The organism is Blastococcus sp. SYSU D00669 (assembly GCF_054050715.1).
Window position 1 is genome coordinate 1 of record NZ_JBJGZV010000007.1, and the last position, 57671, is coordinate 57671.

At 75.5% G+C, this 57671-nt stretch carries 46 protein-coding genes (1 of these 46 running past the window's edge); 14 read left to right on the plus strand and 32 right to left on the minus strand.

Features of this window, described 5'->3' with window-relative positions; translation table 11 throughout:
* Together ACI8AF_RS06880 and ACI8AF_RS06885 are read right to left on the minus strand one after the other, a co-directional pair.
* A partial coding sequence (locus ACI8AF_RS06880) for an AAA family ATPase (RefSeq protein WP_456538944.1) occupies window positions 1-1475 on the minus strand: 1475 nt, incomplete at its 3' end.
* On the minus strand, window positions 1472-2620 hold the full coding sequence (locus tag ACI8AF_RS06885; RefSeq protein WP_456538945.1) for an exonuclease SbcCD subunit D: 1149 nt from the start codon (window positions 2618-2620) through the stop codon (window positions 1472-1474). The genes ACI8AF_RS06885 and ACI8AF_RS06880, both read right to left, overlap by 4 nt.
* A 132-nt stretch (window positions 2621-2752) precedes the next feature.
* On the opposite strand from ACI8AF_RS06885, the gene ACI8AF_RS06890 reads away from it, so the two are divergent.
* Window positions 2753-5209: a protein kinase domain-containing protein gene (locus ACI8AF_RS06890; protein WP_456538946.1), complete on the plus strand. Its 2457-nt coding sequence runs from the start codon at window positions 2753-2755 to the stop codon at window positions 5207-5209.
* A gap of 3 nt (window positions 5210-5212) precedes the next feature.
* On the opposite strand, the gene ACI8AF_RS06895 is transcribed toward ACI8AF_RS06890, so the two are convergent.
* Both ACI8AF_RS06895 and ACI8AF_RS06900 read right to left on the minus strand, forming a co-directional pair.
* Window positions 5213-5773 carry a PH domain-containing protein gene (locus ACI8AF_RS06895; RefSeq protein WP_456538947.1) on the minus strand — a complete coding sequence of 187 codons (561 nt, stop codon included), beginning with the start codon at window positions 5771-5773 and terminating at the stop codon, window positions 5213-5215.
* A 49-nt stretch (window positions 5774-5822) separates the two neighbouring features.
* The gene (locus tag ACI8AF_RS06900) at window positions 5823-6665 is read right to left on the minus strand and encodes a biotin--[acetyl-CoA-carboxylase] ligase (RefSeq protein WP_456538948.1); all 843 of its coding nucleotides are present in this window, start codon (window positions 6663-6665) and stop codon (window positions 5823-5825) included.
* A 43-nt stretch (window positions 6666-6708) separates the two neighbouring features.
* Here ACI8AF_RS06900 and ACI8AF_RS06905 point away from each other — a divergent pair, with 43 nt between their 5' ends.
* The 4 genes from ACI8AF_RS06905 (at window position 6709) to ACI8AF_RS06920 (ending at window position 11070) form a co-directional block, all read left to right on the plus strand.
* Complete coding sequence (locus ACI8AF_RS06905) at window positions 6709-8334, plus strand: acyl-CoA carboxylase subunit beta (RefSeq protein WP_456538949.1); 1626 nt, start codon at window positions 6709-6711, stop codon at window positions 8332-8334.
* Window positions 8331-8555 carry an acyl-CoA carboxylase subunit epsilon gene (locus ACI8AF_RS06910; protein ID WP_456538950.1) on the plus strand — a complete coding sequence of 75 codons (225 nt, stop codon included), beginning with the start codon at window positions 8331-8333 and terminating at the stop codon, window positions 8553-8555. Before ACI8AF_RS06905 ends, ACI8AF_RS06910 begins: the two co-directional genes overlap by 4 nt.
* A 73-nt stretch (window positions 8556-8628) precedes the next feature.
* Window positions 8629-9237 carry a Maf family protein gene (locus tag ACI8AF_RS06915; RefSeq protein WP_456538951.1) on the plus strand — a complete coding sequence of 203 codons (609 nt, stop codon included), beginning with the start codon at window positions 8629-8631 and terminating at the stop codon, window positions 9235-9237.
* A 69-nt stretch (window positions 9238-9306) separates the two neighbouring features.
* Window positions 9307-11070: an acetyl/propionyl/methylcrotonyl-CoA carboxylase subunit alpha gene (locus ACI8AF_RS06920; RefSeq protein WP_456538952.1), complete on the plus strand. Its 1764-nt coding sequence runs from the start codon at window positions 9307-9309 to the stop codon at window positions 11068-11070.
* 39 nt (window positions 11071-11109) lie between these two features.
* On the opposite strand, the gene ACI8AF_RS06925 is transcribed toward ACI8AF_RS06920, so the two are convergent.
* From ACI8AF_RS06925 to ACI8AF_RS06940, 4 genes are all read right to left on the minus strand, one after another.
* A complete protein-coding gene (locus tag ACI8AF_RS06925) occupies window positions 11110-13836 on the minus strand; it encodes an LGFP repeat-containing protein (RefSeq protein WP_456538953.1) in 2727 nt (908 codons plus the stop codon).
* Between the two features lie 96 nt (window positions 13837-13932).
* Complete coding sequence (locus ACI8AF_RS06930) at window positions 13933-16632, minus strand: zinc-dependent metalloprotease family protein (protein WP_456538954.1); 2700 nt, start codon at window positions 16630-16632, stop codon at window positions 13933-13935.
* An 84-nt stretch (window positions 16633-16716) separates the two neighbouring features.
* A complete protein-coding gene (locus tag ACI8AF_RS06935) occupies window positions 16717-18411 on the minus strand; it encodes a reprolysin-like metallopeptidase (RefSeq protein WP_456538955.1) in 1695 nt (564 codons plus the stop codon).
* Window positions 18412-18510: 99 nt separating this feature from the next.
* Window positions 18511-19959 (minus strand): NAD(P)H-quinone dehydrogenase, encoded by a 1449-nt coding sequence (locus ACI8AF_RS06940; RefSeq protein WP_456538956.1) that lies wholly within the window; start codon window positions 19957-19959, stop codon window positions 18511-18513.
* Between the two features lie 54 nt (window positions 19960-20013).
* Between ACI8AF_RS06940 and ACI8AF_RS06945 the strand changes: the two genes are divergently transcribed.
* On the plus strand, window positions 20014-20466 hold the full coding sequence (locus tag ACI8AF_RS06945; RefSeq protein ID WP_456538957.1) for a gamma-glutamylcyclotransferase family protein: 453 nt from the start codon (window positions 20014-20016) through the stop codon (window positions 20464-20466).
* Here the strand turns inward: ACI8AF_RS06945 and ACI8AF_RS06950 are convergent.
* The 7 genes from ACI8AF_RS06950 to ACI8AF_RS06980 form a co-directional block, all read right to left on the minus strand.
* Window positions 20421-21380 carry an endonuclease domain-containing protein gene (locus ACI8AF_RS06950; RefSeq protein ID WP_456538958.1) on the minus strand — a complete coding sequence of 320 codons (960 nt, stop codon included), beginning with the start codon at window positions 21378-21380 and terminating at the stop codon, window positions 20421-20423. The genes ACI8AF_RS06945 and ACI8AF_RS06950 overlap by 46 nt on opposite strands.
* A 159-nt stretch (window positions 21381-21539) precedes the next feature.
* Complete coding sequence (gene meaB, locus ACI8AF_RS06955; protein WP_456538959.1) at window positions 21540-22520, minus strand: methylmalonyl Co-A mutase-associated GTPase MeaB; 981 nt, start codon at window positions 22518-22520, stop codon at window positions 21540-21542.
* Window positions 22510-24717: a methylmalonyl-CoA mutase gene (gene scpA / locus ACI8AF_RS06960; protein ID WP_456538960.1), complete on the minus strand. Its 2208-nt coding sequence runs from the start codon at window positions 24715-24717 to the stop codon at window positions 22510-22512. The genes meaB and scpA overlap by 11 nt, the downstream gene beginning before the upstream one ends.
* Window positions 24714-26582, minus strand: a complete 1869-nt coding sequence (locus ACI8AF_RS06965) for a methylmalonyl-CoA mutase subunit beta (RefSeq protein WP_456538961.1) — start codon at window positions 26580-26582, stop codon at window positions 24714-24716. The genes scpA and ACI8AF_RS06965 overlap by 4 nt, the downstream gene beginning before the upstream one ends.
* Window positions 26583-26678: 96 nt before the next feature.
* Complete coding sequence (locus ACI8AF_RS06970; protein ID WP_456538962.1) at window positions 26679-27953, minus strand: amidohydrolase; 1275 nt, start codon at window positions 27951-27953, stop codon at window positions 26679-26681.
* A complete protein-coding gene (locus tag ACI8AF_RS06975) occupies window positions 27953-29110 on the minus strand; it encodes a glutamate--cysteine ligase (protein ID WP_456538963.1) in 1158 nt (385 codons plus the stop codon). Before ACI8AF_RS06975 ends, ACI8AF_RS06970 begins: the two co-directional genes overlap by 1 nt.
* A 37-nt stretch (window positions 29111-29147) precedes the next feature.
* Window positions 29148-30647, minus strand: a complete 1500-nt coding sequence (locus ACI8AF_RS06980; protein WP_456538964.1) for a M16 family metallopeptidase — start codon at window positions 30645-30647, stop codon at window positions 29148-29150.
* A 198-nt stretch (window positions 30648-30845) separates the two neighbouring features.
* On the opposite strand from ACI8AF_RS06980, the gene ACI8AF_RS06985 reads away from it, so the two are divergent.
* On the plus strand, window positions 30846-31148 hold the full coding sequence (locus tag ACI8AF_RS06985; RefSeq protein WP_456538965.1) for a hypothetical protein: 303 nt from the start codon (window positions 30846-30848) through the stop codon (window positions 31146-31148).
* Here ACI8AF_RS06985 and ACI8AF_RS06990 read toward each other — a convergent pair.
* Window positions 31145-35536 carry an nSTAND1 domain-containing NTPase gene (locus tag ACI8AF_RS06990; RefSeq protein WP_456538966.1) on the minus strand — a complete coding sequence of 1464 codons (4392 nt, stop codon included), beginning with the start codon at window positions 35534-35536 and terminating at the stop codon, window positions 31145-31147. The two genes, ACI8AF_RS06985 and ACI8AF_RS06990, sit on opposite strands and share 4 nt — an antisense overlap.
* 54 nt (window positions 35537-35590) lie before the next feature.
* Between ACI8AF_RS06990 and ACI8AF_RS06995 the strand changes: the two genes are divergently transcribed.
* The 3 genes from ACI8AF_RS06995 to ACI8AF_RS07005 are packed head-to-tail and all read left to right on the plus strand — an operon-like array spanning window position 35591 to window position 38861.
* The gene (locus tag ACI8AF_RS06995; protein WP_456538967.1) at window positions 35591-36403 is read left to right on the plus strand and encodes a purine-nucleoside phosphorylase; all 813 of its coding nucleotides are present in this window, start codon (window positions 35591-35593) and stop codon (window positions 36401-36403) included.
* Entirely contained in the window at window positions 36400-37242 is an 843-nt protein-coding gene (locus ACI8AF_RS07000; protein WP_456538968.1) for an NAD-dependent epimerase/dehydratase family protein, read from the plus strand. Before ACI8AF_RS06995 ends, ACI8AF_RS07000 begins: the two co-directional genes overlap by 4 nt.
* Window positions 37239-38861, plus strand: a complete 1623-nt coding sequence (locus ACI8AF_RS07005; RefSeq protein WP_456538969.1) for a phospho-sugar mutase — start codon at window positions 37239-37241, stop codon at window positions 38859-38861. The genes ACI8AF_RS07000 and ACI8AF_RS07005 overlap by 4 nt, the downstream gene beginning before the upstream one ends.
* On the opposite strand, the gene ACI8AF_RS07010 is transcribed toward ACI8AF_RS07005, so the two are convergent.
* The 7 genes from ACI8AF_RS07010 to ACI8AF_RS07040 form a co-directional block, all read right to left on the minus strand.
* Entirely contained in the window at window positions 38858-39199 is a 342-nt protein-coding gene (locus ACI8AF_RS07010) for a DUF202 domain-containing protein (protein WP_456538970.1), read from the minus strand. The two genes, ACI8AF_RS07005 and ACI8AF_RS07010, sit on opposite strands and share 4 nt — an antisense overlap.
* Window positions 39196-39594, minus strand: a complete 399-nt coding sequence (locus ACI8AF_RS07015) for a YidH family protein (protein ID WP_456538971.1) — start codon at window positions 39592-39594, stop codon at window positions 39196-39198. Before ACI8AF_RS07015 ends, ACI8AF_RS07010 begins: the two co-directional genes overlap by 4 nt.
* A 94-nt stretch (window positions 39595-39688) precedes the next feature.
* A complete protein-coding gene (locus ACI8AF_RS07020) occupies window positions 39689-40141 on the minus strand; it encodes a DUF805 domain-containing protein (RefSeq protein WP_456538972.1) in 453 nt (150 codons plus the stop codon).
* A gap of 99 nt (window positions 40142-40240) precedes the next feature.
* On the minus strand, window positions 40241-41137 hold the full coding sequence (locus ACI8AF_RS07025; RefSeq protein ID WP_456538973.1) for a Gfo/Idh/MocA family protein: 897 nt from the start codon (window positions 41135-41137) through the stop codon (window positions 40241-40243).
* Between the two features lie 2 nt (window positions 41138-41139).
* Window positions 41140-41763 (minus strand): uracil phosphoribosyltransferase, encoded by a 624-nt coding sequence (gene upp, locus ACI8AF_RS07030; protein WP_456538974.1) that lies wholly within the window; start codon window positions 41761-41763, stop codon window positions 41140-41142.
* 26 nt (window positions 41764-41789) lie between these two features.
* Window positions 41790-42764: a calcium:proton antiporter gene (locus tag ACI8AF_RS07035; RefSeq protein WP_456538975.1), complete on the minus strand. Its 975-nt coding sequence runs from the start codon at window positions 42762-42764 to the stop codon at window positions 41790-41792.
* A 154-nt stretch (window positions 42765-42918) separates the two neighbouring features.
* The gene (locus ACI8AF_RS07040; RefSeq protein WP_456538976.1) at window positions 42919-44148 is read right to left on the minus strand and encodes a DUF222 domain-containing protein; all 1230 of its coding nucleotides are present in this window, start codon (window positions 44146-44148) and stop codon (window positions 42919-42921) included.
* A gap of 170 nt (window positions 44149-44318) precedes the next feature.
* Between ACI8AF_RS07040 and deoC the strand changes: the two genes are divergently transcribed.
* The 4 genes from deoC to ACI8AF_RS07060 are packed head-to-tail and all read left to right on the plus strand — an operon-like array spanning window position 44319 to window position 49022.
* A complete protein-coding gene (gene deoC / locus ACI8AF_RS07045) occupies window positions 44319-45314 on the plus strand; it encodes a deoxyribose-phosphate aldolase (RefSeq protein WP_456538977.1) in 996 nt (331 codons plus the stop codon).
* A gap of 7 nt (window positions 45315-45321) precedes the next feature.
* Window positions 45322-46767, plus strand: a complete 1446-nt coding sequence (locus tag ACI8AF_RS07050) for an aldehyde dehydrogenase family protein (RefSeq protein WP_456538978.1) — start codon at window positions 45322-45324, stop codon at window positions 46765-46767.
* Window positions 46764-47630 carry an aldehyde dehydrogenase family protein gene (locus ACI8AF_RS07055; RefSeq protein WP_456538979.1) on the plus strand — a complete coding sequence of 289 codons (867 nt, stop codon included), beginning with the start codon at window positions 46764-46766 and terminating at the stop codon, window positions 47628-47630. The genes ACI8AF_RS07050 and ACI8AF_RS07055 overlap by 4 nt, the downstream gene beginning before the upstream one ends.
* Before the next feature lie 45 nt (window positions 47631-47675).
* Window positions 47676-49022, plus strand: coding sequence for a hypothetical protein (locus ACI8AF_RS07060; RefSeq protein WP_456538980.1), 1347 nt, complete (start codon window positions 47676-47678; stop codon window positions 49020-49022).
* Window positions 49023-49081: 59 nt separating this feature from the next.
* On the opposite strand, the gene ACI8AF_RS07065 is transcribed toward ACI8AF_RS07060, so the two are convergent.
* From ACI8AF_RS07065 to ACI8AF_RS07105, 9 genes are all read right to left on the minus strand, one after another.
* A complete protein-coding gene (locus tag ACI8AF_RS07065) occupies window positions 49082-50491 on the minus strand; it encodes a DEAD/DEAH box helicase (RefSeq protein WP_456538981.1) in 1410 nt (469 codons plus the stop codon).
* Between the two features lie 208 nt (window positions 50492-50699).
* Window positions 50700-51773, minus strand: coding sequence for an adenosine deaminase (locus ACI8AF_RS07070; protein WP_456538982.1), 1074 nt, complete (start codon window positions 51771-51773; stop codon window positions 50700-50702).
* A 9-nt stretch (window positions 51774-51782) separates the two neighbouring features.
* Window positions 51783-52670, minus strand: coding sequence for an NmrA/HSCARG family protein (locus ACI8AF_RS07075; RefSeq protein ID WP_456538983.1), 888 nt, complete (start codon window positions 52668-52670; stop codon window positions 51783-51785).
* Window positions 52671-52763: 93 nt separating this feature from the next.
* The gene (locus tag ACI8AF_RS07080) at window positions 52764-53576 is read right to left on the minus strand and encodes an ABC transporter permease (protein WP_456538984.1); all 813 of its coding nucleotides are present in this window, start codon (window positions 53574-53576) and stop codon (window positions 52764-52766) included.
* Complete coding sequence (locus ACI8AF_RS07085; protein WP_456538985.1) at window positions 53573-54514, minus strand: ABC transporter ATP-binding protein; 942 nt, start codon at window positions 54512-54514, stop codon at window positions 53573-53575. Before ACI8AF_RS07085 ends, ACI8AF_RS07080 begins: the two co-directional genes overlap by 4 nt.
* Before the next feature lie 24 nt (window positions 54515-54538).
* Entirely contained in the window at window positions 54539-55828 is a 1290-nt protein-coding gene (locus ACI8AF_RS07090) for a thymidine phosphorylase (protein ID WP_456538986.1), read from the minus strand.
* Entirely contained in the window at window positions 55825-56244 is a 420-nt protein-coding gene (locus tag ACI8AF_RS07095) for a cytidine deaminase (RefSeq protein WP_456538987.1), read from the minus strand. The genes ACI8AF_RS07090 and ACI8AF_RS07095 overlap by 4 nt, the downstream gene beginning before the upstream one ends.
* On the minus strand, window positions 56245-57531 hold the full coding sequence (locus ACI8AF_RS07100; protein WP_456538988.1) for an ABC transporter permease: 1287 nt from the start codon (window positions 57529-57531) through the stop codon (window positions 56245-56247).
* A protein-coding gene (locus ACI8AF_RS07105; protein ID WP_456538989.1) for an ABC transporter permease crosses the window boundary here: on the minus strand, window positions 57528-57671 show its end. It continues 1032 nt past the right edge of the window; the window shows 144 of its 1176 coding nt (coding positions 1033-1176); its start codon lies off the right edge, out of view; its stop codon occupies window positions 57528-57530. The genes ACI8AF_RS07100 and ACI8AF_RS07105 overlap by 4 nt, the downstream gene beginning before the upstream one ends.

The following is a 57671-nucleotide window of genomic DNA, read 5'->3' on the forward strand; positions in this document are numbered from 1 at the left end:
CCGCCCCCCACCACGACCCGCCGGGCCCGCGCGCCCCCCCCCCCCGCGCCCCCCCCCCCCCCCCCCCCCCGCCCCGCGGGCAGCCGGCCGGCCAGCCGCTCGGCGCTGCGGGCGGCGGCCAGCGCGGCCGCCGCGGCGTCGGCGGCCGCCTGCTCGGCCGGCAGCCGCACGGCGGCCTCGGTGGCCCGCGCCAGCTCCTGCTGGGCGGCGGCGAGCCGGTCGGGCCGGTCGGCGGCCGCCTGCGCGCCGGCCGCGCACCGGCGCTCCAGGTCGGCGATCTCGCGGTCGAGGCGGCCGAGCTCGCGGCGCAGCCCGTCGGCGCGGTCGGCCTCGGGCAGCAGCGACCGGACGGCGGCGGCGTCGTCGCGCAGCCCGCGGGCGACCAGGGCGTCGGCCGGTCGGCCCCCGCTCCCGGCGAGCCAGGCCGCGCGGGCGGCCGCGAGCCGCTCGGCGGCGGCGGTCGCGCGGGCGGCCGTCGCCGCGGCCGCCTCGAGGACGTCGCGCAGCGCCTCGGCCCGCCGGCCCGCGTCGCGCCGGGCCCGCAGCGGCGCCAGCTCGGCCTCCCGGGCGGTGAGCCGGGCCAGCTCGGCACGGGCCCGCTCCCGACGGGCGTGCCGGTCGGCGAGCGCGCGGGCCGCTGCCAGCTCGACCTCCAGCGCGGCCGAGTCGGCGGCGGCGGCGTCGGCGGCCGCACCGGCCGCCGCGAGCTCGGCGTCGGCCCGGCTCCGCAGGCCGGCCACCCAGGTGCCCACCCGGGCCGCGGGCGCGGCGCCGACCAGCTCGGGCGCCAGCTCCTCCGGCACGTCGGCGTCGGCGATCTGGGCCACCCGCGCCAGCAGCGTGCTGGTGTGCAGCCGCTCGGCACGCAGCGCCTCGTCCGCCGCCCGGCGCTCGGCGGCCAGCCAGTCCTCGGCGCGCGCGAACCGGTCGACGTCGAACAAGGTGGACAGCAGCCGCGCGCGGTCCTCGGGCTCGGCGCGCAGGAACCGCGCGAAGTCGCCCTGCGGCAGCAGCACCACCTGGCAGAACTGCTCGGCGGAGAGCCCCAGGCGGGTGCCCAGGTACTCCGAGCCCTCGTCGATGCGGGTGCTCACCGGCTGCCAGGTGTCCCCCGCCCAGCGCTGCACGGTGAGCCGGGCCGGCTCGACGGTCAGCCCGGTGCCGCGCTTCTTGGGGCGCGCCTGCTCGGGGCGGCGGATCACCCGGAGCCGCTCGCCGGCCAGGGTCAGCTCGCAGGTGACCTCGGTGCGCGTGGCGTCGTCCGCGTGGTCGCTGCGCAGCCGCTTGTCGTGGCCGCGCACGCCGGGGACGGTGCCGTAGAGGGCGAAGACGACCGCGTCGAGCAGCGTGGTCTTGCCCGCCCCCGTCGGCCCCCACAGCAGGAAGAGCCCGTCGCGGGCGACGTCGTCGAGGTCGAGGGTCGCGGTGCCCGGGAACGGGCCGAAGGCGGTCAGCGAGAGCGAGTGCAGCCTCACCGGGCGGCCGCCTCCCGGTCGGCGGCGCCCAGCGCGGTGGCCAGTAGCCGGCGCTCGGCGGGCACGGCGTCGACACCGCGCACGTGCCGCACGAACTCCTCGGTGATCTCCAGGTCGCTGCGGTTGCGCAGCCGCTCCCGGTAGCTGCGGCCGTCGGCGGCGCCGGCGGCGCCGGCCCACTCCAGGTGCACGCAGTGCGGGAAGCGGGCCTGCAGCCGGCGCATGGGGTCGGCCGGCCGGGCCGGGTCGGTGAGCTTGGCGGAGACGAAGTGCCCCTCGACGGCGGCGTGCTCGGGGCTCTCGAGCAGCTCGGCCAGCGTGCCGGTGAGCACGGTCAGCGGCCGCGGCGTGGGCAACGGCACCGGGCGCACCCCGGCCAGCCCGGAGGCGTCGAGGTCGACCAGCCACGCCTGCTTGGCCTGGCCGGCCTCGCCGAAGGAGTAGGCCAGCGGGGAGCCGCTGTAGCGCAGCCGGGGGCTGAGCGTCTGCGGCCGGTGCAGGTGCCCGAGGGCGACGTAGTCGACGCCGTCGAACGCCCCCGCCGGTACGAGGTCGACCCCGCCGACGCAGATGTCGCGCTCGCTGTCGCTGGGCTCCCCGCCGCCCACGAACGCGTGCGCCAGCACCACCGAGCGCGCCCCCGGGCGCAGGAACAGGTCGGCGCGCACCCGCTCCATGGCCTCGGCCACGACGCCGGCGTGGCTGCGCACGCCCGGGACGCCGAGCTCGAACCGGGCCACCTCGGGCTCCAGGAACGGCAGACCGTAGATCGCCACGTCGCCGTGCTCGTCGGCGAGCAGCACCGGCTCGTCGAGCCGGGGGACGGCGGCCCGCACGTGCAGCCCGGCGACGGCGAGCAGCCCGGAGAAGGTGCCCAGCCGGCGGGCGGAGTCGTGGTTGCCCGGCGTGAGGACGACGGTGGCGCCGGCGGCCAGCAACCGGCCGACGACGCGGTCGAGCACGGCCTGCGCGTCGGCCGAGGGCACCGCCCGGTCGTAGACGTCGCCGGCGACCAGCACGACGTCCACCGACTCGGCCACCACGACGTCGACGAGCGCGCCGAGGACCGCCTCCTGGTCGGCGAGCAGGTCGGCGCCGTGCAGGGACCTCCCGATGTGCCAGTCGGAGGTGTGCAGCAGGCGCATGTGCCGGACGGTAGGCGTCCGCACCGACGAATTCACCCCGGCGACCGCACCGGCGGCACGCCCGTCACCGGTGACACAGGAGTCCCCCGGCTCCTAGCATCGGCCGCACCCCCGCCGACAGGAGGGCGACCCGTGCACCTCGCCCCGGGCGACACGGTGGCCGGCTACACGGTCGTGCGCGAGCTCGGCAGCGGCGGGATGGGCGCGGTCTACCTCGTCCGCCACCCCCGGCTGCCCCGCCTGGACGCGCTCAAGCTGCTCCGCCGCGAGCTCTGCGACGACCCCGACTTCGCGCGGCGGTTCATGCGCGAGGCCGACGTCGTCGCCGGGCTGTCGCACCGCAACATCGTCGGCGTCCTCGACCGGGGCGACGACGGCGGGCAGCTCTGGCTGACCATGCAGTACGTCGACGGGATCGACGCCGAGACCGCCCTCGAGCAGGCCGGCGGGATCCTGCCCGCCCCGCGGGCGGTGCACGTCGTCACGGAGGTCGCCGCCGCGCTCGACGCCGCGCACCGCCGCCAGCTGGTGCACCGCGACGTCAAGCCGGCCAACATCCTGCTCGGCCGGATGGCCGAGGACGGCGGCGACGAGCCCGAGCAGGTGTTCCTCACCGACTTCGGCATCGCCAAGCCGCTGGACCGCGCCACGCGGCTCACCCGCACGGGCATGGTCATCGCGACGTTCGACTACGCCTCGCCGGAGCAGATCGCCTCCGAGCCGCTCGACGCCCGCTCCGACGTCTACTCGCTGGGCTGCGTGCTGGTGAAGCTGCTCACCGGCACCGTGCCGTTCCCCGGGGACACGGCGTTCGCCGCGCTGCACGGCCACCTGGGCCTGCCGCCGCCGCGCGTGACGGACCGCGTGCCCTGGCTGCCGCCCGACCTCGACGACGTCGTCCTGCGCGCCCTGGCCAAGGACCGCACCCAGCGGTTCGGCACGTGCCGGGAGCTGGCGTCCGCGGCGGCCGCCGCGCTGGACCGGCTGCCCGCGGCGCCGACCCCGCCGCTCACGCTGTCGCTGGTGCCCGGCCTCGGGACGACCACCGCGGTGCGACCGGTCAGCACCGAGCGGATTCCGACGGCGGTGACCGAGCAGCTGACCGGTCTGCTGCGGCGCACCCGCTTCCTGGACCTGCCCGAGGTGGTCCCGCCACCGGGACCGGAGGGCGGGAGCGGGCGGCGCACGGCGCTCGAGGTGACCTCCGGTGCCGGCCGGCACCGGGTCGAGCTCGACCTGGCCGACCCCCGCCTGCCGGCGGAGTTCGGCGAGCTGGTCGCGGCGGTCGAGAAGCTGGGCTCCGCCCCGGTGCGGGAGCCCGAGACCGTGGTGGAGCGGACGGGGCCGCTGCCGCTGCCCCCGCCGCCCCGCCGCTCGGCGGTCCAGCAGCCGGTGGTGGCGCAGCAGTGGGCCGACCCCCGGCCCTCGTCCCCCGGGCCGGCCGCACCACCGGTGGCCGCACCACCGGTGGCCGCGCCCCCGGACCGGCCGGTCGGCCCCCCGCCGCGGCAGCCCGCGCCGGCGGGGCGGGGCGGCCGCGGTCCCTGGCTGCTCGTCGCCGTGGTCGTGGCGGTCCTGCTGGCCGCGGGCGGCACCTGGTGGTTCCTGCAGGGCGGGCTCGACGGCCGGGGCGGCGGCACCGGCGGCACCGGCTCGAGCACGTCGTCCTCGGCCTCGGCGACGACCACGACGCCGGTACCGCCGGGGCAGGCCGCCCTCGAGGCCCTCCCCCGCGCCGACCCGCTGGACGACGCCGTCGTGGTGGTGCCCCGGGTCGTCGACGACGACACCGACCTCTACCTCGTCGACACCACGTCCGGGACGACGGTGCTGCGCCTGACGAGCGGTCCGGCCCAGGACATCGGCCCGCTGGTGTCGGGCGACCGGCGGACCGTCCTCTACCAGCGGGTGACCGGCACCGAGGTCGACCTGCGGGTGGTGGCCACCGACGGCACGGGCGACCGCTCGCTCGTCGAGGGCGGCCTCGACTGCCCGAACACGGGGCGGCCGGCGTGGAACCCGGTGGACCAGACCCAGATCGCGGTCACCTGCGGGGCCCCGGGGTCGATGAGCTTGTACCTGGTCGGCCTCGACGGCAGCACGGTGCGGCAGCTCGACCCCGGCGTGCCCCACCTCGGGGACCTCAGCTTCTCCGCCGACGGGTCGCGGCTCGTCTACTGGGGCAACGACGACCCCGCCGCCGACGGCGGCGACCTGTACCTGCTCCGGACCGACGGGACGGCGCCGGCCGAGCAGCTCACCGACGTCGGGCCCACCGGGGACGCCGACGCCGTCTGGTCGCCGGACGGCGGGCAGCTCGCCTTCCGCCGGATCATCGCGCCCGGCCAGAGCCGGATCTTCACGATGGGCGCCGACGGCACGGGGCTGCGGCAGCTGACCTCCGGCAGCGGGGTGGACCAGGACCCGATCTGGTCGCCCGACGGGTCGATGCTCGCCTTCAAGAGCAACCGGCCGGGCGACTCACCCGGCGACCAGGTGTGGGTGATGGGCAGCGACGGCAGCGGCCTGCGCCAGCTCGACGGCGGCGGCGGGACCGCCACCAACGCCCCGGCGTGGGGCGGCCGCTGAGCGTCAGAACCGGCGGGTGTCCTGCCAGCCGTCGTCCTCGCCGCGGATGTACCCGGCGTTCTCCCGGGCCCGGCGGTCGGCGTCCTCCTCGATCATGTGGTTGAGCAGCTGCTGGACGCCGTCGCTGTCCGGGATGCTCTTGAGCACCGTGGCGCCGCTGTCGCCGGCCGACTCGATGGTGAGGGTGCCGGAGTTGATGATCCGGTCCCACAGCGTCTGCCGGTAGGAGACGTCGGTGATCCGGGACAGCCCGATGTCGCGGCCGTGCCGGGCGAGGATCCCCTGGCGGAACAGCAGCCGGTGGGTGGTGACGACGTAGTGCGTCGTGCGCCACCGCAGCAGCGGGACGACGACGAGGACGAGCAGCAGCAGGAGCGCGACGCCGACGATCACCAGGCGCCAGACCCCCTGCTGCCGCCCCTCGGGGATCGCCGCGGCGCCGAACGAGGCGGCACCGACGACGAGCAGGAACAGGACGACGGGCCAGAAGATCGTCAGCCAGTGCGGGTGCAGGTGGCGGACGACCTCTTCGTCCTCGGCGAGGAGCTTGTCGGGGTACGGCACGCCGACAGGATGACGCAGCCGCGCGCATTCGGCCGGTAGGCCGACGACGTCATCGTCGGCGCACGTGCCGCACGTCCCCCGACGCCAGCTCGACGCTGCCGTCCGCGGTGGCGACGACCAGCCGCCCGTCCCAGTCGACCGCCTGCGCCACGCCCTCGAGGACCGTGCCGTCGGGCAGGGCCACGGCCACCTCGGTGCCGACGGTCGACGACCAGGCGAGGTAGTCGCGCGCCAGCTCGGAGGCGACCGGGTCGCCGAGGGCCTCGACCCAGCGGGTGTAGCGCCGCTCGAAGGCCCGCAGGTAGGCCAGCAGCACCGGGCCCCGGTCGACCGCCGCGCCGGTGACGACCGACAGGGAGGTGCCGGTGTCGGGCAGCTCGGTGGTGTGGGTGTTCACGTTGAGCCCCGCGCCGACGACGACGGCGCCCGGGCGGGTGGGGGATGTCACGGCCTCGGCGAGGATGCCGGCCAGCTTGCGCCCGTCGAGGGCGAGCAGGTCGTTGGGCCACTTCAGCGAGGCGCGGACGCCGGTCACCTCCCCCACCGCCTCGGCCAGGGCCACGCCGGTCAGCAGCGGCAGCCAGGCCCGCCGGGCGGCCGGCACGTCCGGGCGGACGAGCAGCGAGACGGTCAGGCCGGCGCGCGGGGGTGACACCCACGTGCGGTCGAGCCGGCCCCGGCCGGCCTCCTGGTGCTCGGCCACGAGCACCAGGCCCTCGGGGGCGTCCTCGGCGGCGCGGGCCAGCAGGACGGCGTTCGTCGAGCCGATGCTCTCGACCACCTCCAGCGCCGTCCACAGCCGGCTGTCGCGGGTCAGCGCGGCGGACAGCGCGGGCCCGTCGAGCGCGGGCCGGTCGAGGTCCGACCAGCGGGAGGAAGGCGCATCGGGCACGTCACTTACGCTACGGCGCGTCCGAGCCTGTCGAGGAGGCCCCGTGAGCGCCGAACTGCAGAACGCCGGAGACGCCGTCCCCGACGACGTCGACATCCACACCACCGCAGGCAAGCTCGCCGACTTCGAGCGGCGCGTGCAGGAGGCGACCCACGCCGGCTCCGCGCGGGCGGTGGAGAAGCAGCACGCCGCCGGCAAGATGACCGCCCGCGAGCGGATAGAGGCGCTGCTGGACCCGGGCTCGTTCACCGAGTTCGACGAGTTCGCCCGGCACCGCTCCACCAACTTCGGGCTGGAGTCCCGCCGCCCCTTCGGCGACGGCGTCGTCACCGGCTACGGCACGGTCGACGGCCGGCCGGTGGCGATCTTCTCCCAGGACGTGACGGTCTTCGGCGGCAGCCTCGGCGAGGTCTACGGCGAGAAGATCGTCAAGGTCCTCGACTTCGCCATGACCAACGGCTGCCCGGTGGTGGGCATCAACGAGGGCGGCGGCGCGCGGATCCAGGAGGGCGTGGTCTCCCTGGGCCTGTACGGGGAGATCTTCCGCCGCAACGTGCACGCCTCGGGCGTAATCCCGCAGATCTCGCTGATCATGGGCGCCGCCGCGGGCGGGCACGTCTACTCCCCCGCGCTCACCGACTTCACGGTGATGGTCGACAAGACGAGCCAGATGTTCATCACCGGGCCCGACGTGGTGAAGACCGTCACCGGCGAGGACGTCACCCTCGAGGAGCTCGGCGGCGCGCGCACGCACAACACCAAGTCCGGCGTCGCCCACTACCTCGGCGAGGACGAGGCCGACGCCCTGGACTACGTCAAGGCGCTGCTGTCCTACCTGCCGAGCAACAACCTCGACCCGCTGCCCGCCGTCGAGGTCGGCCCGGTCGACACCGTGCTGCCCGACGCGCTCACCGACACCGACCTCGAGCTCGACACCTTCGTCCCCGACTCGGCCAACACCCCGTACGACATGCACACCGTCATCGAGCACGTGCTCGACGACGGCGAGTTCCTCGAGGTGCAGGCGCTGTGGGCGCCGAACATCCTGATCGGCTTCGGCCGGGTCGAGGGCCGCCCGGTGGGCGTGGTGGCCAACCAGCCCACCCAGTTCGCCGGCACCCTCGACATCGACGCCAGCGAGAAGGCCGCGCGGTTCGTGCGCACCTGCGACGCGTTCAACGTCCCGGTGCTCACCTTCGTCGACGTCCCCGGCTTCCTGCCCGGCACGTCGCAGGAGTGGGAGGGCATCATCCGCCGCGGCGCGAAGCTCATCTACGCCTACGCCGAGGCGACGGTCCCGAAGATCACCGTCATCACCCGCAAGGCCTACGGCGGCGCCTACGACGTCATGGGCTCCAAGCACCTCGGCGCCGACCTCAACCTGGCCTGGCCCACCGCGCAGATCGCCGTCATGGGCGCCCAGGGCGCCGTCGGCATCCTGTACCGCAAGGAGATCGCCGCGGCCGACGACCCCGACGCCCGCCGCGCCGAGCTGATCACCGAGTACGAGGACGCGCTGCTCTCCCCGTACATCGCGGCCGACCGCGGGTACGTCGACGCGGTGATCCCGCCCTCGCACACCCGCGTCCAGGTCACCAAGGCGCTGCGGGTGCTGGCCAACAAGCGCCAGTCGCTGCCGGCCAAGAAGCACGGGAACATCCCGCTGTGAGCACCTCCGAGACCCAGCCGCAGCCCCTGCTGCGCGTGGTCCGCGGCGAGCCCACCGCCGAAGAGCTCGCCGCGCTGACCGTCGTCGTCGCCGCGCTGTCCCGGCGCCGGGCCCGCACGCGGCCGACACCGGTGGGGGCCTGGGGCTCGTACGGCGACGCCCACCGCGCGCCGGTGCGCCCGGGCCCGGGTGGCTGGCGCGCGTCGGGGAGATTCGCATGAGCGGGCGTGCGAGCTCGTGCGGACAGATCACGCAGCCGCGTACGCGGCCGACGAGCGCCGGCGAGGAGGACGCGTGAGCGACGTGCGCAGGCTCGTCCTGGGCAGCGCCTCGCCCGCCCGGCTGACCCTCCTGCGGCAGGCCGGGCTCGCCCCCGAGGTCGTCGTCAGCAACGTCGACGAGTCCGCCGTGCAGGCGCCGCGGGTCGCCGAGCGGGTCTCGCTGCTGGCCGCGGCGAAGGCCAAGGCGGTGGCCGAGCAGGAGACCGACGCCCTCGTCATCGGGGCCGACTCGCTGCTGGAGTTCCGCGGCGAGGCGTACGGCAAGCCCGCCGACGTCCACGAGGCGCGCGACCGCTGGCAGCGGATGGGCGGGCACAGCGGCGTGCTGCACACCGGCCAGGCGCTCTTCGACGTGCAGGACGGCGCCGTGGTCAGCCGCGACGTCGCCGTCGTCTCGACCGTCGTCCACTTCGCCTCCCTCACGCCGCAGGAGCTCGAGGCGTACCTGGCCACCGGTGAGCCCCTCGCCGTGGCCGGCGCCTTCACCCTCGACGGGCTCGGCGCCCCGTTCGTGCGGCGGGTGGAGGGCGACCCGGCGGCCGTCGTCGGGCTGTCGCTGGCCACCCTGCGCACGCAGCTGGCGAAGCGCGGCCTCGCGCTCACCGACCTGTGGCGTCGATGACACCCCGTACCGGCCGCTGAGAGGCCCTGGCTACAGTCCGCAGACGGCCGACTTCCGAGGAGGACACCGGTGCAGAAGGTCCTGATCGCCAACCGCGGTGAGATCGCCGTGCGGGTGGCCCGGGCGTGCAAGGACGCCGGCCTGACCAGCGTCGCGGTGTACGCCGAGCCCGACCGGGACGCCCTGCACGTCCGGGTGGCCGACGAGGCGTTCGCCCTCGGCGGCACGACGCCCGGCGACTCCTACCTCGTCATCGACAAGATCATCGACGCGGCGAAGCGGTCCGGCGCCGACGCGGTCCACCCCGGCTACGGCTTCCTCTCCGAGAACGCCGACTTCGCCCGGGCGGTCCTCGACGCCGGGCTCACCTGGATCGGCCCCTCCCCCGAGGCGATCATCGCCCTCGGCGACAAGGTGCAGGCCCGGCACATCGCGATGAAGGCCGGCGCACCGCTGGTGCCCGGCACCAAGGACCCGGTCAAGGACGCCGACGAGGTGATCGCCTTCGCCGAGGAGCACGGCCTGCCGGTGGCGATCAAGGCCGCGTTCGGCGGCGGTGGCCGCGGCCTCAAGGTGGCCCGCACCCTCGAGGAGATCCCCGAGCTGTTCGACTCGGCGGTGCGCGAGGCGGTGTCGGCCTTCGGCCGCGGCGAGTGCTTCGTCGAGCGGTTCCTCGACAAGCCGCGGCACGTCGAGGCGCAGGTGCTCGCCGACACCCACGGCACCGTGGTCGTCGTCGGCACCCGTGACTGCTCGCTGCAGCGGCGCAACCAGAAGCTGGTCGAGGAGGCGCCCGCGCCGTTCCTCACCGACGAGCAGCGCGAGCGCATCCACTCCTCGGCCAAGGCCATCTGCGCGGAGGCCGGCTACCACGGCGCCGGCACCGTGGAGTACCTCGTCGGCGTCGACGGCTCGATCTCCTTCCTCGAGGTCAACACCCGCCTGCAGGTGGAGCACCCCGTCTCCGAGGAGACCGCGGGCGTCGACCTGGTCCGCCAGCAGTTCCGGATCGCCGACGGGCTGCCGCTGGAGATCACCGAGGACCCGACCCCGCGCGGGCACAGCATCGAGTTCCGGATCAACGCCGAGGACGCCGGCCGCAACTTCCTGCCCGCCCCGGGCCCGGTCACCCGCCTGGAGATCCCCCAGGGCCCGGGCGTGCGCTGGGACTCCGGCGTCGAGGCCGGCGGCGAGGTCGCCGGCGCGTTCGACTCGATGCTGGCCAAGCTGATCATCAGCGGCGCCACCCGCACCGAGGCGCTGCAGCGCGCCCGGCGGGCCCTGGACGAGCTGGTGGTCGAGGGCATGCCGACGGTGATCCCGTTCCACCGCGCCGTCGTCCGCGACGAGGCGTTCACCAGCGAGCCGTTCACCGTGCACACCCGCTGGATCGAGACCGAGTGGGACAACCAGGTCGAGCCCTACGGCGCCGGCCCGGCCGAGCACGAGGAGCCCGCACCGCGGCAGACCGTCGTGGTCGAGGTCGGCGGCCGCCGGCTGGAGGTCTCGCTGCCCGCCGGTCTCGCGGCCGGCGGCGGGGGCGGTGCTGCCGGTGCGCCGGCCAAGCCGCGCAGGCGCGGCTCCGGCCACGGCGGCTCGGGGGCGTCGGGCGATTCCCTCACCTCGCCGATGCAGGGCACGATCGTCAAGGTGGCGGTCGAGGACGGCGCCACGGTGAGCGCCGGCGACCTGGTCGTCGTCCTCGAGGCGATGAAGATGGAACAGCCGATCACCGCGCACAAGGCCGGCGTGGTGTCGGGCCTGTCCGCCGAGGTCGGCGCCACCGTCACCAGCGGCGCCGTCCTCTGCACCATCGCCGACGCCGAGGGGTGACGTCACGGGCCCGGCCCGGTCTGACCGAGCCCGTGCGCCTCAGTTCATGATCACCTGGTAGCTGGACGGGCCGTTGCCGTCGGCCGGTCGCGCCACGATCCGACCGTGCTGGAAGGTGCCCGTCATCTCGCCGGTCTGGTAGTTCATGACGGTCCTGGTCACGGGGTAGCCCAGCGGGCCGGATTCCCCGCCCTCGGCGAGCCAGGCCGTCGCCACGGGGCCCTGCACGTCCCACGCACCGGTGGCCGGCGACCAGGCGAACAGCCCGTTCTCGAACTGCTGCACGCAGCCGCCGTCGACCAGGCCGCACCGAGGGTCCTGCGTCGGGTAGCCGATCCAGACGTCCCCCCCACGGATGTACCACTGCACCCGGATGGCCCCGGGCAGGAGAGCGCTCGGCGGGTGCGCCCCGCTCACGTACATGTCTCCGCCGTGGAACAGCTGGCTGCACCCGTCGCGCGGAACCCGGGGGGCGGCCTGGTTGCACAGCTGGGCTGCCCTCGGATAGCCGAGCGGACCGGCTTCGGCGCCCCGGAGCACCCAGCCGTCGCGGATCGGTCCCGAGGGGACGACCTGCGCGCCGTAGTTCTGCGACCAGTAGATCGCCCCGTGCTCGAACTCCTGGCGGTAGCCGCCGCCCACGAGCCCGCCCTGGGCGGCCCCGAGCGGGTCACCCAGCGGCCCGCTCCCCGAGCCCGACGCCACCCACGCGCGCCGGATCTGCTCCTCGGGGGGATGGGGAGGTACGACGACGTCCCGGCACCCCAGGCTCGTACCCGGACCCCAGGTCTGGGTGTCCTTCGCGAACACGCAGACCCGGTAGTTCTGGGGCTCGAGCCGCGTCGCCGAGCCCGAGAAGCCGTGGGCATTCCCGGCTCCCGGGTGGGCGGCGCCCACGTCGGGCCGGTCGAGCCCGGCCGTGAGGACGGTGGCGACGCGGTCTCCGGCCCAGACCTCGACCTGCAGCTGGGCCGTCGGTCGATCGGGGTCCAGGGCCCACCCCGAGACGGTGAGCGTCTCCGGCTCGACCGACACCGCCTCCCACGCGCCCACCGGCGGGGTCAGCTCCATCTCCACGTACTCGCAGCCCAGCGGGGTGTCCCTCGCCGGGTCCTCGAGGTCGATCGCGAACACGCACACCTCGTGCACGCCCGACTCCTCGATGGCCACCTCGTGCCAGAAGACGTGCGCGGGCCCGGCACCGGGGAACCTCGTGGCGATGTCCGTCCGGCTCTGGTCCGCCAGCGTCTCCTCGCCGACCCCGTCGACGTACACCTCCACGGTGACCGGCGCGGTCCGGTCGTCGAGGTCCAGCGCCCAGCCGGTCACCCACAACGAGCGCCGTTCGACCGACGTCCCCGTGTACTCCCACTCCCCCATCGGCAACGACGTCCCGACGGCGACCGAACGGCAGCCCAGCGCCGTGTTCCGCCAGGGAACGCCCACGTCGATGGCGTACACGCAGACCGAGTGGATCCCGGGTGACAACTGGCGGCTGAAGGAGAACCCGTGGGCGTCACCGGAGCCCGGGAACGCGGCGCCCACGTCGGGACGGCTCCCGTCCGCCTGCAGCACGGTGCCGCTGCCGTCGACGTAGACGTGCACGGACACCGGCGTCGTCGGGTCGTCGGGGTCGAGCGCCCACCCCTGCACCGACAGCGTCCCCCGGGTCGCCGACACCACGTCCAGGCTCGCCCGGGGCAGCGTGGCGCGGACGGCGATCGTCCGGCAGCCCAGCGCGGTGTTCCGCGACGGGTCGTGCACGTCGATGGCGTAGACGCAGACCGTGTGCGCCCCCGGCGCCAGCTGCGCGGAGTACGAGAACCCGTGCGCGTCGCCGATGCCGCCGAACGCCGCTCCGACGTCGGGGCGGGTGGCGTCCGCCCGCAGGGCCGCCCCGGCACCGTCGACGTAGACGTGCACCGGCACGGACGCCGTCGTGTCGTCGGGGTCGAACGCCCACCCGGCCACCGTGATCGTCGCCCCGGAGGCCGAGAGGACCTCCCAGTTCGCCACGGGCACGGCCAGCGCCACCGCCACGGACCGGCAGCCCAGCGGGGTGTTCCGCCACGAGGCGTCGACGTCGATGGCGTACAGGCACACCGAGTGCACGCCCGGCGCCAGCGACACCGAGTGGGAGAACCCGTGCGCCGGACCGGCCCCGGCGAAGGCCGCGCCGACGTCCGGCCGGCTGCCGTCGGCGGTCAGCACCGCGCCGAAACGCCCGTCGACGTAGGCGTGCACCGCGACGGCGGCCGACGGCTGGTCGGGATCGACCGCCCACCCGGCCAGCGACACCGTCGTGCCCGAGGCCGACAGCACCTCCCAGTTCGCCACCGGCGGCGTCACCGACACCCCCACCGAGCGGCACCCCAGCGGGGTGTTCGCCCACGACAGGTCCGCGTCGATGGCGTACGCGCACACGGAGTGCGTGCCGGCGCTCAGTGCGGTCGAGTACCGGAACCCGTGCGCGTCGCCGATCCCGCCGAACGCCGCCCCGACGTCCGGCCGGCTCCCATCGGCCGCCAGGGTCGCCTCGAACGCCCCGTCCACGTAGACGTGGATCGTCACCGTCGCCGACGGCCGGTCGGGGTCGAAGGCCCAGCCCGCCACCGTCACCGTGGACCCCGATGTCGACAGCGTCTCCCAGTTGGCGGCGGGCGTCCGGTTCCCCGCCGCCGACGACGAGGTCGCGACGAGGAGGAGCGGCGCGACCAGCAGCAGGCAGACGAGCAGCCGCAGGGCGGACACGCGGGCCAGCGGCATGGAGCGACCCCTCGAGAGCTGGAAGCGGGAAGCACACCGTGGCGACCGCCTCGCGGAACGTACCGGTCGGATCCGTTCCCGTTCGTCGCGCGCGGGTCAGACGTGAACGGTGCGGCAGCCGAGCGAGGTGTTCCACCAGCCGACCTCGCGGTCGATGGCGTAGACGCAGACCGAGTGCGCCCCCGGCGCCAGCGTGGTCGTCCACGCGAAGCCGTGGTCGGGTCCCGCCTGCGGCAGGGCCGCGCCCACGTCGGGCCGGGCCCGGTCGGCGGTCAGGGCGGTGCCGGCGCCGTCGACGTAGACGTGCACCTCCGCCGGCGCGGTCGCCGAGTCGGGGTCCACCGCCCAGCCGGCCACCGTCAGCGACGTGCCCGACACGGACGCGACCTCCCAGTTGCCGGACGGGCGCGTCATCGCCACCGTGACCTGCCGGCAGCCCAGCCACGTGTTCATCCAGAAGAAGTGGCTGTCGATCGCGTAGGCGCACACGGTGTGCCCGCCCGGGGCCACGCCGGTCGACCAGCTGAAGCCGTGGTCGGGTCCCCACTGCGGGAAGGCCGCGCCCACGTCCGGACGCGAACCGGACGCGGTCAGCGCCGTCCCGGCGCCGTCGACGTAGACGTGCACCTGCGTCGGCGTGGTCGGGGTGTCCGGGTCGACCGCCCAACCCACCACCGACAGCGTCGTCCCCGCCGTCGTCATGGCCTCCCAGTTCGCCGTCGGCCGCGTCGTCGCCACGCTGACCTGGCGGCAGCCCAGCGAGGTGTTCAGCCAGGAGAACTGGCTGTCGATCGCGTAGGCGCACACGGTGTGCCCGCCCGCGGCGAGCGTGGTCGACCAGGTGAACCCGTGGGCCGGCCCGGCGTGCGGGAAGGCCGCGCCCACGTCGGGCCGCGAGCCGTTCGCCGTCAGCGCGGTGCCGGCACCGTCGACGTAGACGTGCACCTGCGTCGGCGTGGTCGGGGCGTCCGGGTCGAACGCCCAGCCGCCGACCGACAGCGTCGTGCCCGAGACGGAGAGGACCTCCCAGTTCGCTTGAGGAGGCGTCATGCCCACCGCGAGCTGCCGGCACCCGAGCGGGGTGTTCGCCCACCCGGCCTGCACGTCGATCGCGTAGAGGCAGGCGGTGTGCATCCCCGGCGCGACCTGCGCCGACCACTGGAACCCATGCGCGTTGCCGGCCTGGGGGAACGCGGCGCCGACGTCGGGCCGGTTCCCGTCGGCGGTCAGCACCGTCGCCCCGCCGTCCAGGTAGAGGTGCACCTGACCCGACCAGGACGGCGAGTCGGGGTCGAGCGCCCAGCCACCGAGCGTCAGCGTCGTCCCCGAGACCGACGCGACCTCCCAGTTCGCCAGGGGCAGCCGGTTCGTGGCCGCCGTCCAGGTCCGCAGGCTCGGCCCGGTGGTGACCTGCACGGTGGCCGTCGCCCCGGGGGTGCCGGCCACGGTGATCCGGAACGTCCCGTAGCCGAGGGTGACCGTCTGCCCGACGGGCAGGGCCACCTGCATGTCCGAGGAGGAGGTGGTGGGCGTCGCGTCGAAGAGCAGGGAGGTGTCGTTCCACCCGCCCTGCTGCTGGCGGAGGAGCACGCCGGACTGCAGCCGCGGCCAGTTGGCCGACGTCCCCAGCCAGCCGTCCCGGCCGCCGGGCGGCCGGTACTCCAGCCAGTAGACGGAGCCGTCGGGACCCGCCAGGCGCACGCCGCGGGTGCCCGTCCGCCCCGACACCGGGCTCAGGGTCACCGTCGTGGGCGCGGCGCCCCAGGTCACCGTCTGCTGCTCCCCCGGGGTCAGCAGGCCGATCCGGGCGGCCTGCCCCACCGTGAGGGACCCGACCTGGTCCCAGGAGATCCCCATGACGTCGTAGTAGTCGCGGTAGGACACCGTGCGGCAGGTGCCGGTGTCGACCGCCCCGCTGCACAGCCGGCCCGACGAGTGCCCCAGGCCGAAGTTGTGGCCGAGCTCGTGGGCGATCACCGAGGTGGCCGTGTCGGTGACGTAGATCCGCCCGGCGGAGTGCAGGCCGCTGCCGATCTCGCCGAGCCCGTAGGAGCACCCGGGCGCGTTCTGCGGCAGGTAGACGAGCAGGTGCTGGCCCGTCGTCCGCTGCCACTCGGCGCCCGCCGCCCGGGTCCGGGCGACGGCCTGGTCCCACAGCGCGGTCGGGTCGGAGCAGTCGACGGTCGCCGGCGCCCAGTCGTAGGTGGCGCTCACCCCGAGCTGCACGGCCCCGTTGCTCTCCGCCGCCCAGAACTCCTTGACCGGGCCCTCGACCGCCCTCCTGACGTCCTCGGGCGTGCGCGCGTCGGGCGCGGCGTCGGGCAGGGACATCATCACCACGGTCACCCAGTCGGTGACCGCGGCGGCCGGGGCGGTCGGCGCGGGGGCCTCGGGTGCTGCCGGTGCCACGACCTCGGCGGCGAGCACCTCGCGCGCCTCGTCGAGGCCCTGCTGGTCGGCGGCGACGTCCTCGACCTCGTCGCCGAGGGTCACCGAGACGGTGGCGCCGACGGCGACGTCGTCCAGCTCGCGCTGCAGGTCGTCGGTGGGCACCCGGACCGCCTCGCCCACCTCGGGCTCGACCCAGGTGAGCAGGGCGTCGTCGCCGTGCGCGGACTCGTCGTGCGGGTCCTCCGGGTCGGCCCAGGCCTGGACCAGGGTGCCGACGACGGTGCCGCCGGCGGCCGGGTCGTCCTCGGCCTGCGCCAGGGCGGGCAGCCCCACGACCGGCAGCGCGAGGGCAGCCGCCAGCAGCACCGCGCGGCGGGACCACGGACGGCGGGGACTGGGCAGCACACGAGCTCCTTGGCGGCGGGGGAACCGTTCTCCGTCATCGGCAGACCGGACCGGCCTCCTGAACGGGTTCGCCCGATCGGTGGATCAGCGGCGCGAGCGCTTCTGCAGCACCGTCGCCCCGGCGAGGAGCAGCGCGAAGACGCCCATGACGACGATGGCCAGGACGCGGGTCATGGTGGCGGTGCCGGAGGACTCGGCGGCCTCGGTGAGCGCGGGGCTGTCGGCGGGCGCGCTGCCGGCGGTCGCCGCTTGCACCGGCGCGGGCTCCGGCGCCGCCTGCACCTCGGCGGGCGTCCCGGCCTCGGCGGCCGCGCCGGCCGGTGCCGCGGCCGCCGCCTGGCCCGGGACGGCGGCTGCGGCCGGCGCACCCGGCAGCACCCCGCCGGGCTGCGCGGCGGGCGGGGCGGCGGGGGCGGCGACGCCCGGTGCCGCCGCGACGGTCACGGTGGCGCCCGCCGGCCCCACGGCCTCGACGGTGACGGTGAACGCCCCGCCGCCCACCGGGACGGCGACGCCGACCGGCAGCGCGGCCTGCAGGTCGCGGTCCCAGCCGCCGGACGCCGACGGCGTCGCGTCGAGCAGCAGCGACGTGTCGGGGAAGGTCCCGACCCGGTGCAGCAGGACGCCGGCCTCGAGGCCGAAGCGGTTGTCGCGCGAGCCGAGCCAGGCGTCCTGCCCGGTGGCCGCGCGGTACTCGAGCCAGTACGAGGTGCCGTCGGTGGCGGTCAGCCGCAGCGCGCGGGTGCCGTCGGCGCCCGCCAGCGGGGCGAGCGCGTGGGAGGTCGTGGCGCTGCCGGGGACGACGTCGGCGACCGCGGCGGCGGGCAGCACCTGCAGCTGGGCGGCCTGGACGGCGGTGAGCGCGCCGACCTGGGCCCAGGAGGCGCCCATGACGTCGTAGTAGTCGCGGTAGCCCTGGGTGCGGCAGGTGCCGGTGTCCACGGCGCCGTCGCACTGCAGGCCCGAGGAGTGGCCCAGCCCGAAGTTGTGGCCCAGCTCGTGGGCGATCACGGTCGGCAGGAGGTCGCGGACGTACACGGCGCCGCCGGCGCCGGTCCCCGCGCCCACCTGGCCGAGCGCGTAGGAGCAACCGGGGAGGGCGGCGGGGCGGCTGCTGACGTAGAGCACCAGGTGACGGCCCGGCCCGGGCTGGAAACCGACGCGGCGCGCCGCCTCGGTCCAGAGGGCGGTGGGGTCCTGGCAGCCGGCGTCGGTGGTGATCCAGTCGTGCGCCGCGGTGACGCCGAGCCGCACCGCGCCGCCGGTCTGCTGCGACCAGAACCGCGCGACCGGGCCGTCGACCGCGCCGACGAGCTGGGCGAGGGCGGCGCCGTCCCGCTCGCCGCCGGCCGGCACGACCATCGCCACGGTCACCTGGTTGGTCAGGGCCCCGGTGGCGGGCGCGACCGCCGCCGGGCGGCGGAGCACGTCGCTGTCGAGCACCTCGAACGCCGGCTCGTAGCCCTCGTCGGCGGCCTCGTCGGCCACCTCGTCGCCGACGGAGACGGAGACCGTGGCGCCCGCGGGCACGTCGGCCAGGTCCTCGGTGGCCACCCGCACGGACCCGCCCTCGGCGGTGCGGACGAACGACAGCGGCTCCTCCGAGGCGTGCTCGGCGGCCGGGTCGGCCTCCTCGGGCCAGGCCCGGACGAGCTCACCGACGACGGCCGGCGCGGCCGGGTCGTCGGCGGCGGCGGGCGCCGCTGGCAGCAGCACGCCGGCGCCGACCGCGAGGGCGGCGAGCAGGCGGACGGCGGAGCGGCGCGGGGAAGAAGACATCCCCTCCGTCATCGGCGGGTTCGACAGCGGTCGGCACGGACTTGAGCCGAATCCGCGCCTCGTTCGCCCCAGCCGCCCCGCGGGTCGCGGGCGCCCCGCTCAGATCAGGTCGTCGTCCAGACCCATGAGCCGCCGGCCGGCCTCGGTGATCGACCCGGACAGCGACGGGTAGATGGCGAAGGTGTTCGCCAGGTCGGCGACGGTGAGGCCCTTCGTGACCGCCAGGGCGATCGGCAGGATCAGCTCGGAGGCCCCCGGCGCCACGACGACGCCGCCGACGACCACGCCGGTCGAGCGGCGGGCGTGCAGCTTGACGAACCCGTCGCGCAGGTCGCTCATCTTGGCCCGCGCGTTGGTGGCCAGCGGCAGCCGGACCGCTTCGACGTCGGGGTGTTCGGGCAGCGCCTTCTCCTGGAGCCCGACGGTGGCGATCTCGGGGTGGGTGAACACGTTGGCGGCGACGGTGCGCAGCCGGATCGGGGCCACCGCCTCGCCCAGCGCGTGCCACATGGCGATCCGGCCCTGCATCGCGGCGACGGAGGCCAGCTGGAAGACACCGGTCACGTCACCGGCGGCGTAGATGCCCGGCACCGTCGTCCGCGAGACCCGGTCGACGACGACGTGCCCGGACCCGGTCACCTGCACGCCGTGCGAGTCGAGGTTGAGGCCGGCGGTGTTCGGCACGGTGCCGACCGTCATGAGCACGTGCGAGCCCTCGACCGTGCGGCCGTCGGTGAGCGAGACCGAGACGCCCTTCTCGGTGCGCTGCGCCCCGGCGGCCCGGCCGCGCTCCAGCCGCCCGCCGCGGGACTGGAAGACCTGCTCGAGCACCTCGGCGGCGTCGGAGTCCTCGCCGGGCAGCACCCGGTCGCGGGAGGAGACCAGCGTGACCGGGACGCCGGCCTCCAGGTAGCCGGAGGCGAACTCCGCGCCGGTGACGCCGGAGCCGACCACGATCAGGTGCTCCGGCAGCTCCTCGAGCTCGTAGACCTGGCGCCAGTCGAGGATCCGCTCGCCGTCGGGCTCGGCGCCGGGCAGCACCCGGGGGTCGGCGCCGGTGGCGATCAGGACGACGTCGCCCTCGATCTCGTCGAGCACCGACCCGTCGTCGCCGAGGATCTCCACCTCGTGCGCCGCCAGGCCCGGCACGTCGTCGGCCAGCCGGCCGCGGCCCGGGACGATCCGCACGCCCTCACCGGTCAGCCGGGCGTGGATGTCGGCCGACTGCGCCATGGCCAGGTTCTTCACGCGGTGGTTGGCGGTGGCCAGGTCGAGGCCGATCGCGTCGGGGTCGGCACCGCGCAGCCCCAGGACGGCGGAGTCGCGCACCGACGTCATCGACCCGGCGGCGGCGATGAGCGTCTTCGACGGGACGCAGTCGGTGAGCACGCTCGCCCCGCCCATGCCGTCCTTCTCGATGACGGTGACCTGCGCACCGAGCTGGGCGGCGACCAGCGCGGCCTCGTAGCCGGCCGGGCCGCCGCCGATGATCACGATGCGGGTCATGGGTGGTACTCCCCCGGAAGGCGGTGCGGACGTCGTCGCCATTGTCCCCGTTGCGGTGATCGGCCGTCGGCACCGACCCCGATACCCTCGGCGGCGATGGGCCTCTACGCCGCCTACGGGTCGAACATGGACCCCGAGCAGATGCGCCGGCGCTGCCCGGCGTCCCCGCACGCGGGGACCGGGTGGATCCGTGGCTGGCGGCTGACGTTCGGGGCCGAGGAGTTCGGCTGGGAGGGTGCTCTGGCCACCCTGGTCCCGGACGACACCGCGCCCGGCGTCTACGTCGCGCTCTACGACCTGACCGAGGCGGACGAGCGCACGCTCGATGCCTGGGAGGGCGCCGACCACGGCCTCTACCGCAAGCTGCACCTGCGGGTGCACACCCTCGACGGCGACGTCGTCGCCTACGTCTACGCCCTCGACGCGTTCGAGGGCGGCCTGCCCTCGGCCCGCCACCTGGGCGCGATCGCCGATGCGGCCGAGGCCGCCGGCGCCCCCGACGACTACGTCAGCGAGCTGCGCTCCCGGGACTGCCGCACCGCCTTCTGATCGTCCGTGATTCGCCACGAGCGGGGCGGGAGCCGCAGGGCGCGGGCGGTGACGGCGAGCATCTGCCGGTGGGAGCGGTAGACGTCGTGCCCGGTGAAGTGCAGCAGGGTCCAGCCGTTCTCGGTGAGCCAGTTGTGCCGCCGCCGGTCGTCGCGGAGCTGCTCGGACGTCATGTGCGCCTCCTGGCCGTCGAACTCCGCGCCCACCCGCTCCTCGCGCCAACCGAGGTCGATCCACCGGGCCCGGCCCTCGGCCGGCACTCTCACCTGCAGGTCCGGGGACGGAAAGCCCGCGTCGAGGAAGCGCCAGCGCATGCGCGACTCCATCGCCGAGTCCACCCGTCGATCGGCCCATGGCACCAGCCGGCGCAGGCGCACGACATGCCGCAGGCCCGCCTGGGCCTCGGCAGCGACTACGAGGTCCTCCCTGCGGCAGAAGCCGGAGGCCAGGGCGGCGTCCAGGGTCGCGAGGCCGTCGATCGGTGGGGTCGTGCGGACGACGTCGCAGGCGGTCCGGGCGGCGGGCGTGCACCAGATCCCGTCGACCAGGACGGCGTCATCGGTGCCGAGGCTGGAGGGGTGCACCCGGATCCCGGGGCGGGACCTGTTCACCAGCTCCGGCGGTCCGAGGAAGTGCAGGGTGTCGTCGCCCAGGACGTCGAAGTCCCAGAGGCGCGCCGCCGTCGAATGGCAGGCGACCAGGTCGGGGCCGACCAGCAACGACGCCGCGTGCAGCTGGACGGCGAACGAATCGGGGACGTCGCCGTCGACGAGCACGCCCCGCCACCGGGATCTTCGCCAGCGGCCGGAGCGCACCAGCCGCCGGACCTCGGCGTCCGAACAGCTGTCGAGGGCCTGGGAGACGGTGAACACGCCGCCCTGGCGGGCGATGGTCCGGTACAGCGCGAAGTCCACGCCCCGAGGCTGCGGAGCACGGCCACGTCCCAGCCCGGGCTGGCGAGTTGTGTGGACGAGGCCGCGCCCTGTGGATCCGCGACGATCATGAAGTTCCGGAAGCGACATGCGGGGAGACCGCGGTGTGTCGCTTCCCGAACTCCATGATCGTGGGGGAAGTCACTCGCCGAGGAAGGTCTCCAGGAGCTGCTTCGCGGCGAGGGCGGGGGTGAGCTCGCCGGCGAGGACGGACTTCTCCAGGTCCGGGGCCAGCGCCTTGACGCCGGGGTGGGCGCGCAGCCGGTGCTCGAGGCCGTCGCGGACCAGCTGCCAGGTCCAGCGCACCTGCTGCGTGCGGCGCTTCTCGTCGAACGCACCGGAGGCGCGGCCGTGGTCCTGGTGCTCGACCAGCTTCGCCCAGACCTCGTCCAGGCCGGCGCCGGTCAGCCCGGAGCAGGTGAGCACCGGCACGTCCCACGCACCGCCGCGCCCGCGCAGCAGCCGGATGGCCTGGGACAGCTCGCGGGCGGCCGAGCGCGCGTCGGTCTCCCCCGGCCCGTCGGCCTTGTTCACCGCGATGACGTCGGCGATCTCGAGGATGCCGCGCTTGATCCCCTGCAGCTGGTCGCCGGTGCGGGCCAGCGTGAGGAAGAGGAAGGAGTCGACCATCTCGGCGACGGCGATCTCCGACTGCCCCACGCCGACCGTCTCGACCAGGACGACGTCGTAGCCGGCCGCCTCGACCACCACCATCGACTCCCGGGTGGCCTGCGCGACCCCGCCGAGGGTGCCCGAGGTCGGCGACGGCCGGATGAACGCGTCGGGGTCGACCGACAGCCGGCTCATCCGGGTCTTGTCGCCGAGGATCGACCCACCCGACCGGGCGGACGACGGGTCGACGGCGAGCACCGCCACCTTCGACCCGGCGCCGGTCAGGGTCACCCCGAGCTGGTCGATGAACGTCGACTTGCCGACGCCCGGGACCCCGCTGATGCCCACCCGCCGCGCGCCGCCCGCGTGCGGCAGCAGGGCGACCAGCAGCTCCTGCGCGGCCTCGCGGTGGTCGGCCCGCCGCGACTCGACCAGCGTGATCGCGCGCGACACCGCCCGCCGGTCCCCGGCCCGCACCCCCTCGGCGAGGGCGGCGACGTCAGTGGCCAAGACGCTCGGACAGGGTCTTCAGCAGGTCCTGCGCCGCCTCGGCGATGACCGTGCCCGGCTGGTAGACCGCGGCCGCGCCCATCTCCAGCAGGGTCGGCACGTCGTCGGGCGGGATGACGCCGCCGACGACGATCAGCACGTCGTCGGCGCCGAGCTCGGCGAGCGCGTCGCGCAGCGCCGGCACCAGCGTGAGGTGGCCGGCGGCCAGCGAGTTGACGCCGACGACGTGCACGTCGGCCTCCACCGCCTGCCGGGCGACCTCCTCCGGCGTCTGGAACAGCGGGCCGACGTCGACGTCGAAGCCCAGGTCGGCGAACGCGGTCGCGATCACCTTCTGACCGCGGTCGTGGCCGTCCTGGCCCATCTTGGCCACGAGGATCCGCGGACGGCGCCCCTCGGCCTCCTCGAACTCCTCGGCCAGCCGCCGGGCGGCCTCGACCGGCTCCGACGCCCCTGCTTCGTCGCGGTACACACCGGAGATGGTGCGCACCTGGGCGGCGTGCCGGCCGTGCACGGCCTCCAGCGCGTCGGAGATCTCGCCGACGGTGGCCTGCGCCCGGGCGGCGTCGACCGCCAGCTTCAGCAGGTTGTCGTCCAGCGACGAGCCCCGCCGTCCCTCCGCCGCCGCGCGGGCGGCGTCGGTGAGCCGCCGCAGCGCCGCCTCGACGGCGGAGGAGTCCCGCGACGCGCGCAGCTGCGAGAGCTTCGCCTTCTGCTCGGCCAGCACCTGCGCGTTGTCGACCCGCAGCACCTCGACCGCCTCGTCGGCGGCGACCCGGTACTTGTTGACGCCGATGACCGGCTGGATGCCGGCGTCGATGCGGGCCTGGGTGCGGGCGGCGGCCTCCTCGATGCGCAGCTTCGGGATGCCGTCGTCGATCGCCTGCGCCATGCCGCCGTGCTCGGCGACCTCCTGGATGTGCGCCCACGCGGCGCGGGCCAGGTCGTAGGTCAGCTTCTCCACGTATGCCGACCCGCCCCAGGGGTCGATGACCCGCGTCGTCCCCGACTCCTGCTGCAGCAGCAGCTGGGTGTTTCGGGCGATCCGCGCGGAGAAGTCGGTGGGCAGCGCCAGCGCCTCGTCGAGGGCGTTGGTGTGCAGCGACTGGGTGTGCCCCTGGGTGGCGGCCATCGCCTCCAGGCAGGTGCGGACGACGTTGTTGTAGACGTCCTGCGCCGTCAGCGACCAGCCCGAGGTCTGCGAGTGGGTGCGCAGCGACATCGACTTCGGGTCCTGGGCGCCGGCCTCCTTCATCAGCCGCGCCCACAGCAGCCGGGCGGCGCGCAGCTTGGCGACCTCCATGAAGAAGTTCATGCCGATCGCCCAGAAGAACGACAGCCGCGGGGCGAACGCGTCGACGTCCAGCCCGGCGTCCTTGCCCGCCTTCACGTACTCGACCCCGTCGGCCAGCGTGTACGCCAGCTCCAGGTCGGCGGTCGCCCCCGCCTCCTGGATGTGGTAGCCGGAGATGGAGATCGAGTTGAACCGCGGCATCTGCTGCGAGGTGAACGCGAAGATGTCGCTGACGATCTGCATCGACGGCTTCGGCGGGTAGATGTAGGTGTTGCGGACCATGAACTCCTTGAGGATGTCGTTCTGGATGGTCCCGGCCAGCTGCGCCGGCGCCACCCCCTGCTCCTCGGCCGCCAGGATGTAGAGCGCCATCACCGGCAGCACGGCGCCGTTCATGGTCATCGACACGGTCATCCGGTCCAGCGGGATGCCGTCGAAGAGCTGGCGCATGTCGAGGATGGAGTCGATCGCCACACCCGCCATGCCGACGTCGCCGACGACCCGCGGGTGGTCGGAGTCGTAGCCGCGGTGGGTGGGCAGGTCGAAGGCGATCGACAGGCCCTTCTGCCCGGCGGCCAGGTTGCGCCGGTAAAACGCGTTGGACTCCGCGGCTGTGGAGAAGCCCGCGTACTGGCGGACCGTCCACGGCTGGGTCGTGTACATCGTCGGGTAGGGCCCGCGCAGGTAGGGCGCGATGCCCGGGTAGGTGCCGAGGAAGTCCAGCCCCTCGAGGTCGGCCGGGGTGTACAGCGGGGGGACGGCGATGCCCTCCGGCGTCTCCCAGGTCGCCTCGGCCACGCTGCGGCCGGTGGCCTCCTCGAACGCCTTGGCCCAGTCGTCGGCCGACGCCGACGACGACGGCCGGCCGAGCTCCAGGTTCCCGAAGTCGGGGATCGCGCTCATCGCTGCACTCCCAGCTGCTCGAAGACCGTGTGCAAGGTGTCGAGGGCGTCGCACCCGGCGTACACGTACCCGTCGACGCCGTCCACCCCGAGCGACGGTCGGCCGGCGAGCCAGACGGCACCCGCGCCGGCGTCCCTCAGCTCCTCCGCGAGCGCGGCGGCCGACGCGGCGTAGTCGTCGTCGGTGCCGCAGATGCAGGCCACCGTCGTCGCCGCCTCCGCGAAGCCGGTGGCGCCGTCGCCGGCCGGCGTCGCGATCCCACCGGCCTGGAACAGGTTGCCCGCGAAGGTCGCGCGGGCGGTGTGCCGGGCCACCGGGCCGATCGTGGCCAGGTACACGGCCGGCCGGCGCTCGGCGGCGTCGGCGGCGTCCCGCAGGGCCTCGAACCCCTGCGCCGCCCGCACCTGCGGCAGCCCCCCGGTGGGTCGCGGGTCGGCGGCCGGGGCCCGCTCGGGCAGCCTCTCGGCCAGGTTCGGGAACTCGCTGACGCCGGTGATCGCGTCGCTGCGCTCGGCCAGCCGCCGCTGCCGCTCCGACCACGCCGTGGCGATCCGGTCGCGGACCAGGCCCGACGCCAGCGCGGCCGACAGCCCGCCCGCGCGCTCGATCTCGGTGAACCACGCCCAGGCGGCCTGCGCGAGGTCCTCGGTGAGCGACTCGACGTAGAAGGAACCGCCGGCCGGGTCCAGCACGCGGGCCAGCGACCCCTCCTCGATGAGCAGGTTCTGGGTGTTGCGGGCGATCCGGCGGGAGAAGCTGTCGGGCAGCCCGAGCGCGGCGTCGAACGGCTGCACCGTGACGACGTCGGCGCCGCCCACGCCGGCGGCGAAGCAGGCCACCGTCGTCCGCAGCATGTTCACCCAGGGATCGCGCCGCGTCGTCATCACCGACGAGGTGACCGCGTGCTGGCGCTGGGCGCGGACGTCGGGCGCGGCGCCCGAGGCCTCCCCCACCCGGTCCCACAGCCGCCGGGCGGCGCGCAGCGCGGCGATCGTCGTGAACTGGTCGGCGGTCGCGGAGTAGCGGAACTCCAGCGCCGGGAACGCCTCGTCGACCGGCAGCCCGCCCTCGGTGAGCGCCCGCAGGTAGGCCACCCCGGCGGCCAGCGAGCAGCCGAGCTCCTCCACGGCCGAGGCGCCGGCGTCGGCGAAGACGGTGGCGTCGACGGTGACCGCCCGCAGGCCCAGCGGCGCCGCGCGGCGGGCGAGGTCGGCCAGCCCGGCGAGGTCCTGCTCCCGGCCCGACGCGGCGAGGTCGCCGAGCGGGTCGAGGCCGAGCGAGCCGCCCGGCGCGAGGTCGGTGCGCCCCTCGACCAGGGACAGGAACGCCTCGGCGGCCGGACGGCCCCCGGAGACGCTCACCGGCGCGACGTCGAGCAGGACGTCGGCGAGGACCTCCGGCAGCGCGTCGACCGGGATCGCGCCCTCGCCGAGGACCAGCCACAGCGAGGTGCCGCCGTTCTCCAGGTCGGCGAGCACCGCCTCCCGGGTGACGGCGACGTCGGGGTGCGCGTGCCGCTGGCGCACGTCCCAGCCGCCGGGCACCTCGCTCGACCCGGCGCCGGCCCGGGCGCCGCGCACGAAGGGCGCCAGCCCCGGCACCCCGACGGCCGACGGCAGGTCGGCGGCGTCCTCCGGGGTGTAGAGCGGCGCGACCGCGACGCCGGTGGCGACGGTGCGGCGCAGCGCGTCCTCGACCGGGTCGGGCAGCTCGGTGCGGCCGGTCTTGCGCAGCACGCCGGCCACGAGCCGGCGCCACTCGTCGCGGGTGGCCGCCGGGAACTCCCCGGCGAGCACCAGCTCGTCGGGGACCTCGTGCTCGGCGGGCACGTCGGCCCCGGCCGGGTGCTGGGGGTCGGAACTCATCGTCGAATTCCCGCCTCTCGTCGACGGCACTCCGCAAGCAGTGTGTCCGGGAATGGCAGTGTCGCGGCGAGACGTGCGTCACGTCCGCGCGGGGGGTCAACCCGCCGCGCGCTCGGCCCCGCTCGGCTCGTCGTCCCGCCGCGACGGGCTGTCCCCCGGCGCCCGCTTGCCGGTGCGCGCCGGGCCGGAGTCGGCCGCGAGCGCGTGCAGCGCGGTCCGGGCGAGCATCCGGACGCCGACGCCGATGGCCCGCTCGTCGACGTCGAACGTGCCGCGGTGCAGGTCCAGCGCCGGCCCGCCGCCGTGCGTGCCCAGCCGCGCCAGCGCGATCGGCAGCACGTCGGCGAACCAGCCGAAGTCCTCCCCGCCCATGCTCTGCGGCGAGGCCACCACGCCGTCGGCGCCCACGGTCTCCAGCGCGGCGGCGCGCAGCAGCGCGACCGAGCGGGGGTCGTTGACCACCGGGGGCACGCCGCGCACGTAGTCGACGTCCACCTGGGCGCCGGTGGTGGCCGCCACCCGCTCGACGAGGGAGCGCAGCAGCTCCTCGGCGTCCTTCCACGCCTCGCGGTCGAGCACCCGCACGGTGCCGCGCAGGTGGCCGCGCTGCGGGATGGCGTTGGCCGCGATGCCGGCGTTGACCGCACCCCACACCAGCGACATGCCGGCGCGCGGGTCGACCTGCCGGGACAGCAGCGACGGCACCTCGGTGATCAGCCGGCCGAGGGCGTCGACCAGGTCGACGGTGAGCTGCGGGCGGGCGGTGTGCCCACCGGGGCCCATGAGCGCGACGTCCATGCGGTCGCAGGCGGCGGTGATGGCGCCGGTGCGCAGCCCGACCTTGCCGGCGGGCACCGACGGGTCGCAGTGCAGCGCGAACGCGCGCGACGCCCCGTCGAGCACGCCGGCCGCGACCACCTCGGTGGCGCCGCCGGGCACGGTCTCCTCGGCCGGCTGGAACACGCAGCGCACGGTGCCGGGCACCCCGTCGGCCTCGGCCAGCGCCAGCGCCACCCCGAGGACGACGGTGGTGTGCACGTCGTGGCCGCAGGCGTGGCAGAGCCCCTCCTTGGTGGAGGCGTAGGGCACGTCCTTGAGGTCGTGCAGCGGCAGCGCGTCGATGTCGGCCCGCAGCACGACCGTCGGTGCCCCGGAGCCGACCTCGACCACCAGCCCGGTGCCGGTGGGCAGCCGCCGCGGCGAGAGCCCCGCCTGGCGCAGCCGCTGCTCGAGGAAGGACGTCGTCTCGAACTCGGCGAACGCCAGCTCCGGGTGGGCGTGCAGGTGCCGCCGCGTGGCGACCAGCTGCGAGTGGCGGTCCCGCACCCAGTCGTCGACGCCGGCGCCCAGCTTCTCGACGACCCCGTCCATCAGGCCATCCCGCTCGGTTGCGGTGCGGGGAGCCCGTCCCTGAGCTCGGTCACGAGGCTGTCGACGACGGCGGTCAGGTCGCCGTCGTGCGCGGCGGCGACCGCGCGCTGCCGCTGGTAGGAGGCGCCCACGGCGAGCACCCGCTCGACGTCGGCGAGCTCGGCCGAGCAGCCCAGCCGCCGCGCGGTCGGGGCCAGGTCCTCCACCAGGTCGAGGATCGCCTGGCGCACCGGCCGGACGGTGCCCTTCTCGTCGACGACGATGTCGGCGTCGAGGCCGTACCGGGCCGCCCGCCACTTGTTCTCCCGCAGCACCCAGCTCGCCGGTGTCGGCAGCGTGTAGCCGCGGTCGAGCTGGCTGTCGAACTGCTCGACCAGGCACTGCGAGAGCGCGGCCACGGCGCCGATCTCGTCGAGCGTCGGCAGGCCGTCGCAGATGCGCAGCTCGACGGTGCCGAAGTTGGGGTGCGGCCGGATGTCCCACCAGACCTCGCGCACGCTCTCGATGGCGTGGGTGGAGATCAGGGTCTCCATGTAGGTCTCGAACTCGTCCCAGCCGGACAGCTGGTAGGGCAGCCCGGCGGTCGGCATGCTCTCGAACACCTTGCTGCGGGCCGAGGCCAGCCCGGTGTCGGCGCCCTTCCAGAACGGCGAGGACGCCGAGAGCGCCAGGAAGTGCGGCACGTACTGGGTGAGCGCGTTGACCATGGGGATGGCCTTCTCCGGTGCGCGGACGCCGACGTGCACGTGCACCCCGAAGATCTGCAGCCGGCGGGCGAGCCACTGCATCCGCTCGACCAGCTCGAGGTAGCGCTCCTTGGGCGAGATCTGCTGGGTCTGCCAGTCGGTGAACGGGTGGGTGCCCGCGCACATCAGGCCCAGCCCCCGCCGGTCGGCCGCGGCCACCACCTCGGTGAGGGTGCCGGCCAGGTCCTCCTTGGCCTCGGCCACCGTGCCGCAGATGCCGGTGATGATCTCGATCGTGGACTGCAGCAGCTCGTGCTTGGCCTTGGGGTGCTCGGCCGCACCCTCGGGACGGAGCTCCTCGAGGATCTCGACCGCACCGGCGGTGAGCTCGCGGGTCCGCCGGTCGACGAGCTGCAGCTCCCACTCCACGCCGAGGCTGGCGCGTTCCGAGGACTCGAACGGGATCTGCACCCCGAAAGTCTAAGGACGATCCCCTGCCTCGGCCTGGTCAGCGGGCGGGTACCGCCGTCCGGGGGACGTCGGCGACCGGCGCCGGACGGCGCACCCAGACCCGCTCCGGCAGGCGGTCGCGGACCGCGGCCACCGCGCCGCGCCCCTGCACCGCCGGGTCGACGGGGATCACGCACATCTCGCGGGTGATCACCGAGAAGCCCTCGCCCCGGTCGAAGGGGACGACGGCCTCGATGCCCTCCCACGGCGTGAAGTGGACGTCGCCGTCGGCGTCGACGTCGGCGAGGCCGGCGTCGGAGACGACGAGCCGGACCCGGGCCGCGCGGTCGCGCACCCGCTTGAGGGCCGAGGGCCGGAACTCCCGCCCCTCCGGGGCCACCGGGACCACCCCGCAGAACGGCCGCTGCTCGATGCCGCCGATCGAGGTGCGCAGCACGGTGCCCTGCGGGACGACGAGCACCGCGGAGCCGGCCGCGGCGCGCATCGCGGCGGCGACCTGCTCGGGGGTGACCGCCCGCCAGGCGGCGAGCGCCTCGTCGGCGGGCAGGAACGGCACCGGCCCGAGCTCGCAGAGGGCGGCCCCGCCGAGCTCGCCGCAGACGAAGGCGTCCTCGTCGGCGTCGAACTCCTCGGCCAGCCCGGTCACCACGTGCGCCAGCTCCTCCGGGGTGGGGCCGGTGCGGCACAGGGCGGCGAACTGCTCCCAGAGGATGCGGCCGACCTCGGCGGCCTGGCCCTCGCGGGCGTCGACGTAGAGGGCGCTCTCCCGCCGGTCGGCCGAGACGTCGAGGACCTCGACCCCGGTGGAGTAGCTGAGCCCGCGCTCGGTCCGGGCGACGTCGGTCAGCCGACCCGAGAGCACGTGCAGCCCCACGTTGAGCGCGTGGTCGCGCGGCGGCGCGGCCAGCAGCAGGCCGGCGCCCTCGCCCATCGGCGCCTGCGACCAGACCGGCCCGGGCTGCCAGCGCGGCTCCGTGACGGGCCGCTGCGGCCGGGGACCCGAGGGCAGCGGCAGCGACAGCCCCGCCGGCAGCTCGCCGTGGCACCACAGCGCGGCGTTCTCGCGGACGAACCAGCGGCGGGCGTGGGCGCGGACGGTCTCCTCGCCGAGGAACTGCGGTCCCGGACCCTGCGCGACGGTGAGCCCCGGACCGCGCAGGCCGTACCGGGCGCCGAGCAGCGCGGCCACGGTGGGGTGCGAGCCGGAGCAGTTCTCCGCCTGCAGCACGCCCACTTCCAGCGCGATCCGGTCGGTGGGCAGGTCGCTGATCGCCCGGCAGACCGACTCGAGGAAGGCGCGGACGGCGTCGGGGCGCCCGGTGGCGTAGAAGGCGGTGAGGTCGGTGTCGACCATCGCGTTGCACTGCAGGTGCGACTTGGGCAGCGTGCCCATCACCAGGTGCTCGACGAGGTGGGTGACCTCGACCGTCGCGAACGTCTCGTCCCGCAGGCCCACCCCGAAGGTGAGGACGGCGGTGATGCGGTCCGGCCCCGGTGCGGAGAAGACCGGGACGCCGTCGATCTCGATGCGCTGCACGGGCGGAATGGTGCGACGCGCGGGCGCCGCACCCCGGCCGCACACGCCCGGCCGGGACAGCTGTGGCGGGTGTGCAGCAGGCCGGCGCGGCACCGCAACCGGACCGCAACCGCGCGCGGGCCGCCCCGCAACCGCCCGGCCCTGTCCTGGGGACGCCGCCGGGAACGGCCCGGCGATCGATCCCAGGAGTTGATGGTCATGCGCACCAGCCGACGGTCCGCCGCCCTGTTCACCCTCGCCGCCGCCATCGGCCTGGCCGGCGCCGTCGTCCCCGCCGCCACCGCGGTCGCCGCCGCCCCGGCCGCCGAGGAGTGCGACACCGTGCAGGACCCGCCCGCGCAGCTGCCCCTCGGCGTCGAGGAGGGCGACTACGTGTTCGTCACCCAGTACCGCGGGCTGGTCGTCGACATCACCTGCGGCCGGCTGGAGCTCGTCGAGCCGACCGGCTGGGACAGCTGCTGGTTCCTCTACCGCGACGAGGCCCTCCGCTACCCGTGCTAGCCGAGGTCGCTGCAGGTGGCCGCGTACGGGCGGTCGGGGAGGTACCGCTCCCACTCCGTGCGCGTCAGGTCGCGGCCGACGACGGCGCAGGCCTGCTCGACCCAGACCGCCGGGTCGAGCGGCCAGCGCCGTCCCGGGTCGGCGCCCCCGATCGCCACCAGCTCGTCCGACGCCACCGGCATGAGCCAGAGCCGGGACGCCCCGCCGTCGTCGCCGATCGGGAGCGCGGGGGCCCGCAGCTGCCCGCGGGCGACGTCGAACAGCGACACCGTCCCCGCGGACGTCGCGACCGCCAGGGTCCGGTCGTCGGGCAGCCACTCCACCTGCTCCAGCGGCGCCCCGGCGACGAGCGGGTACTGCGTCCCCTCCCACGTCCGCACGTCCACGACGAACAGGTCGCCCGATCGGCCGGTGATGGCCAGCCACCGGCCGTCCGCGGAGAACGCCATGTCGGTCGGGACGTCCGGCCCCTCGAACTCGAGCGTGGTGATCGCCACGAGGTCGACCGGGTCGACGAGGAAGACCTGCCCGTGCTGCACGCCGCTTTCCTGCAGGTTGCTCACGGCCAGCGAGCGACCGTCCGGGCTGAGGGCCAGGAACTCGCCCGCCGCTGAGTACTGCACCCGCCCGAGCTCCTCGCCGTCGGAGACGTCCACCCGGACCAGTGCGTGCGACGGCGGGGTGAGCGAGTCGCCGGGCACGCACAGCACGAGCTCGGACCCGGACACCCAGGCCAGGCAGTCGACGACGTCGGTCGAGCCGTCGGCCCCGGCCGGGACGACGATCGGCTCCCCGACGGGCTCGCGGGTGCCGGTGTCGAGGACCGTGGTGGCCACGCCGGTGCTGATCGCCACCCGACGGCGGTCGGGGCTGACTGCCAGGGGGATCCGCTCGGGCGCCGCGCCCTGCTCGACGCTGCCGACGGGGACCTCCTCGACGACGGCGCCGGTGCGCGGGTCGAGGAAGGCGGCGGCCACCGCCACGGGCCCGGCCGGATCGCCGGCGAGCCGCACGCTCGGCGCGACGACGAGCCGGCCGGGCTCCACGGTGTGCGGACGGCCGGCCAGGCGCACGTCCCCGTGCGGCTCCACGACCGCGCCGAAACCACCGTCCGGCGTCGGGGCCCAGACGACCAGCCGGTCGTCGGTGCCGAGCGTGACCAGGTTCCGGCCGTCCCCGGTGACCTCGGCCCGCCGCACCTCGCCGGCGTGCGCGACCGCCGAGCTCCCCGCCCGCCACTCCCCCGAGGCGGCGTCGACGGTCCACAGCGTCACGACACCGCCGGCGCCGACGGTCGCCGCCCACGTGCCGTCGCCCGCGCGGACGACGTCGAGGACGGGGGCGCTGCTCTGCCCGACCTGCTGCACGGGCCGGCCGTCGGCGCCGTAGAGCGTCACCTGGCCGTCGGACCACATCTGGGCGGCGCCGGGCCCCAGTGCCCGGAAGCCGGTGCCGGCCGCCGCGCGGCCGGCGGTCCGGAGCGGGACCTGCCGCCCGTCGGCCAGGTCGACGAGGACGGCCCCGGCCGCGGCGGAGGACGGGTCGAAGACCACGGCGGTCCGGCCGTCGTCGGAGACGTCGGCGGCGACGGCGGCGGCGCCGGGGGGCACCACGCCGAGGTCGGTCTGCCGCGCGGCCCCGGTGGCCGGCTCGTACTCCGCCAGGCTCACGGATGGCCGGTCCCCCTCGGTGGTGAGCAGGACGGAGACCCGGCTGCCGTCCCCCGTGAAGGACACCGCGACGGGACGCCGGCCGTCCGCGGCGCCCTGGACCAGCCGGCGCGTCTCCCCGTCGGCCGAGAGCAGCCGCAGCCACCAGTCGCCGTAGATGTCGGTCCCCGCGGCGACCAGCTGGTCGTCGGTCGGTGAGCCGTCCGCGACCAGCCACCCGGCCCAGGTCCCGATGCCGCGGGGGGCCGGGACCGGCCCCGACGAGCTCACCGGCGACGCCGCGAGGTGCGTCCCCTCGTCGAGGAAGAGGGTCCGGCCGCCGACGACGCCGTCCCGGAACGGGCGGGGCAGGGCGACCGCACCCACCGCCCGCTGGTGGGCGGCCAGGGTGCCGAAGAGCTGGTCCTCCGCCTCGGGCGTCCGGGCCAGCCGCACCGCCTGCGCCGCGGTGAGCAGCGACAGGTCCAGGCGGTCCTCGGCCGCCGACAGCGTCGCCAGCCGGTTGGCGTCGGCCGTCCGGGCGATCCTCTCCGCCTCGCCGGCACGGGCGTCGGCGACCCGCTGGAAGCGGACGGCGAGCAGTGTCGCGACGAGGGCGAGCACGAGCACCGCCGCGAGGCCCGCGGCCAGCCGGCGGGTCCGCCGCCGGCCTCGCCGCTCCCGCGCGACCTGCTCGCGGGCCTCCTCCAGCTCCGCCTCGGCCTGCCGCTGCGACGCGGCGAGGAACTCCTCCTCCAGGGCCGTCGGGTGTGCGTCCGCCCCCGCGGCCCAGTCCAGCGCCGCGGCCAGCCGCGCCCCGCGGTAGAGCTCCTCCGGCGGCCGCCCGCCACCGGCCCACTCCCGCGCGGCGGGGGCGAGGTGCCGGCGGACGGCCCGTCCGGCGGCGTCCTCCTCCAGCCACCGGGTCAGGCGCGGCCAGGCCGTGAACAGCGCCTCGTGGGCGACCTCGAGCCGGTCGGCGTCCACGGTGAGCAGCCGCCGGGCCACGAAGGTCTCCACGACCCGCTCCCGGGCCGCGGCGTCGGCCCCGGCCCCGCGGACCTCGGCGAGCGGGACCGTCCGCCGCACGTAGGCGCCGCCCTCGTCGGTGTCGGCGAGGCGGACCAGCACCGCGCGGGCGAGCCGCCGGTCCCCCTCGTCGAGCGCACGGTGGGCCTCCTCGGCGACGCGGGTCAGCGCGCCGGCCACGCCGCCGGCGGCGAGGTACCCGGCCAGGTCGAGGCGGTCGCCGCGCCGGCGCTCCCACGTGCCGACCAGCGCGGTGGACAGCAGCGGCAGCGCGGCCGAGCGGCCCAGCACGTCGTGCACGACGGCGTCCACGAGCTCCGGGTCGACGGTCAGCCCCACCGCCCGCGCCGGCTCGACGACGACGTCGCGCAGCTCGGGCTCGCGCAGCGGGGGGACCAGCACGATCGCGCCGCCCAGCCGCTCGGCGAGAGCCGTGTGCTCGGCCAGGCGCCCGACGGAGTCGCCGCGCAGCACGAGCACGCAGCGCACCACGACGCCGTCGTCGAGCAGGCCGAGGACGGCGTCGAGGAACGCCGTGCGCTCCGCCGCGTCCACGGTCGGCGCCCACAGCTGCTCGGCCTGGTCGCAGAGGAGGACGACCGGCCGGTCGGGCGGTGTCTCCCCGGTGAGCTCGGCGAGCAGGTCGACGGGGTCGGCCCCGACGGTGACCACCACCGGCCGCCACCGGTCGCTGCCGGGCACGGCGCCCGCGGCCAGCGCGGGCACCAGACCGGCCCGGACGACGGAGCTCTTGCCCGCGCCGCTGGGCCCGGACACCACCACGAGCTCGGCGTCGACCAGCCGCGCCACCAGCGTGCGCACCATGCGGTCGCGGCCGTGGAACAGCGGGGCGTCGTCGGGCTGGTAGGCCGCGAGCCCCTTGTAGGGGCAGCCCCCAGCGGCGGCGCGGGGCGGTTCGCGGACGACGACCGGACCGGGGGGCGCGTCCAGGGCCGGGTCGTGCGCGAGGACGGCCGCCTCCATGGCGCGCAGCGCGGGGCCCGGCGCGGCACCGAGCTCCTCGGCGAGCAGCGCCCGGGCCTGCCGGGCGGCGCCGAGCGCGTCGGCCTGCCGCCCGGAGCGGTAGAGGGCCAGCATGAGCAGGCGCCACCACTCCTCCTGCAGCGGCTCCTCGGTGACCATCCGGCGCAGGTCGGGCAGGACCTCGGCGTGCCGGCCCTGCGCGAGGCGGGCCTCGAGCAGGGCGGCGAGCGCGGCCGAGCGCACCTCGCCCAGCCGGCGGCGCTCGGCCTCGGCGAACGGTGCGTCGGGCCAGTCGCCGTAGGGGTCCCCGCGCCAGAGCCCGAGGGCGGCGCCCAGCAGCGACTCGGCCTCGTCGGTGGCGCCCCCGGCCAGGCGGGCGCGGCCGCGGCCGGCGAGGTCACCGAAGTGCAGCGCGTCGAGGTCCGCGCGGTCGACGGCGAGCGCGTAGCCCGGGCCGCGGCGGACGACGTAGCGGCCGCTGGAGCCCCTGGGCCGCCCCGGCTCCAGCGCCGAGCGGAGGCGGACGACGTGCGCCTGCAGCGACTTGCGGGCGGTGGGCGGCGGGGCGCCGTCCCACAGGCACTCGACGATCCGGTCGGTGCCCACGACGGCCGGCGCGCCCGCGGCGAGCACGGCCAGGAGCAGGCGCTCCTTGGCGCCGGGCACGGCGACCGGGGCCGCGTCCGGGGTCCGGACCTCCAGCGGTCCGATGACCGCGAACCGCATGCGCGAACGATAGGACCGCGGCCGGGCCCGGAGGGCCTGCGTTAGCGTCCCCGCGTGACCCAGCCCGCCGCCCCAGATCCCGCCGCCCTCGCCGCCTCGGCCGCGCAGGCGCTCGCCGCCGCCCTCGGGGAGGGGCACGACGTCGCCGTCGTCATGGGGTCGGGCTGGGCGCCCGCGGCCGACGCGTTCGGCCCCGCGCTCGCCTCGGTCGCGATCGGCGACCTGCCCGGCTTCGCCGCCCCCACCGCCGTCGGGCACGGAGGGCAGGTGCGCTCGGTGCAGGTGGGCGACCGGCGGGTGCTGCTCTTCCTCGGCCGCACCCACCTCTACGAGGGCCGGGGCGTGCAGGCGGTCGCGCACGGCGTGCGCACCGCCGCCGCGGCCGGGGTGCGCACGGTCGTCCTCACCAACGCCGCCGGCGGGCTGGCGCCCGAGCACCGGGTGGGCCAGGCCGTGCTGATCGCCGACCACCTCAACCTGACGGCCACCTCGCCGCTGGTGGGTGCGACGTTCGTCGACCTCACCGACCTGTACTCGTCGCGGCTGCGCGCGCTGGCCCGCGAGCTCGACCCGTCGCTGACCGAGGGCGTGTACGCGGCGCTGCCCGGACCGCACTACGAGACGCCGGCCGAGATCCGCATGCTGCGCACCCTCGGCGCCGACCTGGTCGGCATGTCCACCGCGCTGGAGGCGATCGCGGCGCGGGCGGCGGGGCTCGAGGTGCTCGGCCTGTCGATGGTCACCAACGCCGCCGCGGGCATCACCGGCGAGAAGCTCGACCACGAGGAGGTGCTGGCCGCCGGCAAGGCCGCGGCCGGCCGGCTCGGCGAGTTCCTGGTGCAGCTGATCGGGCGGCTGCCCGCATGAGCGGGCCGGTGCTGCTCACCGGCGCGGCCGGGCGCATCGGCACGGTGCTGCGCGGCGGCCTGCCGGAGCGCGGCTGGGCGGTGCGCTGCCTCGACCTCGTGCCGATCGTCGACACCCGGCCGGGCGAGGAGCACGTCGTCGCCGACGTCGCCGACCTGGCCGCGATGGTCGACGCCACCGAGGGCGCGTCGGCGGTGGTGCACCTGGCCGGCGTCGTCGGGGAGTCGACCTGGCCGGCGATCAGCCGGGCGAACATCGACGGCACCTGGGCCACCCTGGAGGCCGCGCGCCGGGCCGGCGTCCCCCGCGTCGTGCTGGCCAGCAGCAACCACGCCACCGGCTTCACCCCGCGCCCGGCCGACGGCCTGCTGCGCGAGGAGGACGCCCCGCCCCGGCCGGACACGTACTACGGCGTCGCCAAGGTGACAATGGAGGCACTCGGCTCGCTCTACGCCGACCGGTACGGCATGGACGTGGTCTGCCTGCGGATCGGCAGCGCGTTCCCCGAGCCGACGAACACCCGGCACCTGGCCACCTGGCTGTCCCCCGACGACTCGGTGGCCCTGTTCGACGCGGCGCTGCGCGCGCCCTCTCCCGGCTTCGTGGTGGTCTGGGGCGTCTCGGCGAACACCCGCAACTGGTGGGACCTCTCGGCCGCGCGGGCGCTGGGCTACGAGCCGCAGGACGACGCCGAGGTGTACGCCGAGGCGCTGATCGAGGCGTACGGCGAGCCCGACCCGGCCGACCCCGTGCACGCGCGCGTCGGCGGCGACTACACGCTGCCCGCCCTCGACGCCGACGTCGTCGCGGCGCGGGCAGCGGCGCGGGAGGAACCGTGAGCGAGCTGCTGGCGGTCGCCCGCGCCTGGGCCGACGACGACCCGCACGCCGGCGACCGGGCCGAGATCGAGGCGCTGATCGGGGCCCGGGACCTCGACGAGCTGGGCCGGCGGTTCGCCGGCCCGCTGACGTTCGGGACGGCGGGGCTGCGCGGACCGCTGCGCGCCGGGCCGGCCGGAATGAACGCCGCCGTGGTGACCCGCGCGGCCGCGGGGCTCGGCGCGTACCTGGCCGAGGAGGGGCGCACCGGGGGCGGCGTGGTCGTAGGCTTCGACGCCCGCCGCCGCTCCGACGAGTTCGCGCGGATCACCGCCGAGGTGCTCACCGCCGCGGGGTTCGCCGTCCAGGTGCTGCCGCGGGCGCTGCCGACGCCGGTGCTGTCCTTCGCCGTCCGGCACCTCGGGTGCGTGGCCGGCGTGATGGTGACCGCCAGCCACAACCCGCCCGACGACAACGGCTACAAGGTCTACCTGGGCGACGGCCGGCAGCTGGTGCCACCCGCCGACGCGCGGATCGAGGCGGCGATCGCCGCCGTCGGCGCGGCGAGGGACGTGCCGCGCGGCGACGACTGGCTGACCCTGCCCGACGCGATCGTCGACGACTACGTGGCCGCGGTGGTGGCCGCGCTCGAGCCCGAGCGCGTGCCGGGCCGGGAGTCGCTGGTCGTCGCCTACACGGCCATGCACGGGGTCGGCGCCGACACGACCCGGGCGGTGTTCGCCGCGGCGGGGCTGGCCGCGCCGGTGAGCGTGCCGGAGCAGGACCGGCCCGACCCGGCGTTCCCGACGGTGGCCTTCCCGAACCCGGAGGAGCTGGGCGCGTCCGACCGGCTGAAGGCCCTGGCCGAGCGGATCGGCGCCGACGTCGCGATCGCCGAGGACCCCGACGCCGACCGCTGCGCCGTCGTCTGCGGCGGCCGGCAGCTGACCGGCGACGAGACCGGCGCGCTGCTGGCCGACTGGCTGCTCCGCCGCGGCGTGCGCGGGACGTACGCGTCGTCGCTGGTGAGCGGGTCGCTGCTGCACGCGCTGGCCGAGGCGCACGGCGTGCCGTCGGCGGAGACGCCGACCGGCTTCAAGTGGATCATGCGGGCGGGCTCCGAGGAGGAGCCGCTGGTGTTCGGCTACGAGGAGGCGCTGGGCTACTCGGTGGCGCCGTCGGTGGCGCGGGACAAGGACGGCATCTCCGCCGCCCTGGCCGTGGCGCTGCTGGCCGCCGAGCTCAAGGCCGACGGCCGCACGCTGCTCGACCGGCTCGACGAGCTGGCACGCGAGCACGGGCTGTTCGCCACCGGGCAGCTGTCGGTGCGGGTGGACGACCTGTCGCTGATCGGGCAGGCGATGGAGCGGCTGCGCACCGCCCCGCCGGCCACCCTGCTGGGCCGGCCGGTGGAGTTCACCGACCTGCTCAGCGCGCAGCCGCCGGTCGACGGGGTGCGGCTGCTCGGCGACGGCGTCCGGGTGATCGTGCGCCCCAGCGGCACCGAGCCGAAGCTCAAGGCCTACCTGGAGACGGTCGTCCCGGTGCACGACGACGCCGGGATCATCGCCGCCCGCGGCCGCGGCGAGGACGAGCTCGACGAGCTGCGCGCCGAGATGTCGAGGGTGCTGGGGATCTAGAGGCCCGGGCCGAGGGCGAACGCCAGCGCGAGCAGCCCGACGGCGACGCCGCTGAGGGCCAGGGCCGCGATCGGCAGCCCGCCGGCGCGGGCCCCGCCGAGGTCGCCGCGGGTGGTCAGCGAGGCGTGCACGGACCGGTAGCGCCGCTCGGCCCGGTAGCCGACGAACGCCGCCTGCACCAGTCCGACGGCGGCGAGGACGACGGCGAGCACGCCGATCACCGGCGCCGCCAGCCGCCCGGCCCCGACCGCCGCCACGGCCATCGCCAGCGCGGTCCGCCGCCAGGCCAGCGCCGTCCGCTCGGCCTGCAGGCCGCGGTCGAAGACCTGCTCGCTCACCGCAGCAGCAGCCCGAGCACGAGCAGCACACCCGCGACCAGGGTGCCCAGGGCGACCACCGGCGCGAGCCGGGGCGAGGGCAGCGGCCGCCCCCGGCGCAGCGCCCTCTCCGTCGCCGTCCAGCCGAGCCACGCCTGCAGCGGGGCGAGCAGGCCGAGCCCGATGAGCACCAGCGCGCAGGCCAGCCGCAGCCCTTCGGCGATCGGCAGCTCGAGCGCCTCCAGCGCCACCCCGGCCGCCGACAGCGCCAGCGAGGTGCGGATCCAGGCCAGGAAGGTGCGCTCGTTGGCCAGGGTGAACCGGGGGTCGGGCTCCTCGCCCACCCCGTAGACCGACTGCGGGAACCGCCTCGGCGTCGCCGTCCCGTCGGCGCTCGCCGAGGAACTGCTGTTCACACCCACAGTGTGCGGGCCAGGGCCGCTGGCCGGGGGGGTCGGGGACGAGCGGGTCGTCGTCCCCGACCCCGGCAGGTCGCCGCGCTGACGGGCGTCAGCGCACCAGCGGGGCCGGGGCCGGCGGCGCGGAGCTGAAGCCGGAGACCTCGGGCGGGCCGTACTGGTTGGGGCCGGCGTCGCCGCGCAGGAAACCGAGCTGCACGAGCAGGACGATCGCGCCGGCGATGGGCACGAGACCCCACAGCAGGAACCAGCCGGACCTGCCGCGGTCGTGGCACCGGGCCACGGCGGCGCTGATCGACGGCGCCAGCAGCGCCAGCGAGGTGATCAGGGTGATCGGTCCGCCGTAGAACATGGCCTCGGCGCCGGCCGAGTAGCCGTAGTAGTAGTCATACGTGGCGTAGCTGCCCGTGGTGTACCAGGCGAGGCCGAGGCTGATGTCGGCCCACGCCGCGGCGACGTAGGCCACCCAGACCGGCAGCGCGTAGTGGAGCCAGTACACCTTGCGGCCGATCCGCCCGCGCCGCACGTACCAGTTGCCGTTCATGTGCTTCTCCCGTCGTCCGCCCCCTGCACGGGGGCTCGTCCTCGTCGGGAGAGAGGTTCGCCGCGGGTGCTTGTGCCGCGCTTGCGCGCCGGTGGTGGCTCAGCTTGGAACGGGCTCGCGGCAGCCGGACTCCAGCGCCCGCTGGGCGGCGGCGAGGACGACGACGACCTCGCGACCGAACGCGACGTCGCACGGGTGTGCCCCACCGGTGACCGCGGCCTGGGTGAGCTCCTCGACGGCGACGGCGTGCGCGGCGCGGGCGGCCCGGTCCTCGGGCAGCAGGGTGATCCGGCCGGCGTCGCCGTGCACGAAGAACTCGATGCCGCTCGACATGGGCGCCACCGTGTGCGACAGCGTGACGGTGCTGGCGGCGCCGGACTCGTGGTGCAGCACCAGGTGGACGGTGTCGCCGAGGCCGGCGCCGGTCTGGACGGCGGTCACCGGGCCGAGCGCGGGGAGGAACAGCGAGAGGGCGTGCGGGCCGATGTCCCAGAGCGCGCCCTTCTCCTTGCGCCAGGCGGAGTCCTTGAAGGGGCTGTCGGGCTGGTAGTTGTTGCCCAGCCAGCTGCCGGCCCCGCCCATGAGCCGGGTGCGGGCCGCCTGGGTGAGCCAGGTCGCCGTCCCCGCCTGGAAGCGGAAGGTGAAGAACACGACCGATGCCACGCCGTTGGACCGGACGGCGGCGACCAGCCGGTCGGCGTCCTCGACGGTGAGCGCGATCGGCTTCTCCAGCAGCAGGTGCTTGCCGGCCTCGGCGGCGCGGACGGCCAGCGGGACCTGCACCTCGGGCGGCAGGGAGAAGGAGACGGCGTCGACCTCGGCGAGCAGGGCGTCGAGGTCGTCGTAGCCGGGGACCTCGAAGCGCGCACCGAGCGCCTCGGCCTTGGCCAGGTCGCGGCCCCAGACGCCGGCCAGCTCGGCGTCGGGGTGCTCGGCGAGGCTGGCCGCGTGGATCTCCCCGGCCCAGAAGCCGGTGCCGAGGACACCGAACCGCATGGTCAGACCGCGCCGAACTGGCGGTCGCCGGCGTCGCCGAGGCCCGGGACGATGTAGGCCTTGTCGTTGAGGCCCTCGTCGACGCTGACCGTGAAGACGCGCAGCGGCAGGCCGCTCTCCTCCAGCCGGCGCAGGCCCTCGGGTGCGGCCAGCGTGCACAGCACCGTGATCGCGGGGGCGCCGCGGTCGGTGAGCAGGCCGCAGCAGTGCACCAGCGAGCCGCCGGTGGCGAGCATCGGGTCGAGGACGAAGACGTGCCGGCCGACCAGCGACTCCGGCAGCGAGGCCATGTAGGCCTCGGGCTGGAAGGTGACCTCGTTGCGGGCGAGCCCGACGAAGCCCATCTGCGACTCGGGCAGCATGCGGTGCGCGGTGTCGGCCATGCCGAGGCCCGCGCGCAGGACCGGCACGATCAGCGGCGGCGCGGCCAGCCGGTAGCCGACGGTCCCGGTGACCGGGGTGCGGATCGGCTCCTCGCGCAGCTCGAGGTCGCGGGTGGCCTCGTAGACCAGCATCTGGGTGAGGTCGCGCAGCGCGGCCCGGAAGTTGGCGTTGTCGGTGCGCTCGTCCCGCATGCGGGAGAGCCGGGCGCGGGCGAGCGGGTGGTCCACGACGGTCAGCTGCACGGGCGCCACCGTAGCGGCCTGCGATGTCACGGGTTGACGGCCAGGAAGACGAAGGCCGCCAGGAGGACGAGGTGGACCACGCCCTGCAGCCGGGTCGCCCGGCCGGGGACGACGGTGAGCACCCCGACGACGACCGTGACGGCGAGCAGCACGGTCTGCGTCGCGCCGAGCCCGAGCAGCAGCGGCCCGTCCAGCCAGATGGAGGCGACCGCGATCGCCGGGATGGTGAGCCCGATGCTGGCCATGGCGGAGCCGAAGGCCAGGTTCAGGCTGATCTGCAGCCGGTCGCGACGGGCGGCACGGGCGGCGGCGAGCGTCTCGGGCAGCAGCACGAGCAGCGCGATGACGACGCCGACGAAGGACTGGGGGTAGCCGACCGCGGCGACGGCGTCCTCGATGGCGGGCGACTCCACCTTGGCCAGTCCCACCACCGCGACGAGCGCGACGAGCAGCAGCCCCAGGCTGGTGAGCGCGGCCCGGGCGGTGGGCGGCTCGGCGTGCTCGTCGACCGCCGGGGCGCCCTCGCGGGGGACGGGGAGGAAGAAGTCGCGGTGCCGCACGGTCTGGGTGAGCACGAAGGCGGCGTAGAGGATCAGGGAGGCCACCGCGGCGAAGGCGAGCTGGGCGGGCGAGAACTGCGGGCCCTGGCGGCCGATCGTGAAGGTCGGCAGGACGAGGCTCAGCACGGCCAGGGTGGTGACCGTCGCGAGCGCAGCGCCGGTGCCCTCGGCGTTGAACTCGACCACGCCGTGCTTCAGTGCGCCGAGCAGCACCGCCAGACCGACGATGCCGTTGCACGTGATCATCACCGCCGCGAACACGGTGTCCCGCGCCAGCGAGGCGGCGTCGTCGCCGCCGGAGACCATCAGCGTGACGATCAGCGCGACCTCGATGACGGTCACCGCCACGGCGAGGACCAGCGACCCGAACGGCTCCCCCACCCGGTGCGCGACCACCTCCGCGTGGTGCACGGCGGACAGCACGGCGCCCATCAGGAACACCGCGACGAGCAGCTCGACGGCGACCGGCAGCGACCGGCCTCAGGTGACCCCGAGGACGACCAGGGACAGGAGCGGGACGACCGTGGTCCAGGTCAGCAGCGGGTGCCGCGCGGTCGCCATGCGCCCACGCTGGCACACCCGGGGACCGGGAGGCTCAGCCGGCGCGGGCGAGCTCGGGGTCGTCGGCGGGTGGCCGGATGACGTGGATCTCGGTGCCGTCGGGCCGGTAGGTGTGCCACCGGCCGGCGGTGTCCCGCTCGATGCGGAAGCCGTGGTGGACCTGGGTGTGGTGCCGTTCGCAGAGCAGCCCGGAGTTGTCCAGGCTGGTCTCGCCACCCAGTGCCCAGTGGACGACGTGGTGCACTTCTGACCACCAGTGCGGGGCGTCGCAGCCGGCGAACACGCACGTGGTGTCGCGGGCGATCACGGCCTTGCGCAGTGCGGGTGTCACGAGGCGCCGGGTGCGGCCGAGGTCGAGCGGCTCGCCGTGGGGGCCGAGCACGATCCGGGTGAGGTCGGCGTCGCAGGCCGCCCACCGGGCGCGGGCGGCGGAGAGCACCGCGCCGAAGCCGGTGCGGGCGGCGCCCCGGCCGGTCGTGGGGTCGAGCAGGTCCGCCAGGTCGACGGTGACCGCGACCTGCGGCTTGACGGTGCGCAGCAGCGGCAGGGTGCCGCAGCCGAGGTGGAGGTCGGCCAGCTGCACCGCGGCGTCGGCCTGCCGCTGCGCCAGGCTGCGCGCGTCCCCGGCCGGCCGGTGGGCCTGGTCGAGGGCGGCGATGGCGGCCTGGAACCTCTCCCCGCCGACGGCGTCGAGCTCGCCGCGGAGGAACAGCCGGCCGTCGGCCCGCCGGGTGAAGGTCAGCGACCGCTGCTCGGTGGGGTCGGGCTCGGGCCCGTCGGCGTCGAGCCGCTCCAGGAAGGCGTGCACCAGCTCGTCGAGCTCGGCATGCGAGTGCGCCACCGCGAAGGTCACCAGCTCGCCGGCGAGGCCGGCCAGGTCGCCGTCGGCCGCGGCGATCAGCCGCAGGTGCCGCGGCTCGGTGAGCTGCCCGAGCACCGCCACCTGGTCACCGGTCAGCGCTCCGGCCGCGTGCGCCGCCGCGACCGCGGGCAGCTGCTCGAGGGCGCGGCCGTTGCGCACCACCTGCGAGGCGGCGGCCCGGGCCAGCCGGCCGTGCCCGCGCAGCCAGGACTGGGCGGTGGCCATGCCGTCGCCGGCGAAGGCCCGCCTGCCGTCGGCGATCCGGACGGTGCGGGCCAGTTCGGCGTCGATCCGGTTGCGCAGCGCGACCAGGTCGGCGGTGCGCTCCAGCAGCGCCGGGCCGGGCATCGCGTGCAGATCCTCGGCGGCCAGCACGTGCAGCGCCGACGTGACCTCGTCCACCGGAACACCTCCCACCTGCTCGATCAGGTGTTCGAAGTCTACCGCCGGACCGGCCGTCCTGCTTGCTGAATCCCCAGGTCAGCGGCTTGTCCACGAATCCGAGGCGGCTCTTGACACCGACCGGTGAGCGGCGTCGTGGCGCGCCCACCGGGCAGGGGACAATGATCGGCATGACCCACGTGCTCGAGCCCGACGCGCCGTCGGCGTACGCCCGGCCGATCGCCGGGCCGCTGCCGCCGTACGACGACGTCACCCGGTCCGACTCGGCGTTCCGCACCTTCCTGCACGGGCTGCCCGGCGTCGACCAGGTCGGCGCGGAGGCCCGAGCCGCCCAGCTCGGCACCCGCTCGATCAAGACCACCGCCAAGGCGTGGGCCATCGACACCGCGATCTCGATGGTCGACCTCACCACCCTCGAGGGCGCCGACACCCCGGGCAAGGTCCGCAGCCTGGCCGCCAAGGCGCGCCGTCCCGACCCCACCGACCTCACCGCCCCGCAGGTCGCCGCCGTGTGCGTCTACGGCGACCTCGCCGGCGTGGCGAAGGAGGCCCTGGAGGGCACCGGCATCCACGTCGCCGCCGTCGCCACGGCGTTCCCGAGCGGCCGTGCCAGCCGCGCGGTCAAGCTCGCCGACGTGAAGGACGCCGTGGCCAACGGCGCCGACGAGATCGACATGGTCATCGACCGGGGCGCCTTCCTGGCCGGCCGCTACCTCGACGTCTACGAGGAGATCGTGGCGGTCAAGGAGGCCTGCGGCGACGCGCACCTCAAGGTCATCCTCGAGACCGGCGAGCTGGTCACGCTCGACAACGTCCGCCGCGCCAGCTGGCTGGCGATGCTCGCCGGCGGCGACTTCATCAAGACCTCCACCGGCAAGGTCTCCCCCGCCGCCACCCTGCCGGTCTGCCTGGTGATGCTGGAGGCCGTCCGCGACTTCCGCGCCGCCACCGGCCGGCAGATCGGGGTCAAGCCCGCCGGCGGCATCCGGACGACGAAGGACGCCGTCAAGCACCTGGTGATGGTCAACGAGGTCGCCGGCGCCGACTGGCTCACCCCCGACTGGTTCCGCTTCGGCGCCTCCAGCCTGCTCAACGACCTGCTCCTGCAGCGGCAGAAGCTGCGCACCGGCCACTACTCCGGCCCCGACTACGTCAGCGTGGACTGAGACCCAGATGACCAGCGTCTTCGAGTACGCCCCCGCCCCCGAGTCCCGCTCCATCGTCGACATCGCGCCGTCCTACGGGCTGTTCGTCGACGGCGAGTTCGTCGACGGCGGCGGCGAGCCGTTCAAGACCGTCAACCCCGCGACCGAGGAGGTCCTCTCCGAGATCGCCAGCGGCACCGAGGCCGACGTCGACCGTGCGGTGAAGGCCGCCCGGCGGGCGTTCACCAAGGTGTGGGGCCCGATGCGCCCGGCCGACCGCGGCAAGTACCTCTTCCGCATCGCCCGGCTGCTGCAGGAGCGCGCCCGCGAGTTCGCCGTCCTCGAGTCGCTCGACAACGGCAAGCCGATCAAGGAGTCGCGGGACGTCGACGTCCCCCTGGCCGCGGCGCACTTCTTCTACCACGCGGGCTGGGCCGACAAGCTCGGCTACGCGGGCCTCGGGCCGGCGCCGCAGCCGCTCGGCGTGGCCGGCCAGGTCATCCCGTGGAACTTCCCGCTGCTCATGCTCGCGTGGAAGATCGCCCCGGCGCTGGCCACCGGCAACACCGTCGTCCTCAAGCCCGCCGAGACCACCCCGCTCTCCGCGTTGCTGTTCGCCGAGATCTGCCGGCAGGCCGACCTGCCGCCCGGCGTGGTCAACATCGTGACCGGCGCCGGCGAGACCGGCCGGGCCGTCGTCGAGCACCAGGACGTCGACAAGGTCGCCTTCACCGGCTCGACCGAGGTGGGCCGCTCCATCGCCCGCGCGGTCGCCGGCACCCGCAAGAGGCTCACCCTCGAGCTCGGCGGCAAGGCGGCCAACATCGTGTTCGACGACGCCCCGATCGACCAGGCGGTCGAGGGCATCGTGCAGGGCATCTTCTTCAACCAGGGTCACGTGTGCTGCGCCGGCAGCCGGCTGCTGGTGCAGGAGTCGATCCACGACGAGGTGATCGCGGGCCTGCAGCGGCGGATCGGCACGCTGCGCGTCGGCGACCCGCTGGACAAGAACACCGACATCGGTGCGATCAACTCCGCCGAGCAGCTGGCCCGCATCCGCGAGCTGTCGGAGATCGGGGTCGCCGAGGGCGCCAACCGCTGGCAGCCGGCGTGCGAGCTCCCCGAGCGCGGCTACTGGTTCCCGCCCACCGTGTTCACCGACGTCTCCCCTGCCCACCGGATCGCCCGTGACGAGATCTTCGGCCCGGTGCTCTCGGTGCTCACCTTCCGCACGCCCGACGAGGCGGTGGCCAAGGCGAACAACACCACCTACGGGCTCTCCGCCGGCATCTGGACCGAGAAGGGCTCGCGGATCCTGAAGATCGCCGACCAGCTGCGCGCCGGCGTCGTGTGGGCCAACACGTTCAACAAGTTCGACCCGACGTCGCCCTTCGGCGGCTACAAGCAGTCCGGCTACGGCCGCGAGGGCGGCCGGCACGGGCTGGCCGCGTACCTGAAGGGGGCCGGTCAGTGAGCGAGCGCCTCGCCGTCCGCAAGACCTACAAGCTCTACGTCAACGGGGCGTTCCCGCGCTCGGAGTCCGGCCGCAGCTACGAGGTCACCGACGCCAAGGGCCACTTCCTCGCCAACGCCTCCTGGGCCAGCCGCAAGGACGCCCGGGACGCCGTCGTCGCCGCCCGCGCCGCCTTCCCCAAGTGGTCCGGCGCCACCGCCTACAACCGCGGCCAGGTGCTCTACCGCGTGGCCGAGCTGATGGAGGGCCGGCACGTCCAGTTCTGCGAGGAGGTCGCCGCCGGCGAGGGCCTGTCGGCGTCCCGGGCGCGCGCCGCCGTCGACGCCGCCGTCGACCGCTGGGTCTGGTACGCCGGCTGGACCGACAAGCTTGCCTCGGTGCTCGGCGGCGCCAACCCGGTCGCCGGCCCGTACTTCGACTTCAGCCTGCCCGAGCCGACCGGGGTCGTCGCCGTCCTGGCACCGCAGCAGTCGTCGCTGCTCGGCCTGGTCAGCGTGCTGGCGCCGGTGCTGGCCGGCGGCAACACCGCCGTCGTGGTCACCTCGAAGGAGCGGCCGCTGCCCGCCGTCACCCTCGGCGAGGTGCTGGCCACCAGCGACGTCCCCGCGGGCGTGGTGAACATCCTGACCGGCGACGCCGCCGAGATCGGCCCGTGGCTGGCCGAGCACGCCGACGTCGACGCGGTCGACCTGACCGGGGCCCCGCCCGACCGGGCGCTGGAGCTCGAGCGCGAGGCCGCCGGCACGATCAAGCGGGTGCTGCGGCCGCCGGTGACCGAGCCGGACTGGACCGCCGACCCCGGCCTGTCCCGCATGACGGCGTTCCTGGAGACGAAAACGGTCTGGCACCCGATGGGGGTCTAGCGAACCCGGGCGCGCGATCCCCGCCGCGTTCGGCAGGATGGGCCCGTGGCCAGGCCGAGCATCGTCCCCATCGCACTCACCCTCGACGACCGCACCGGGTACACCCTGTGGGCGCCGCCGTGGGAGGAGGACGGCGAGGAGTGGCAGGCGTTCCTCGGCACGACCGAGAGCGGCACGGCCACGGTGCACCTCTTCCCGAGCACCACGGCCCTGGCGGAGTTCTGCCGCACCCGCACCGACCACGACCTCGCCGACCACCCGGTCTGGCCGGTGATCGTGGGGCTGGGTGCCGGCGACCTGGTGCCCGACGACGACCACCGCTACGACCTCGACGGCGTCTACGACATCGCCGCGGAGAACCCCGACCGCTGGGCCGTGGAAGAGCTGGCCGCGACGATCGACATCGTCGGCCGCCTCGCCGAGTGCCTCGACACCACCGGTGACGACGACGAGGACGAGGACGACGAGGAGAGCCAGTTCGAGGCGGTCGCCGAGCTGGTCGGCCGGCCCGAGGTCGGCTCGCTGGGGCTGGGCGTCGAGGCGTTCGTCGGGCGCTCGGGCGAGGACGCCTGGGTCGGCGTCGGCGGCGCGCTGGACGAGCTGTGGGAGGACGTCGTCGAGGAGCTCTCCGAGCACCTGGACTGGACCGGCGGCGGCACCGCCACCCTCGAGGACTACCCGGCCGCCTCGGAGGTCGAGGAGGACGCCGACGTCGAGCCCGAGGAACTCGTGGCGGACGCCGCCGACGAGGACGCGGGCGAGGCCGCGCCCGCAGCGGGCGTGAGCACGATCCGCGGCGGCAGCCGGATCACCGCCTCCCCCGCCGCGGTCGCCGCGGCGCAGGAGTTCTGGGAGGCCGTCGGCATCCTGCCGGTCGAGGTGGTCATCCCCGGCGCGGCCGGGGTGACCCTGCGCTGCTACGTCGAGGACGTGGCCCGGTTCCTCGGCCGCGACGGCGAGATCTGGCTGTTCGACACCCCGACGGACCTGTCGAAGTTCCTCTCCACCAGCACCGAGGAGCACGACCTCACCGAGATCGCGTCGTGGCCCGAGGTGGCCGACACCGACACCGTGCCGCTGCCGGCCGAGCAGGACCGCTACGACCTCACCGAGCTGACCGAGGTGCTCACCGAGGTCGCCGACGGCGCCGCCGGGCTGGTCGACCACCGGGCGTTCGCCCAGCCGGTCGAGGGCGTGCGCGACATCGCCGAGTACGCGGGGTTGACGCGGGTCGACGAGCTGCTGGCGCCGTCCGCGGCGCTGGGCCGCGCGGTGGCCCGCGGGCAGCGGGACCCCGGCGCCACGCTGCCGGCCGAGGACGCCGCGGCGATCAGGCGGGACTGGGACGAGGTCGTCGGCGCGGTGACCGCCGTCCTCGTCTGGCGGGACTAGGAAGCGCAGAAGGCGCGATCCCTGGGGGCAGGGATCGCGCCTTCCGCGTTCTCAGCAGGTCACGCGCCGGAGCGGGCGGGGCGGTCGTTCGGCCGCCGGCCCTGGCCGCGGTAGCGGCTGGGACCGCGGTCGCCGTCCCGGGAGCTGCGCTCGCCGCGGTCGCCGTAGGGACGACGCGGCCGGTCGCCCTCGCGGCGCGGACCACGCGGGCCGCGCGGCCCACCGCTGCGGGGACGGTGCTCACGCACGGGCCGCTCGACCGGCTCCACCGGGACCCCGGAGGCGACGAGCTCGCTGATCGCCTCGTCGCCCGGCCGGATCCGGGTGATGGCCGGGTCGACCTTCACCTGGCGGAACCGCCGCTTGGCCTGGCCCACCTGGTCGGGCAGCAGCAGCGACACGACGACGCCGCTGGCGCCGGCGCGGGCGGTGCGGCCCGAGCGGTGCTGGTAGGTCTTCGCGTCGGCCGGCGGGTCGTAGTGCAGCACCAGCGAGACGTCGTCCACGTGGATGCCGCGGGCGGCGACGTCGGTGGCGACGAGCACCGGCGAGCGGGCGTCGGTGAACGCCTCGAGCGCGCGGCGGCGGGCGCCCTGCGGCAGACCGCCGTGGATCGCCTGCGCACCGATGCCGGCGGCCTGCAGGTTCTCGGCCAGCCGGTCGGCGCCGAGCTGGGTGCGGACGAAGACGATCGTCCGGCCCGGGCGGGCGGCCAGCTCCTGGGCCACCGCGAGCTTGTCGCGGAAGGCCAGGCTGTAGGCGAGGTGCTCGGCCGGCGGGGCGGCGTCGCCGGGGCGGACCACCTCGTGCCGCGCCGGGTCCTTGAGGTACCGGCGCACGAGGGTGTCGACCTCGCCGTCGAGGGTGGCCGAGAAGAGCATCCGCTGGGCGCCGGGGTCGGTGGCGTCGAGCAGCTCGGTGACGTCGGGCAGGAAGCCGAGGTCGGCCATGAAGTCGGCCTCGTCGAGGACGGTCACCGACACGTCGGACAGGTCGGCCTCGCCCTGGCGCATGAGGTCGAGCAGCCGGCCCGGGGTGGCGATGAGGACGTCGACGCCGCGGCGCAGCTGCTGGATCTGGCGGTGCATCGGGGCGCCGCCGTAGACGGTGGTGACGTAGACGCCCAGCGCCCGGCCCAGCGGCATCAGCACGTCGCTGACCTGCTGCGCGAGCTCGCGCGTCGGCACCAGGACCAGGCCGCGCGGGGTGCGCGGGCCGCGGCGGACGTCGGCGCCGAGCCGGGCCAGCATCGGCAGGCCGAAGGCGAGCGTCTTGCCCGAGCCGGTGGCCGCCTTGCCCAGCACGTCGCGGCCGGCGAGGGCGTCCGGCAGCGCGGAGGCCTGGATGGCGAAGGGGGTGGTGATCCCCCGCTCCCCGAGAGCGGCGACCAGCTGCGCGGGCAGGCCGAGCTCGGCGAACGTGGGGGTGGTGTTCTCGATGGGGGCGTCGACAGTGTCGAACGAGGTCATGCGGGTGGGACTCCGATGTTCTCGGGCGCGTCCCGTGGCGATAGGCGGCCGCCGGCGTTCCGGCGTCCTCACTGGCGATCGCGGGCGTCGTCGATGACGCCGGATCTGCACGGATGCGCTCATGCCGGACGGACCGTCCGGAGGATGACCGGCGAGTGCCGGTGCACCTACGTTAGCAGCGCGAAGAGGGCGGCCATTCCCCGCGTGATCAGGCTCGCAGCGCCGCGTGGCCCGGTCGGACGACGTCGTCGAGCAGCCGCGCCTTCTCGGCCGGGTCCGCGAAGGACGCCGCCACCGCCCGCTCGGTCACCGTCTGCACGTCGTCCCAGGTCCAGCCGAACGTCGTCGCGACGTCGGTGAACTCGCTGCTGACCGACACCCCGCTCATCAGCCGGTTGTCGGTGTTGAGGGTGACGGCGAAGCCGAGCCGGTGCAGCCGGTCGACCGGGTGCTCCACCAGCGACGGGTAGGCGCCGGTCTGCACGTTGGACGACGGCGCCACCTCCAGCGGCACCTGCTCGTCCCGCACCCGCTGCGCCACCGGCCCGAGCGCGCCGTCGGCGGACACCTCGTCGGCGATCCGGACGCCGTGGCCGAGCCGCTCGGCCCGCGCGCCGTCGAGCGCGGCCCGGATCGACGCGATGCCGGCCGCCTCGCCGGCGTGGATGGTGCGGTGCGCGCCCGCGCGGTCCAGCAGCGCGATCGCCGCCGGGATGCGGTCGGGCGGGAAGCCGTCCTCGGGTCCGGCCAGGTCGAAGCCGACGACGCCGGCGTCGCGGTAGCGGACGACGAGGCCGGCCACCTCCTGCCACCGGTCGTCCTGCCGCATCGCGCACAGCAGCGTGCCCACGGTGATCGGGGTGCCGGCCGCGGCGGCCTCCTTCATGCCGACCGCGTAGCCGTCGAGCATCGCCTCGACGGCCTCCTCGATCGCCATGGCCGGCGTCACCAGCTCGGGCGCCATGCGCACCTCGGCGTACACGACGCCGTCCGCGGCGAGGTCGAGCGCGCACTCCCGCGCGACCCGCTGCACCGCCTCCGGCCGCTGCATCACGCCCACCGTGTGCGCGAACGTCTCCAGGTAGCGCACCAGGGAACCGGAGTCGGCGGCCTCGCGGAACCACACCCCGAGCGCGTCGGCGTCGTCCGCGGGGAGGTCGCGGTAGCCGAGCTCGTCGGCCAGCTCGAGCACCGTCTGCGGCCGCAGCCCGCCGTCCAGGTGGTCGTGCAGCAGGACCTTGGGCGCGCGGCGCAGGGTGTCGGCGTTCAGCGGGGAGGGCACCGGACGACGTTACCCAGACCGGTTCCCCCGCCTCCGTCGGCCCGCCGCGCCCGTCGAGCGCAGCCAGGCCTCGACGGTCAGCGCACCGGGATGCAGCGCCCGGGTGGGCTCCGTGCTCACGTCGAGACCCGCGCTCCTGGCCCATCGCCACAACCGCGCCGTGTCCGGTGCGGCGCGCTCGAAGAGGGGCACCGGCATCGGGAGCCGCCGTGGGGGGCGTCCCGCCACCCGTGCGTAGAGCTCCCGGCACTCGCCGAGGGAGCGGACGTCCGCGGCGAGCGGGAGGTCCTGGCCGACGAACCGCCCGGGGTCGGCGAACACCTTCTCCGCGATCACGCCGAGGTCGCGGCAGGAGAGCCACGGGACCCGGAAGTCCCAGCCGGCCAGCTTCGGCCACACGTACCAGACCCCGGCCGCGGGGTGGAAGGCCCGGTCGGTCATCAGCTCCATGAACGCCGTCGGGCGCAGCACGGTCACCGGCAGGCCGAGCTCCCGCAGGTGGTCCTCGACGTCGAGCTTGACCTCCCAGGAACCGATGCCGGTCCCCCGCTCGCCGGTGCCCGCCGAGCCGTAGACCAGGTGCCGGACCCCCGCCCGCCGGGCCGCCGCGCCGACGTTGCGGCCCTGCCGGGCCTCGCCGTCCACGCCGCTGGTCATGAAGTTCTGCACGCTGTAGACGCCGTGCGCGCCGGCGAAGGCCCGGTCGAGGGAGGCGGGGTCGTCCATGTCGGCCGCGACCACCTGCGCGCCGGCCCGGGCGAGGGCCCGCGACCTCGGGGACCCCGGGGACCGCGTCAGCGCGCGGACGGTCCACCCACGGTCGAGCAGCGCCCTGCTGACCGCACCGCCCTGCCGGCCGGTCGCGCCGGTGACCACGACGGTTCCGGCTCCGGCCATGGCCCACTCCCCGACGGGACGTCGCGGCGGGCCTCGACCCGCTCGACGCACGGTCCCGCCGACGACCGGCGAGCGCAAGGCCCGCCCACCGGGTCAGCGGCTGCCGCGCTCCTGCCAGCGGAAGGTCAGCACGCACAGCGCCAGCCCGGCGACGCACCAGACGGCGAGCACCAGCGCCACCCGGCCCAGCTCCCACGAACCGGCCGGCTCCTGCGCGGCCAGCGCCTCGGGCAGGAAGACCGAGCGCAGCCCCTGCGCCATCCACTTGAGCGGGAAGAACGCGGCGACCGTCTGCAACCAGGTGGGCACCTGGCTGAACAGGAAGAAGACGCCGGAGATGAACTGCAGCACCAGCGCGATCGGGGTGATCGTCGCCGACGCCGAGCGGCCGTTCTTGGCCAGGCTCGAGACGGCGATGCCGAGCAGCGTGCAGGCCGCCGAGCCGAGCAGCGCGACCCAGACGAAGGTGAACCACCGCGACCCGCTCGGCAGCGGCACGTCGTAGAAGACGGTGCCGACGAGCAGCAGGATCGCTATGATCGCCACCGTCACGGCGAGCACCTGCACGACCTTGCCGACGAAGTACGCGCTCTTCGGCATCGGCGTCCCGGCCAGCCCCTTGAGCGTGCCGTCGGAGCGCTCGGTGGCGATGCTGATCGCCATGTTCTGCAGGCCGGCGCCGAGGATGCCGGCCGCGATGACCCCGGCCATGAAGTACTGCACGAAGCCGACGCCGGAGCCGAGGTCGTAGTTCAGCACCGCGCCGAAGACCAGCAGCAGGATGACCGGGAAGGCCAGCGTGAAGACGACGGACTCCCGCTGCCGGAAGAACTCCTTGAGCTCCACCCCCGCGCGGGTGCGCCAGACGCTGGCCACCGAGGGCAGCGGCCTCTCCAGCGTCGTCACCGCGACACCCCCTCGCTCCGCTCGGCCGCTCGCCCCGCTCCTCGCTCGGGACCCTCGATCATCCGCAGGTACACGTCCTCGAGCGTGGGCCGGGCGACCGCCAGGTCGGGCACCTCGCCCCGGAAGCGCTCGGCCAGCTGCCGCACGAACGCCGTCGGGGACCCGGTGGCCTGCGTGCGGCGGACGCCGTCCTCGGTCCAGCTGACCACCGCCGGCGCCGTCCCCCGCCCGCCCAGGGTCGACGGGACGGCGACCTCGACCAGCCGGCCGCGGGCGATGACGCCGACCCGGTCGGCCAGCGCCTCGGCCTCGTCGAGGTAGTGCGTGGTGAGCAGGATGGTGGTGCCCAGCTCGCGCAGCGAGCGGATGAGCGACCAGAACTGCCGCCGGGCCTCCGGGTCGAAACCGGTGGTCGGCTCGTCCAGGAACAGCAGCGTGGGCCGGCCGACGATGCCGAGCGCGACGTCGAGCCGGCGCCGCTGCCCGCCGGACAGCGACCGGCCGCGCGAGCGGGCCTTCTCGGTGAGCCCGACCAGCTCGAGCACCTCGTCGGGGTCGCGCGGATCGGCGTAGTACGACGCCTGGGCGCGCAGCAGCTCGCGGCAGGTCAGCGCGCTGTCGCCGGCGCCGGACTGCAGCACGATGCCCAGCTGGGCCTTCCAGGCGCGCTCGCCGCGGGCGGGGTCCTCCCCCAGCACCCGGACCTCGCCGCCGTCGCGGTCGCGGTAGCCCTCGCAGATCTCCACCGTCGTCGTCTTGCCGGCGCCGTTGGGGCCGAGCAGGGCGAAGATCTCGCCGCGGCGGATGTCGAGGTCCAGGCCGTCGACCGCGGTGGAGTCGCCGTAGCGCTTCACCAGACCGCGGATCGAGATGGCCGCGGCCGGGTCGACCGCGCCGGTGTCGGCACCCGGCGCCGCGGCCGTCGAGGAACGGGTCACGGGAGCACAGTCTCCCCCTGTGACCTAGGAGATGTCGGCACGGGTCAGGCGGTCGATCACCAGGGGCAGCTGCTCGTCGCCGGTGTCGACGCCGATCGCCCCCTCCAGCGCCTCCAGCGCCCGCGGGATGCGGCCGGGCTCGTCGGTGTGCAGCTCCAGCAGCGGCTGCCCGGCGGTGACCTGCTCCCCCACGGTCGCCGTCCAGGTGACGCCGGCGGCGGCCGAGACCGGGTCCTCCTTGCGCGCCCGGCCGGCGCCGAGCCGCCAGGCGGCCACGCCGAGCGAGTACGCGTCGAGCCGGGTGAGCGTGCCGGTGGCCGGCGCGGTGACCACGTGCTTCTCGGCCGGCTGCGGCAGCGGGGCGTCGGGGTCGCCGCCCTGCGCGGCGATCATCCGCCGCCACACGTCCATCGCCCGGCCGTCGGCCAACGCGTCGGCGGGGTCGACGTCGTCCCGCCCGGCGCCGGCGAGCATCTCCCGGGCCAGCGCCAGGGTCAGCTCGACGACGTCGGCCGGCCCGCCGCCGGCCAGCACCTCCACCGACTCGGCCACCTCCACGGCGTTGCCGGCGGCGCGGCCGAGCGGCCGGTCCATCGCCGTCACCAGCGCCACCGTGCGCACGCCCGCCGCCTCGCCCAGCCCGACCATCGTGCGGGCCAGCTCGCGGGACAGGTCTGGCTCCTTCATGAACGCGCCCGACCCCGTCTTGACGTCGAGCACCAGCGTGTCGGCGCCCTCGGCGATCTTCTTGCTCATGATCGAACTGGCGATCAGCGGGATCGACTCGACGGTGCCGGTCACGTCGCGCAGCGCGTAGAGCTTCTTGTCGGCCGGGGCGAGGTCGTCGCCGGCCGCGCAGATCACCGCACCCACCTCGCGCAACTGGCGCAGGTAGGCCTCCTCGTGCACGTCGGCCCGCCAGCCCGGGATCGCCTCGAGCTTGTCCAGCGTGCCGCCGGTGTGGCCCAGCCCGCGGCCCGACAACTGCGGCACCGCCACCCCGCAGGCGGCCACCAGCGGGGCCAGCGGCAGGGTGATCTTGTCGCCCACGCCGCCCGTGGAGTGCTTGTCGGCGGTCGGCGACCCGAGCGACGAGAGGTCCTTGCGCTCGCCGGAGTCGATCATCGCCTGCGTCCAGACGGCGAGCTCGTCGGGCGACATGCCGCGGAAGAACACCGCCATGAGCAGCGCGCTCATCTGCTCGTCGGGCACGGCGCCGTCGGTGTAGGCGCCGATCACCCAGCGGATCTGGTCGGCGGTGAGCGCGACGCCGTCCCGCTTGGCCCGGATGACGTCGATGGCGTCGAAGCTCACGCCCGCCCCTCCCGCTCGGCCGCCGCGACCAGGTCCTCCGGCCCGAACGCGTCGGGCAGCACCTCGCGCATCGGCACGATGCCCAGCGAGACGGTCTCGATGAGCATGTCGGCCCCACCGTGCTCCCACAGCAGCTGCCGGCAGCGGCCGCACGGCATCAGCGGCCGGCCGTCGCCGCCCACGCAGGCGACGGCGACCAGTCGGCCGCCGCCGGTGCGGGCCAGGTCGCTGACCATGCCGCACTCGGCGCACAGCCCCAGCCCGTAGGAGGCGTTCTCGACGTTGCAGCCGGTGACCACCCGGCCGTCGTCCACCAGCCCGGCGACCCCCACGGGGAACTTCGAGTACGGCGCGTACGCGTGCCTCATCGCCTCGCGGGCCGCGGCCCGGAGCGCCTCCCAGTCGGGCGCGACCACCTAGGACTCCCCTCGTCGGTAGACCAGGCCGTCGGCCTTGGGCATGCGCAGCCGTTGCGACGCCAGCGAGAGCACCAGCAGCGTCGTCAGGTGCGGGGTGAACGACACGATGCCCGGCGGCAGGACGTCGACGGTGAGGAACAGCCAGAGCGCCAGCGCGGCGAAGACCGCCGCGAAGCCGCCCTGCAGGTACTTCCGCTCCACCGTCTGCCTGCCCGCCACGACGACGAGGACGACCGCGACCAGCAGGAACAGGGCCACCACGGCCGACGCGCTGCGCAGCTGCAGGGCGTCGGAGAACCCGAACAGCCCCGCGCCGGCGGCCAGGCCACCGGGCCGCCAGTTGCCGAAGATCAGCGCGGCCAGGCCGATGAAGCCGCGGCCGTTGGTCTGGTTCTCGCGGTAGATGCCGGCGATGAACACCAGGAACACGCCGCCGAGGCCGGCGAGCATGCCCGAGACGACCACCGCGATGTACTTCAGCCGGTAGACCGGGACGCCGAGGGAGTCGGCGGCGGCCGGGTTCTCGCCGCAGGAGCGCAGCCGCAGGCCGAACGCCGTCCGCCACAGCAGCAGGTAGGTCAGCGGGATCAGCAGCACCGCCAGCAGCGTGACGACGCCGATGCCGCTGGTGAACCCGCGGAGGACGCCGGCCAGGTCGCTGACCAGGAACCAGTGCTTCTGCTCCAGGTCACCGAGCAGGTCGGGCCCGGAGGAGAGCACCGGCAGGCTGATCTCCGGCGGCCGGCCCGTCAGCGCCGGCGACTGGGTGACGCCGCCGCCCGCGGGGTTGTCGGTGTAGAACAGCTCGGACAGGAAGCGGGCGAAGCCGGCGGCGAGGATGTTGATCGCCACGCCGGAGACCACGTGGTCGACGCCGAAGGTCACGGTCACGATCGCGTGCAGCAGGCCGCCGACGGCACCGAACACCATGCCGCCGGCGATCGCCGCGGCCCAGCCCCACTGGTAGCCGGCCCAGCCGGCGCCCCAGGTGCCGAGGATCATCATGCCCTCGAGGCCGATGTTGACCACGCCCGCGCGCTCGGAGAACAGCCCGCCCAGGGCGGCCAGGCCGATCGGCACGGCGAGCAGCAGGGCGGCGGCCATCGTCGAGGACGACGTCAGCGCCTCCTCGCCGCTGAGGACGCGGACCAGGGAGACGAGGACGAGCCCGGCCACGAGCAGCCAGGCGATGCGGCGGCTGCGCCCGCCGCCGAGGAACAGCTCACCCAGCGGGCCGCGCGCGGGCTTCGCCGCGGTCCCCGGGCTGGTCGCCACGGTGCTCATCGCTGGGCCCCCTGCGGCTCGTCGGTGCTGGTCTCCCGGCTCAGCGGTGTGCTCCCGTCACCCGTCGGCGGGGCGGCCGGCTGGGCGCCGCCGCTCTGCGCCGCGCGGCGGGCCACCCGGCGGGCCAGCTCGTTGGCCAC

What these genes read in the sequence shown, in the direction of transcription:
- ACI8AF_RS06965 (WP_456538961.1), bottom strand. Translation starts at nt 26,582, where the DNA reads ATGAGTTCCGACCCCCAGCACCCGGCCGGGGCCGACGTGCCCGCCGAG.
- ACI8AF_RS07025 (WP_456538973.1), bottom strand. Translation starts at nt 41,137, where the DNA reads ATGCGGTTCGGTGTCCTCGGCACCGGCTTCTGGGCCGGGGAGATCCAC.
- ACI8AF_RS06935 (WP_456538955.1), bottom strand. Translation starts at nt 18,411, where the DNA reads ATGTCTTCTTCCCCGCGCCGCTCCGCCGTCCGCCTGCTCGCCGCCCTC.
- ACI8AF_RS06885 (WP_456538945.1), bottom strand. Translation starts at nt 2,620, where the DNA reads ATGCGCCTGCTGCACACCTCCGACTGGCACATCGGGAGGTCCCTGCAC.
- ACI8AF_RS07100 (WP_456538988.1), bottom strand. Translation starts at nt 57,531, where the DNA reads ATGAGCACCGTGGCGACCAGCCCGGGGACCGCGGCGAAGCCCGCGCGC.
- ACI8AF_RS07000 (WP_456538968.1), top strand. Translation starts at nt 36,400, where the DNA reads ATGAGCGGGCCGGTGCTGCTCACCGGCGCGGCCGGGCGCATCGGCACG.
- ACI8AF_RS07065 (WP_456538981.1), bottom strand. Translation starts at nt 50,491, where the DNA reads ATGACCTCGTTCGACACTGTCGACGCCCCCATCGAGAACACCACCCCC.
- ACI8AF_RS06985 (WP_456538965.1), top strand. Translation starts at nt 30,846, where the DNA reads ATGCGCACCAGCCGACGGTCCGCCGCCCTGTTCACCCTCGCCGCCGCC.
- ACI8AF_RS06945 (WP_456538957.1), top strand. Translation starts at nt 20,014, where the DNA reads ATGGGCCTCTACGCCGCCTACGGGTCGAACATGGACCCCGAGCAGATG.
- ACI8AF_RS07075 (WP_456538983.1), bottom strand. Translation starts at nt 52,670, where the DNA reads ATGGCCGGAGCCGGAACCGTCGTGGTCACCGGCGCGACCGGCCGGCAG.
- ACI8AF_RS06970 (WP_456538962.1), bottom strand. Translation starts at nt 27,953, where the DNA reads ATGGACGGGGTCGTCGAGAAGCTGGGCGCCGGCGTCGACGACTGGGTG.
- ACI8AF_RS06940 (WP_456538956.1), bottom strand. Translation starts at nt 19,959, where the DNA reads ATGGCGACGACGTCCGCACCGCCTTCCGGGGGAGTACCACCCATGACC.
- scpA (WP_456538960.1), bottom strand. Translation starts at nt 24,717, where the DNA reads ATGAGCGCGATCCCCGACTTCGGGAACCTGGAGCTCGGCCGGCCGTCG.
- ACI8AF_RS07020 (WP_456538972.1), bottom strand. Translation starts at nt 40,141, where the DNA reads ATGAACGGCAACTGGTACGTGCGGCGCGGGCGGATCGGCCGCAAGGTG.
- ACI8AF_RS07050 (WP_456538978.1), top strand. Translation starts at nt 45,322, where the DNA reads ATGACCAGCGTCTTCGAGTACGCCCCCGCCCCCGAGTCCCGCTCCATC.
- deoC (WP_456538977.1), top strand. Translation starts at nt 44,319, where the DNA reads ATGACCCACGTGCTCGAGCCCGACGCGCCGTCGGCGTACGCCCGGCCG.
- ACI8AF_RS06990 (WP_456538966.1), bottom strand. Translation starts at nt 35,536, where the DNA reads ATGCGGTTCGCGGTCATCGGACCGCTGGAGGTCCGGACCCCGGACGCG.
- ACI8AF_RS06925 (WP_456538953.1), bottom strand. Translation starts at nt 13,836, where the DNA reads ATGCCGCTGGCCCGCGTGTCCGCCCTGCGGCTGCTCGTCTGCCTGCTG.